Genomic DNA, 57,671 nt, shown 5'->3' on the forward strand with positions numbered 1-57,671 from the left:
CGCCACCGCCGCTTCCTCTGCACGCGCAGGATCGAGGTCGGCGACCAACACCTTGGCGCCCTCTGCCGCCATGAGTTGTGCTGCTGCACGCCCGATTCCACTGGCGGCGCCTGTGATCACTACACTCTTGCTTTCGAGCCTGTTCATATCTGTTCCTTTCGCGGAGAATCGCCGTACCCGGATCTCACGTGCCCGGAGTTGACAGCTCGGCGATTGCCCGATCACTACCAGTCAACGCAGGATCGACAGCCTCGTCCAACTTTCTTGAATGAACTCACAAGTACGTGACCACGACCCGCGCACCTGCTACACCGCAGAAATCGAGTGGCGACGGAAGACCTCACTGTGCTGAAGTGGCACTATGCAGAATTCTGTTCGACCGCTGTCCATCGACGACCTCGACCGTGCCGCCGAGGTTCTCGGCGAGGCGTTTGCCGACTACCCCTGGACGAACTGGTGCGTCGCCGAAGACTCCCACGTGGAACGCGTCGCGACTCTGCAACGGATCTACCTCGAACACCTGGCACTACCGTTCGGGCGTTCCTACATCGACGATTCCGGCAACGGCGTCATCGCAGTCCTGCCGCCGGACACTCCAGAGCCTGATGAAGCGACCGTCGAGAAGATCGTCGAACTGCACGGAGATCGGTTCGAGCGCGTTCTTCAGGCTGACGAACAACTGTCTGCGCTTCCCGTCCCCGACAACGCGTGGTCGTTGGCAACGATCGGTACGACGCCGCGCTCACGCGGAACCGGATTGGGTTCTGCGCTACTGAAACATGCTTTGGCGGAACTGGATCGAACCGAACAGAATTGCTGGCTCGATACGTCGACCGAACGAAATCTACCGCTGTACCAACGGTTCGGTTTCACGATCGTCGGCCAGACCTCGCTCCCCGACGGACCGGACGTATGGCGGATGCATCGACTTCAGGGCTGATTGTTCGACTTCAGCACTCGCCTAATCATTTTCGACAACGACGCGTATTGGGTGATCGTGTTGACGGCGATCCACCTCGAGACCGGCCACGTCCGGGTCCACGAGAAAACCCCGACCGACAGCAGTTGATTCTCGTCAAGGGTCTCGATGTAGTTGCGCAACATCGCAACAGCAGCTCCCAAGCGGTCACGAAGCTCCTGAGCCGGAATGTCGATGCTCGCGTCGACAACCGACTGGTTCAGTGAGGGTGTTTGCGTCCACTTGTAACCCGCCGCCGGCGTCTGCGGAGCCTCGTCTCGCAGCCCGGCACCTATCCACTCTGCGACGGCCTCTGCCCACCAGACACGCACAGCGAGTACGTCGTGCACCGTCCACGCGTCGACGGCAACGGCGTCGAACGCATCGGCCTCGGCGACGCCGTCGAGTAACGCTTCGAGTTTCGAATACGCCGAGTCCAGCTCGCTCACCAGTTCTTCGCGTGACCAGGTCTGCGCCACAATGCCTCCGAACGATCAGTGGAGAAGAAAGAAGCGGGACCATCTCGACTCGATGGCCCCGCCTTCAACTTTAACGTCCTCCCGGATTCAGTTCAGCTCACCCAAGAACCTTCCGAGGTTCTCGGCGATTTCCTTCGACCTGGTGTGGTGCAGGTAGTGGTCTCCGTCCAGCAAGATCACCTCTCCGTGATCGACGGAGGCTGCCTGCCCCTCGTGCAGCTCTGTCCAGCCCTGAACTTCTGAATTGTTCACGGCGAATAACAGAATCGGAAGATCGGCTGGGAACGTCTTGCCGATTGCTTCAGCGAAGTTACTGGAAAGATGATCCATCTCGTTGAGATAGGTATCGCTGAAGTTGTTCTTCGCAGTCAACTGTCGCATCTCGTCCTTTGCGGCGGGATCGAGGTACTCGTCCGAGGCTTCACCACCGACGACCTTGGACAGCAATTCCGCCAAGCCCAATTGCCTTCCAACTCGGAGTGCGTCGATCGGGAATTTGGTATCCATGTTCGGCTGCCCTGGAACACTGCTGTCGATACCCACGAATGCGGTGACCTCGTCACGGTACTTCGCGGTGTAGTCCAGCGCATAGAGACCAGTGATCGAGTGCCCCATGAGGATGTATTCGTCAATTCCCAGCGACTGTACTGCCGTATGAATCTCTTCGACGATGTTCGCAGTCGTGCGGTCCTTGTCCGTTCCGTCACTGTAGCCGTAACCGAAGGGCTCGATCGTGACGACGCGGTAGTCAGGTGCGAGCTCGTTGACAAGCGGTGTGAAGTCGAGAATCGGTGCGGACGTTCCGAACCCGGGTAACAGCACTATGGTCTGATCGCCGTTGCCGCGGATCGAGTAGCTCATGTTCTTTCCGTCGACGGACACGAACTGGTTGCCCGTCTCCCCGGCCGGAACGCTCGCTTTGCTGGAGCCGACATTGAATACGAGCGCTATCGATACCAGCACAACCAGAACTACGGACACCGAAGCAACCAGCTTCAGTGCAACGGTACGAATCTTCTTCATTCTCATCCTCATCTTCTCGGGCGTCGATACGGCTAGGAAAGGCTCGACATCGAGGCCGCACTGGTCTCGTCGAGCACACGCAACACGTTGTTGCCCATCAGCTTTGCCAAGTCCTCCGCGGACCAACCGCGTTCCGCCAGACGGTCTATCAACACCGCGAAACCGGATACGTCCTGCATACCGTCCGGAAAGTCGTCGAACCCATCGTAGTCACTGCCCAAACCGATGTGGTCGATGCCCGCGACGTCTCGGGCATGCTCGACGTGGTCGGCGAGATGGTCCACTGTCATCGTCGGTCGTGGGCCGACTCGCCCGCCTTTGAACCACTCGTTGTACTCGGCAGAAAGGAACATGGGTACAAAGGCGATCATGATGACCCCGCCGTTGTCCGCGAGCAGTCGCATGACGTCGTCGGGAACATTACGGGGGTGACCGCATAGCTGAGAGCACGACGAATGGCTGAAAATCACCGGCGCCGAAGACGTCTCGATGGCATCTCTCATCGTTTCCACCGAGACGTGCGACAGGTCGACGAGTACGCCGAGCCGATTCATTTCGCGCACGATCTCGCGACCGAAGTCGGTGAGGCCGCCATGCGCTCGCGTATCCGTCGCGGAGTCCGCCCACCCGGTGTTGTCGTTGTGCGTCAGCGTCATGTACCGAAGACCAAGGCGCGCCATCATTCTCAGGACACCGAGCGAGCTGCCGATGCTGTGACCGCCCTCCGCGCCCAACAAGGATGCGACCTTGCCCTCGCTCCAGATGCGACGCACGTCGTCACCTGTACGCGCGAATTCGAAAGTATCCGGGTATCGCTCGATCATCCGGTACACGTAGTCGATCTGTTCGAGTGTGTACTGAACCGCCTCTGGCTCCGTCCGGTCACACGGGGTGTAGACCGACCAGAACTGCGCACCGACGCCGCCGCGACCGAGTTTGTCGATGTCGGTTTGGAAGATGGAATCCTTCTCGAGATTTTCCACCGAGTATGCGGCAGTTTCGCGAGCCGTCCAGGCCAGATCGTTGTGACCGTCGATGACCGGCGCAAGGCCGTAAGCATCGAGTGCCGCGGGGTGATTCACGTCCGGAAAAGGAGCGAGAGGTTTCATCATGAGTTTTCCTCGAAAAGTAGTGCGGGCAGGTCGAGGGCCCTCATCGCCTTCGACCTGCCCGAGATTTCATTCAGCGGAGAGAATCATCTCGCCGCGACTAGTCGGAAATCTTCTTGAAAAGCCTTGTCATGTAAAGATATTGCTCGCCATCGATCGTGAGATGCGCCATCTCACCCGAAGCGCTCTCGTTACTGATCAAGAACCGGGAGGCAGACAGAGGCACGACCTTGGTGGGCGGAGCCGGCGGCTCGCCGTCGATCTCGACCTTGGCGAAGTTCTGCACCTGGAATCCGCCGTCCTCACCGCGCGTGAGTTCGATTCGCACGGTTGTCGATTCATAGGTTCCGAGAATGTGCGACAGGTCGATGTCTTCCGCATTCGGCTCGGACTTCGGCTCCGGCAGAACGAGATCGAGCTCCTGGGCGATCTCCTTCTCGATGTCGTGGGCCAGGGCGCCGCCGCCACGCGAGTTGGTCACCACGGCCATGGCGAGACCGAGCTCGGGGAAGGTGTGAAAACGAGTGATCTGGCCGATCGTCGCACCACCGTGCTGCGCGGACGTCACGCCACCCCAGTCGGACAGGATCCAGCCGAGACCCCAGGCCTGATCGACGCTCGAGACCGCGGTCAGGTCGAATTGCGGAGTGCGCATCAGGCGCGCGGATTCTTCGGACAGAATGCGTTCACCCGTCAATGCGAGTCCGTCACGCATGTGTGCAGCACCGAAGGTCAGGAGCGAGCTGACCGATCCGGTGATGATCCCGGCCGGACCGATACCGCGCGGAAGCAGCCACTGCTTGGTCGGAATCACCTTGTCCGGCGACGTCCGATCCGGGTTGGCCACGTGGCCGACGGCCGTGCGGAACAGCGGCGCGTCCTTGGCCTTGGTGATGATGTGCGTCAATCCGAGTGGCTTCCAGAGATATTCGACCAACGCCTCGTCCCACGTCATCTCACGAAGGACCTCGACGATGCGGCCGGCAACGGCAAAACCCGCGTTGCTGTAACTCAGATGCCCGCCGGGCTCGGTGACGCTGATCGCGGTCGCGAGTTCGTCGACGTACTTCTCGACGCAGTCGTCACCGTCACCGGTGTCGTTGAACAGGTCTCCGTCGATACCGCTTGTGTGCGTGAGCAACTGGCGGATCGTGATTTCCTTCGTGTTGGAAGGATCCGCGATCGTGAACTCCGGAAGCACCTCCACCACCAGGGTGTCCAGCGTCAGCTTGCCCTCGTCGACGAGCTGCATGATCAGCGTCGTCGTCCAGATCTTGCTCGCGGATCCGTACTGGAACAGGGTGTCTGCATCGACGTCGACGCGCGTGTTCAGGCTCGTCACTCCGGTGGTGATGACACGGATGTCCGCTGCGCCGTCTTCGCCCAGCGCGATCACACCGACCTGCGCGCCCGGTACCGAATGCTTGGCTGCCAGTTCGTCGAGGCGTTCCTGCCACTTCGGGGCGACAAGTAGGTCCTTTGGCAAGTCGGTCACAGGTCGAACTCCTTCGATCATGGAAGCGAGCGGCGTAGACGGCGTTGCTGGGATCCGCTCAGGTCTCACTCGTCGGGAAGTGAAGTTGCGGAAGCAATAACCGTCCACCCATGATCTCAGTGTGCTGGCAGTCACGTCCTGGTCGATTGCACCGAAGTCGGCCCCGAAAATGGTGCAATCGGACGAGCGAGTGTTCAGGATTCGCCATTCGAAACGATCAGCGCTCGAAGGTTCCTTCCAAGCGATTGCGTGAACCCGGATGGATCAAGCGCGCCGCGCTGACCAATCCGTTAGCCGACCAGGTGCGGCGGCGAATCAGCAGGCACGGTTCCCCGCGATCGATGCGTAACAGCTCGCATTCGTCCGGGCTACCCAACACCGCTTCCACGACATGCTCGCCGCGAACCAGAGGCGCAACGTCACTCAAATAGTTGTTGGGGGTGATCGCGGTGAAGTCCTGGCGCAGATAGTCTGGCGCCTCGTTCGGATTCACGAATCGGTCTTCCACCTGAATCGGAGTTTCGTCCTCGAAGTGCACCATCAGCGAATGGAACACCCGTTTGCCCACCGATTCACGAAGGAACGTCTGCCCGTGGTCGGTTTCTTCCTCACGAACGAAGACGACCTCGGTTCGATGACGGTGGCCGCGGCGCTGAATCTCGTCGGCGATGTTCTTGACTTCGAACAGCGGGGACGCGGTCTTCGTGGCGGCGACAAAAGTACCGACCCCCATCATCCGCACGATCAGACCGTCGCTGGTGAGTTCGCGAAGCGCTCGATTGATCGTCATTCGTGACAACCCCAGCGCACTGACCAGTTGATTCTCCGAAGGCAGCTGATCGCCTTCGGTCCACCGACCCGAGTTGATCTGCGAGACCACGAGGTTCTTGACCCGTTCGTAGGCAGGGGCGGACTCGCCGCCTGCCTCGTTGAACAGCACGGCGAGTTCTGCGTCCACTTCGGCAATCGCCATCGCCACCACCCGTTCGTCGAAAAACCACCGAGTCGGTTCTCCCGTTCGGCCTCCGAAGTCTATCCGCCTCGTGCACCTTTCCGATCCATCCGCGAGCGTCCGCGCCGGACCTAACCCACCATGCGCCGCAATTGGCTGGTCGCAACCGAAAGCGCAGCAAGATCGTGTTGCCCGGACGCCTCGATCTCTGCGAGCGCGAGAGTGGACCTCTCGATTCTCGACGCATTCCTTTCTTCCCACCTCGAGAGTTTTTCCGCTGTCGTGTCACCCGCTTCCGCGTCGGCCAAGACGTCGAGGGTCAGGGCCCGCACCGTCGAGTACAACTCGTCCCGCAACGACAACCTCGCCAACGCGTTCCATTTTCCGTCCTTGCTCAATGCCGACACTCGATTGAGCATCGGGACGAGCCCAACATGCTCACCGAGCCGGAAATAGAGTTCGCCGGTCTCCGAGATCGTCCGATCGGCGAGGTCCGCGATCTCCACCACGTCGAGCAGTCCGAACTGATCGAGCAATATCTCCACTCGCCTGACCAGGTTCTCCGGCGCGCCTTTGTCCGTGATGAGGACCGTTCGCGCAGCCAGGTTCCGCTGATCTGCGCCTACCAGCCAGTCATCGAGCTCTGCCGACGCCTCCGCGATGCGATCACCGAATCTGCTGATCTCGGCCCCGACGGCCAGCGGTTGCGGACGACGTGTCAGCATCCACCGTGACGCCCGGTCGAGCAGTCGCCTGGTGAGCAGGATCAACTCGTCGGACACTGCGGTCGAGATCGAGGCTTCGCTGATGTCGTGCCACAGCTTCCACAGTCCGAACACCTCGGAGACCACAGTGAAGGCACGTACTGCGTCTTCCGGATCAGCGCCGACTTCTTCACCGAGCCGATACGCATAGGTGATACCGCCTCGATCGATGACGTTGTTCGTCAGCACCGTCGCGACGATCTCGCGACGAAGTGGGTGCCGGTCGAGGGCGTCACCCCCTGCAACTCGAACGCCCTCCGGAAAATAGTTCGCCAGCACCTGGCGGTAGATCTGGTTGTCGATCGAGCTTCCTTCCAACAGCGTGGATTTCAGATCGAGCTTGACGTGGGCCATCAGTGTGGCGAGTTCCGGCGACGTCAGCCCCGTTCCCGACTTCTCGGCCGCGGCGAACTGCTTCTTGGTCGGAAACCCTTCGATGACACGGTCGACGATCCCGCGCGATTCGAGGTTGGAAATCACTCTGCCGTGCACACCGATCATCGCCCCCGCATCCGCCCGCGTGGTACCCATTAGTTCGTTCTGCGAACGGTTGTCTGCGAGAACGAGTTCTGCGACCTGGTCGGTCAGCGATTCGAGTAGTGCGTCACGACGTGAGTCCGTGACGACGCCTGAGCTGATCAGGGAGTCGAGAAGGATTTTGATGTTCACCTCGTGGTCGGAACAATCGACTCCAGCCGAATTGTCGAGGGCGTCTGTGTTGATCCGTCCACCGCCGCGTGCGTATTCGATCCGTCCGGCCTGGGTGAGGCCGAGATTGCCTCCTTCACCGATCACTCGGGCACGCACTTCGTTGCCGTTCACCCGAACGGCGTCGTTGCTCTTGTCGCCGACTTCGAGGTCGGACTCACCGGAGGCCTTGACGTACGTTCCGATGCCGCCGTTCCACAACAGATCTGCCGGGGACCGCAGAATCGCCCGAACCAGTTGCGGTGGAGTCAGTTCGGTGACGTCGCCCTCGAGGCCCAGGGTTTCTCGCATCTCGCCACTGATCGGAACGCGCTTCGCCGAGCGTTCCCACACTCCGCCGCCCGCGCTGATCAAGGTCGGATCGTAGTCGGCCCACGAGGATCGTGGGAGCGCAAAGAGACGTGATCGCTCGTCGTACGAGCGATCAGGCGACGGGTTCGGATCGACGAACACGTGCCGATGATCGAACGCCGCGATCAGGCGAATGTGCTTGCTGCACAACATACCGTTGCCGAAGACGTCGCCACTCATGTCTCCGATCCCCACCGCGGTGAAGTCATCGTGCTGGGTATCGAGGCCGAGCTCACGGAAGTGCCGCTTGACACTTTCCCAGGCGCCCTTCGCCGTGATACCCATAGCTTTGTGGTCGTAGCCGACCGACCCGCCGGACGCGAAGGCGTCGCCGAGCCAGAATCCGTACTCCGCGGCAACCTCGTTCGCGATGTCGGAGAACTTCGCAGTTCCCTTGTCCGCGGCGACAACAAGATACGTGTCGTCCCCGTCGTGGCGAACGACCCGCCGCGCCGCGACAACGGCCCCGCTCTGCTTGTCGACGTTGTCGGTCAGATCGAGTAGTCCGCGAATGAAGGATCGGTAGCAATCGATCCCGGCCGCCAACGCAGCTTCTCGGTCTGCGTCTGCGCCCAGCCCTGGAACCGGTGGGCGTTTGACGACAAATCCGCCCTTCGCTCCGACAGGCACGATGACTGCGTTCTTGACTGCCTGCGCCTTCACCAATCCCAGTACCTCGGTGCGAAAGTCCTCTTTCCGATCCGACCAGCGCAAGCCGCCGCGAGCCACCGTACCGAAGCGAAGGTGCACACCTGCTACATCGGGTGAGTACACGAATATCTCGAACTTCGGTCGAGGGAAGGGCAATACGGACAGCTTCTCCGAATCGAACTTCAACGAGAGCGCGCCGAGCGATTCAGTGGGATACACGAAATAGTTGGTACGCAACGTGTTACGGACCAGCTCGGACAACGCGCGCAGGATCCGATCGGCGTCGAGTCCTTGCACTTGTGCCACGGCCGTTTCCACGTCCGCTGCTGCACGTGCACCTCGATCTCCGTCGACGACGTCCGGATCGAAACGGCTCTCGAACAATTCGCACAATCTGCCGGCGATCTCGGGATGATCGGCAAGTACCTCGGCGACGCGACCGGTGCTGTAAGGAAATCCCGCTTGCTGCAAGAACTCCGCGTACGCCCGCAGCACCACTACCTGTTTCCAGCCGAGTCCCGCGATCGCGACCAATTCGTTGAACGAGTCCGGCTCGGCGTCACCGTTTCGAACCGCGGCAAACGTCGCCCCGAATCGCGCGGCAAAGTTGTCGAAGCCTTCGACCGGAGCACTCGGGTAGTAGAGCGTGAACTCGTAGATCCTGGACTGTTCGGTTCCCACCGGTGCGATCTCGTACGGACGTTCGTCGACCACTTCGACGCCCAGGCTCTGCAATACGGGCAGCACCTCGCCCAGCGAGAGCGGATCACCCGAGACGTACAGCCCGAGACGGTGAGTACCCGGTCCGTCGACAGAACGGGCCAACCGTGGACTTACTTCTCCGGGCGCGAGGCCCTCGAACACCGCCATGTCCTCGGCGGCTCGGACAGCGTCGAAATCCTGCTTGTATGCCACCGGAACGCGCTCGGCGAACCGAGCACGCCTGCGCCGCTCGTCGTAGTGCGAAGCATCCAGAACGAATCGTTCGTCCCACGTCAGGCACGCGTCGACGACGAGGTCCCGAATCTCCCGTGCTTGTCGCGCCGACGCGAAGTTCGCGCCGCCGCCGACTGTGGCCGTGAAATGTACGACGGCCAAGGGGGATTCCGAGACTCGACTGGAGAACTCGATATTGTGGGCACCGAGTGCGTCGGCGAGTACCGACTCGGCCGTTGTTCTGATCGTCGTACTGAATTTCTCGCGCGGAACGAAGAGCAAAGCCGACAACTCTTGATCTCGCCCTGTGACCGGGGAACTTCCCACCGGTTGCAAGAACAGATGGATCGATGTGCGGCCGTCCACGGAAGTGAGTTCGTCCAGCGCGTCCGCGATTCGGGCCGGCTCGGCCGCCAGGAGCACTGTGACCGGAATCGACTGAATCACTGCCAGCATCGATTGTCCGACAAACGAATCGACGGTGGATCCTGAGGCCTCGAAGATGTCTGCGACGCGTCCTCGCACGAGCGGGGTTCGCCTGACGTCGGCGACGATACCGGTCGCGGTGAAGAACCCGACGAATCGGTACACACGGTCGCCGACGGACACGTCGATCTCGGTGGCGTATTCGGATCCACCGAACCCTTGCCGGAGGTACACCACTGCAATCGCGAGGGGCGCCGCTTTCGAATCCGAAGAGCCGGTTGGATCGGGGAGCACGCCGATGGCGTACGGCTCGTCACTGTCGACAGTTCGCGCACCACCGATGACACTGAAGTTTCCGGCGCTGCACCACCGGAGAAAGTCAGCTTCTTCGGCGTAGCCGTTCGAGTCCAGTTGCTCGCGCGCCTCGTCGACGAGGTCCCGCAGGGGCACGGAATCGCGGAAGGCACGCGCGATACGGTCGAGGATTCCGGCGACGTCGTCCGCGATCACCTGCGCCTGCGCGTCCGAACAGTGTGCGGGTAGTCCTATGTGGATCCATGATTCGGTGCGCTCCCCGGCCCGGGCGTCTTCGGTGCTGTGCGCCGGTTGTACGGCTGTGCGAAGCACGGGGTGCACCACGAATTCAGGTTCCACGCGGGCACGGGCAAGTGTCGCCAAGACCGCTTCGACGAGCTGCGGCATGTCGTCGCCGACGTATTGAATCGCGGGGCCATCCCCTAACTCCCCGGCCGGCGCGAGTCGCGAGATCGACGAGTTGTGTCCTCGTCGACGCGAAAGGTCCATGTGCGCGGCGACAATCGCCAGCTTGCGGTCTTCGGCGAGCGCAGCGTATCGATCCGCCGACAAGCCCTCGAAATACGTACTGGACACCCTCCTCACATTCTCGGAGTCCGGTGTCGTGTCGACTGAAACGAGGCTCATGTCAGCACCTTCCGTCGAAAGCCACGCTGCTTCCGACTTGTAGTGGGTTCGATCCGCAATCATCTTGTCTATACAGGCTTAGACAAGTTGATCATTGCAGAACGTGAGCCGCGACACAACAACTTCACCCCTGGACAAATTCGCCACCCTCGGCCATAGTCAGTCCATGCCAACTAGTGGCAATTAGATTTCATTAGATGAAATTCGTAACTATTCCGCCTCGAAGGAGCCCCCGTGACTACCCAGACCGCGCCCGACACCGACAGCGTCGATCTCGCAGAGTTCCGCAGCACTGTCCGAGCCTTCGCCAACGCCGAGATCCACCCAGGAGCAGCCGCACGCGACGAGTCCAAGGAGTTCCCGGCGCAGCTGGTCAAGCGCCTCGGGCAGCAGGACCTCATGGGCATTTCCGTGCCCGAGGAATTCGGCGGGCTGGGTCTGTCGACACGAACCCAACTGGTCGCCATCGAAGAAGTTGCACGCACCGACGCCGCGCTGGCATCGATCTACACCGCCCACTACCTGGGCCTCGAGCCGATTCTCGTCGGCGGCTCCGAAGAGCAGAAGCATCGCTGGTTGCCCCAGCTCGCGTCGGGCGAACTACTGGCCGGCTTTGCACTCACAGAACCCGATGCCGGCTCCGACATCGCCTCGATGCGTACCGTCGCCCGACGCGAGGACGACGGCTGGCATCTCTCCGGATCGAAGACGTACATCTCCAACGCCAAGGAAGCCGACCTGGTCATGCTCTTCGCCAAGACGGACCCGAGCGCAGGATTCCGAGGCATCACCGCCTTCGTCGTCCCCAAGGGAACTCCGGGAATCAGCTACTCGGAGCCGCAGGACAAGATGGGAATTCGTTCGGCCCCGACGTACACCGTCTACCTCGACGACGTCGTTCTGCCGCTCGACTCCGTGATCGGCACCGAAGGTCGCGGCGGCAACATTGCCTTGACCGCCCTGAACCGAGCACGCATCGACGTAGCGGCAATGGCAAACGGCATCGCTCTGCGCGCTTGGGAACTGGGACGCGAGTACGCAACGGAGCGAAAGCAGTTCGGCACGCCGATCTTCGACTTCCAGGCAATCCAGCTACTCCTCGGTGGCTGCGACGCGCAACTTGTCGCATCACGCGTCACCGCAGACTGGGCCGCCGACGTCAAGGACGCCGGTCAGGACATCCGCCGCGCCGCATCGATTTCGAAGTACGTCGCCACCGAAGCCTGCTTCTCGATCGTCGATCAAACCGTACAGATCCACGGTGGCGCAGGTTTCATGCGCGAATCGGAAATCGAACGCCTGTACCGCGATTGCCGCATTCTCCGCATCTTCGAGGGCACCTCGCAGATCCAGTTGCTCACCATTGCCGGCAATGCTCCGTCGCCGCGTTCCACCGAGTTCTGAAAGGCGCGGACATGACTGCACTTCCCCCACTCGACGGCATCCGGGTCATCGACCTCTCGCGCGTCCTTGCCGGACCCTACTGCACCGCACTGCTTTCCGACGCCGGTGCGGACGTCGTCAAGATCGAATCCGAACACGGTGAAGACTCTCGGCACCTCGGCCCGTTCCGCGACGGCGAGAGCATCTACTTCAACGTGCTCAATCGTGGCAAGCGTTCGGTGGCACTCAACCTCAAGAACGACGAGGACCGTGAGGCGCTGCTGACGCTCATCGAGACCGCCGACGTCGTCGTCGAAAACTTTCGCCCCGGCGTCACCAAGCGCCTGGGAATCGACTACGAGGCTGCGCGGGCTCGCAATCCGCGCATCGTGTACGCGTCCATCTCCGGTTTCGGACAGGACGGGCCCATGTCCGGAGCCGCCGCCTACGACCTTGTAGTCCAGGCTCTTTCGGGAATCATGAGCATCACCGGTTCGGAGGAATCCGGGCCGACACGGTTGGGTGAGTCGTTCGGAGACCTGGTCGCCGGGCTGTTCGCCGCCTGGGGAATCAGTACCGCCCTGCTGAGTGCACGGGCGAGCGGACTCGGGCAGCACCTTGACGTCGCGATGTTCGACAGCATGCTCGCCATGCTGCCGACAGCACACAGCCAACTGCAATCCACCGGGCTCACTCCCCCACGCGTCGGCAACCGTCATCCGGTGTCAACACCGTTCGACACCTACAAGGCCGACGACGGACTCTTCGTCCTCGCAGTTGCGAGCCAGTCGGGTTTCGAGAAGCTGGCGCAGACGATGAATCGCGTCGACCTGATCGCAGATCCCCGATTTGCCGACGACACCGCCCGGACCGAGAACGAACCGGCACTGCGCAAGGAGATCGAAAACTGGGCTGCCGGAAAGACCGTCGCCGACGTGGTCGGTATTCTCGGCGACGCGGGCCTCGCCGGCTCGGAAATCTGGGACGTCCAGCAGGCACTCACCTCCGCGCAGGCCGAGTATCGCGGAGTCGTCGAATCGTTCGAGCACCCGGTAGCAGGAAAAATCTCCTACGTACGACAACCCGTCGTGTTCGGTGATAGCCGACGCCCCGATGTCCGCCGCAGTCCCCTGCTGGACGAGCACCACGGTGAGGTACTGCCGGGCTCGCGATAGATTCAGCGCAGACATCCCTCGGCACTTGGAGTAGGACATGGCCCCCGGCGACGTGACCCGCAGCGCGAATCGCACGTTCGAACTTCTCGGTGCGATCGTCGAGCACGGCGGGTTGACGCTCGGCGACGCCGCCAAGGCAACCGATCTGGCAACCAGTACCGCGCTTCGCCTGATCAGAAGCCTCGAACAAACCGAGTTCGTCGTCCGCGGCGAGGACAACGTCTATCGCGTCGGCCCGCGGCTACTACAGATCGGGGCTCGCGCACTCGGTGACAATCAACTGTTGCCGAGAGCGCGGCCCGCGATGAAGGCCATCGCCGAAACCACGAGAGAGTCGACCTACCTGTCGACGAAGGGACCGAAAGACACTGCGCTGTATCTCGATCAGATCGAGGGCACGCACGCGATCCGCCACATGGGGTGGGTGGGCCAGAGCGTTCCCCTGGACGGCACCGCCGTCGGCGCAGCGTTGAGCGGCAAGGTAGGCGAGAGCGGGTACGCCATTGCGCACGACACCATCGAGGATCACTCGACCGGAGTTGCCGCGCCGATCTACAACGCGGTCGGTCAGATAGCCGGAGCGCTCAGCGTCGTGGGCCCGACCTTCCGTCTGACGGACGAGGTCTGCGCCAGCCACGGCCGCGTCTTGGTGGAGCACTGCGCCCGGTTGTCCGCGGAACTCGGCAACCAGACTCACTGACCACCCCGAGCACTTGGCGATTCAGTCTCGTATCCGAGACAATGTGGGTCCCCGCTCCCACCTCAGCCCTACCCGTAAGGACACACCCCATATGACGACGAGCCGCGTGAAATCTGCTGAGCGCGTGCTCGACGTGCTCGATCTCCTGGCCCGCCGGGGTGTGCCGCTGGCGACGGCAGAAATCTCCAGCGCCCTCGAGCTGCCGAAGAGTACGACGCATCACCTCCTCAATGTCATGCGGGATCGACGGTTCGTCTCGTACTGGGCTGATCAACGCGCCTGGACCCTGGGTGTCTCGGCGTTCGAAGTCGGTGCGTCGTACATGCGGTCCGGCCCACTTCACCGTGAGGGCCAACGATTCATGCTGGCACTCACTCAGTCGACCGACGAGACCTCCCATCTGGCGGTACTTCAGGGTTCTGACGTCATCTACCTCGACAAACGTGAACCTCTGAAGCCCGGCGTTCGGTTGGTGACCGAGATCGGGACCCGCCTTCCGGCGCATCTCACCGCAGTCGGGCGGGCGATTCTGAGCCGTCTGGATGCGGAACAGATCAGCGCGCTCTACGAGGGGTACACCTGGCCGACGCGGACCGGAACGGGTCCGTCGACGCTCGCCGAACTGCGAGAACTGCTCGCCGCAGCACGTGAGAGCGGATATGCGGTCGAAGAGAATGCGACGACATCCGGGATCAACTGCATCGCCAGCCCCGTGATCACACGGGACGGTCGTCCGGTCGCAGCTCTCGGCGTCACCTTCCTCTCCGGCTCCAAATCGGCCGAGGAGAGTGCCCTGATCGCCGACCGAGTGCGCGCCGTCAGCGCCGAGTTCTCCGCCGATCTCGGAGATCGAATGGTGGAGACCCCGACCGCAGACATGTAGCAAAATTCTCCGTTCCGTACTCTGCGGGCCTTGTTTTCGTCTCATATTCAAGACTAGAGTCTCGTATACAAGACTTGTTGGATCACCACCGCATCATCATTGGAGTCCCATGAACGCCACCCCTGCCACCCAGACAGCCACCCGAACCATCGAGGTCGGAATCGGCGCTGTCACCATCGCCGACGTCGTCGACGTCGCGCGCAACGGATACGGCGTTGCATTGACCGCGGAATCACTGGCCGCGATCGCCGAAAGTCGTGCACGCATCGAAGCGCTGGCCGCAGACCCCACACCGGTCTACGGAGTTTCCACCGGATTCGGCGCACTTGCCACCCGGCACATTCCGGCGCATCTGCGGACACAGTTGCAGCGCAGCCTGATCCGCTCACATGCGGCAGGTTCGGGACCGGAAGTCGAACGCGAAGTGATCCGGGCCTTGATGCTTCTGCGTCTTTCGACGCTCGCCACCGGGCGAACCGGAGTGCGCCCTGTAGTCGCACAGGCGTACGCCGACCTACTCACCGCAGGCATCACCCCGGTGGTGCACGAATACGGCAGCCTCGGATGCTCGGGAGATCTGGCACCACTGGCGCATGTGGCGATGGCAATCATCGGTGAAGGTTCCGTCCGCACCGCCGACGGTGAACTCACCGATGCGGCAACGGCATTGGCTGCCCATGGTCTCGAACCGGTGGTTCTGGCCGAGAAGGAAGGCCTCGCACTGATCAACGGTACCGACGGGATGCTCGGTCAACTGGCCCTTGCGATCACCGATCTCGATCATCTGCTCAAGTTGGCCGACATCGCTGCCGCCATGAGCGTCGAGGGCTTGCTCGGCACCGATCAGGTGTTCGCCGCGGACCTCCAAGCGCTTCGCCCCCACCCCGGCCAGGGCGCGGCCGCATCGAACATGGTGCGTCTGCTTGCCGATTCCCCGATCGTCGCCAGCCATGCGGGCCCTGACTGCACCAGGGTTCAAGACGCGTACTCACTGCGGTGCGCACCGCAGGTCGCCGGCGGCGCACGCGACACCGTCGATCACGCCCGCCTCGTCGCCGGGCGCGAATTGGCCAGTGCTGTCGACAATCCCGTTGTCACCCTCGACGGACGGGTTCGATCCAACGGTAACTTCCACGGAGCTCCCGTGGCCTACGTCTTGGACTTCCTCGCCATCGTGACCGCGGATGTCGCGGGTATCAGCGAACGCCGAACCGACCGCTTCCTCGACGTAGCACGCAATCACGGTCTGACCCCCTTCCTCGCCGACGACCCCGGTGTCGACAGCGGACTGATGATCGCGCAGTACACACAAGCTGCCATCGTGTCCGAACTCAAGCGACTCGCGAGCCCGGCCAGTGTCGATTCGATTCCCTCCTCGGCCATGCAGGAAGATCACGTCTCCATGGGATGGTCGGGTGCACGCAAGCTCCGCCGGTCCATCGACGGTCTCACCCGAGTTCTCGCGATCGAGATACTGACTGCAGCAAGAGGAATCGATTTGCGCTCCCCACTCGAGCCCTCCCCCGCCACCGGAGCCGTCCTTCGGACCCTGCGCGAGAAGGTGCAGGGGCCGGGTACCGATCGCTTCCTGTCCCCCGAGATCGAGGCCGCGGTGGACTTGGCGGCATCGGGTGCACTTGTTGCGGCTGCGGAGAACGCGATCGGCGCCCTGGCATGAGCGCGCCCGGTGCGCTGAGGCCTCGCCCCCGACCCGAAATCGAAGCGCTTCCTCGATACTCCAAAGCCGCCGGCCTCGAGCAGGTTCGGTGGCGGGCGTCGAGCAACGAGTCGACGGTTGCACCCTCGGCGGCCATTCTCGAGGCCGTCAATCTCGCGGCCTCACACTCGCACTTGTATCCGTCGCTGTTCGGCGACACACTGATAGCCCGGTTGAGCGACCGTCTGGGCGTGGGCGACGACCAGGTACTGGTCGGCGCCGGGTCGTTGGCACTGCTCCAGCAGGTATTGACTGCATACACGGGCCCTGGCACCGAAGTCGTCTACCCGTGGCGCAGCTACGAGGCGTACCCGATACTGATCGGAATCGCCGGGGCGAGCGGTGTACCCGTCGCACTCGATTCCGAACATCGGCATGATCTGAGTGCAATGGCGGCAGCCGTGACGCCGCAGACCCGCGCAGTACTCGTCTGCAACCCCAACAATCCGACCGGAAGCGAGTTCTCGACCGCGGAGTTCGTCTCGTTCGCCCGCTCGATCCCGAGCGACGTCCTCATCCTTCTGGACGAGGCTTACCGGGAGTTCGCGACCAGCGACGTCGACGGCGTCGACCTGCTTCGAACCTTTCCCAACATCGTCGTCTTCCGAACCTTCTCCAAGGCTTACGGATTGGCCGGACTTCGGGCCGGCTATGCCGTCACCAACTCGGCGATCGCAGCCGATCTTCGCAGCGCTGCACCGCCCTTCGGCCTCAGCGCCGTTGCCGAGGCCGCGGCCTGCGCGGCCCTGACCGATCCGGCGCACACCGATTCGATAGTCGAAACGGTGACTGCGGGTCGCGCTCACCTACGTGAGCAATTGACTCTGCGCGGCGTCGAGACGGTCCCGAGCGGCGCCAACTTCGTGTGGATCCCTCTCGGCAAGAGAGCTTCTGCGCTCGAAGCGGCCTGCGTCGCGCGAGGTGTCTCGGTCCGGATGTTCCCCGGCGAGGGAGTGCGGGTCACCGTCGGCGAGCGGGCAGCAGAAGACGCCGTGATCGCCGCTGTGGACGCACTCGCACACAACCTTTGACCGACTGGAGATAAGAATGTCCGTCCACGAACTCGCTCGGTCGATCGGTTCGAGTCGCCTGATCACCGACCCGTCGGTAATGGACTCGTACCGCCGTGACGAGGCCCATCTCGCCGAACCCGGCCATCCGGCGGCCGTCATGCTCGCCGAAACTGCGGCCGACATTTCCGAGGCGCTGAAATGGGCTACTGCTCACCGTGTCCCGGTGGTAACCCGCGGTGCGGGAACCGGTTTGGCGGGCGGCGGGGCAGCCGTCGAGGGCTGCCTGGTCATCTCGACCACTCGCATGCGCTCGATTCTCGAGGTCAATCCGGACGATCAGCTCGCTGTCGTGGAAGCCGGGGTGATCAACGCCGACATCAGTCGAGCAGCAGACGAGTACGGGCTGATGTACGCCCCTGATCCGAGCAGTTTCGAGATCTCCACGATCGGCGGAAACATCGCCACCAACGCCGGTGGACTGCGTTGCGTGAAGTACGGCGTCACCCGCGATTCAGTCCTGGGTCTCGAGGTTGTGCTCGCCGACGGTCGGATCGTGCGGACAGGCCGAAGGACCGTCAAAGGTGTTGCGGGATACGACTTGACCAGTCTTCTCGTCGGTTCGGAGGGAACACTCGGAGTCGTCACGAGTGCCACGCTGAAGTTGCAGCCCAAGCCCAAGAGAGCACCGGTCACCGTCGTCGGCAGTTTCGATTCTCTCCGCTCCGCAGCGGACGCAGTTGCCGCGGTCGTTCGCGACGGGATCGGACCGAGCCTGCTGGAGCTGATCGATCGAGCAACGCTGCGCGCAGTCGACGACTGGAAACGAATCGGGTTGGAAGACAACACCGCCGCGATGCTGATCGCACAGGCCGACGGGGTCGATGCCGACGCAGCAGCCGCGGCGATGCAGAAACACTTCGAGAGGGCGGGCGCAGATTTTGTCGCCGTCTCGCAGGACGCGGCAGAAGCCGCACAGCTACTCGAGATTCGCCGACTCGCCTATCCGGCTTCCGAACGACTCGGGCAATGTCTCGTGGAAGACGTCGGGGTCCCGCGGTCGAAACTGCCCGACATGCTCGAGAGTATCGACCGAGCCGCCGCCGAGCACATGGTCAAGATCATGACCGTCGCGCATGCTGGTGACGGCAACGTCCATCCGACCTTCGTCTTCGACCGCACTGCCGACGGCTCGGTGCCCGAAGCCGTGTGGACCGCCGCGGACGAGGTCTTCCGGCGTGCTCTCGAACTCGGAGGAACTCTGACCGGAGAGCACGGCGTCGGCGTTCTGAAGCGTCGCTGGCTCTCTCTCGAGCTCGGCGAGGACAGCATGCAACTGCACCGATCGATCAAGGCTGCCTTCGACCCGCTCGGAATCCTCAACCCGGGTAAGGGTTTCTGATTTCTCGCGTGGTGTTACACAGCATTTACGCGAAAACGGGTCCCGGGTATTGACGCCTGTATATACAGGCATATACATTTATCCGCAGTGACAGTGACCCAGCGCACAAAGCACAAGGCGCAAAGCACCAAGCACGAAGAAGGTGGGCAATACCCCGACGTCGATTCCGTCGCTCGACGGGCTCGCAGCAGAAAGACAGGCCTATGACTCACGATGGACCGGCCGAGGTCATCCTCACTCCGGAACGACGCACTATCGACGTCGTCCCGGATGCAGAACGACACGGCACCCCGCGCAGCCAGTTCACTCTCTGGTTCGGCGCCAACATGCAGATCACTGCAATCGTCGACGGCGCTCTCGCCGTCGTATTCGGCGCGGACGCCATCTGGGCGATCGTCGGACTTCTGATCGGCAACATCTTCGGTGGCGCTGTCATGGCGCTTCACTCCGCACAGGGCCCGCGTATGGGTCTCCCCCAGATGATCTCGAGTCGCGCCCAGTTCGGCGTCAAGGGAGCAGTCGTACCGCTTGTTCTCGTCATCCTGATGTACCTCGGCTTCGCTGCCACCGGCACCGTGTTGGCCGGACAGGCCGTCAACAAGATCCTGCACATCGACAGCCCCACCGTCGGCATCGTCGTCTTCGGTCTCCTCACCGCATTCGTCGCGGTCACCGGCTACAAGCTGATCCACATCGTCGGCAGGATCGCCACCGTCGTGGGCATCGTCGGATTCTCCTACCTGGCCGTTCGACTGTTCCTCGAGTACGACGTCGCCTCGTACGTCGGCATCAAGGGCTTCGACATAGTCACCTTCCTGCTCGCGATCTCGCTGGGTGCCGGTTGGCAGCTCACCTTCGGCCCGTACGTCGCCGACTACTCGCGTTACCTGCCGCGCAGCACTTCCGAGAGCACCACGTTCTGGTCGACGTTCCTCGGTAGTGTCATCGGATCGCAGTGGTCCATGACCTTCGGCGCTCTCGTCGCGGCCTGCGCCGGCGACACGTTCCTGGGTAACCAGGTCGGCTTCATGGGAGATCTGGCCGGACCCGCTGCCATCGCCTTCCTGATCTACTTCGTCATCCTGGTCGGCAAGTTGACGGTGAACGTGCTCAACGCCTACGGCGGATTCATGTCGATCCTGACCACCGTCACCGCCTTCAACGGACAGTCGCGAATCTCGAGCACCGCGCGCACCCTCTACATCCTCGGTTTCACTGCGGTCTCGGTCTTGATCGCCATCGCCGCCAGCGCCGACTTCCTGGACAACTTCAAGAACTTCGTCCTGGTGTTGCTGATGGTGTTCACGCCGTGGAGTGCGATCAATCTGATCGACTACTACCTGATCTCCAAGGAACGCATCGACATTCCGGCGCTGTACGACGTCAACGGTCGATACGGAGCATGGAACTTCACCGCATTGGCTTGCTACGCCGCCGGCGTTCTCGCCCAGATCCCGTTCCTCGCCCAGAAGATGTACACCGGCCCCGTCACGGACATGCTCGGCGGCGCCGACATCTCCTGGATCGTCGGCATCGTGTTCACCGGGCTGATCTATTACCCGCTCGCCAAACGCACCAGCAATCCACCTTCGTCGATGATCTACCCCGATCACACCGCGATGACCGACTCTCGCGTCTGATCCCCCAACGTCTTTCGAACTTCAGCAAGCTAGGAGAACACAATGGAAATCAGCACCCCCGGCCACGAGCCGCGCCCCGTCCGCGCTCCCCGCGGCCCCGAGCTCACGACGCTCGGTTGGCAGCAGGAGGGTGCCCTGCGCATGCTCATGAACAACCTCGACCCCGATGTTGCCGAGCACCCGGACAGCCTCGTCGTCTACGGCGGAACCGGTCGCGCAGCGCGTAGTTGGGCTGCCTTCGACGCCATGGTCGCCACGCTGAAGACGCTGAAGAACGACGAGACCATGCTGGTGCAGTCCGGCAAGCCGGTCGGTGTCTTCCGCACCAACGAGTGGGCACCGCGAGTGCTGATCGCCAACTCCAACCTGGTCGGTGACTGGGCGAACTGGGAAGAGTTCCGCCGTCTCGAAGACCTCGGCCTGACCATGTACGGCCAGATGACCGCAGGCTCCTGGATTTACATCGGCACCCAGGGAATCCTGCAGGGTACGTACGAGACCTTCGGCGCCATCGCGAAGAAGCGCTACAACGGCTCACTCGCCGGAACGATCACCCTCACTGCGGGTCTCGGCGGCATGGGCGGCGCTCAGCCTCTCGCCGTCACTATGAACGACGGCGTCGCGATCTGCGTCGACTGCGACATCACCCGCATCGACCGTCGTATCGCCCACAAGTACCTCGACACCAAGGCAGACAGCATCGAGCACGCGCTCGAACTGGCGACCGCGGCACGCGATGCCAAGAAGCCGCTCTCCATCGGCCTCGAAGGCAATGCGGCAGAGATCTTCCCGGCGCTGCTGGAGATGAAGGCCCCCATCGACATCGTGACCGACCAGACCTCGGCGCACGATCCCCTCGCCTACCTGCCGATCGGCATCGACTTCGGCGACATGAAGACCATGTCGGAGAAGGATCCGCAGAAGTTCACCGAAGATTCCCGCAACGCGATGGCCGCACACGTCAAGGCCATGGTCGGATTCATGGACGCCGGCGCCGAGGTATTCGACTACGGCAACTCCATCCGCGACGAGGCCCGCAAGGCCGGCTACGACCGTGCATTCGACTTCCCCGGATTCGTTCCCGCCTACATCCGTCCGCTCTTCGAAGAAGGCCTCGGCCCCTTCCGCTGGGCAGCGCTCTCGGGTGATCCCAAGGACATCGAGGCCACCGACAAGGCCATCCTCGAGCTCTTCCCCGAGAACGAGCACCTGCGCCGCTGGATCACCATGGCCGGCGAAAAGGTTGCCTTCGAAGGCCTTCCGGCTCGCATCTGCTGGCTCGGATACGGTGAGCGCCACCTCGCCGGCCTCAAGTTCAACGAGATGGTGGCCTCGGGCGAGCTCTCCGCACCGATCGCCATCGGCCGCGATCACCTCGACTCCGGATCGGTCGCCTCGCCGTACCGCGAAACCGAATCGATGATCGACGGGTCCGACGCGATCGCCGACTGGCCGCTGCTCAACGCCCTGGTCAACACCGCGTCCGGCGCTTCGTGGGTTTCACTCCACCAAGGCGGCGGCGTCGGGATGGGGCGCTCCATCCACGCGGGACAGGTGTGCATCGCCGACGGCACCGAACTCGCAGCCAAGAAGCTCGAAGCAGTTCTCACCAACGATCCCGGGATGGGTGTCATCCGGCATGCGGATGCAGGATACGACCACGCCATCGACACGGCAGCCACCCGCGGCGTCCGAATCCCGATGACCGAGAACTGAAACAGCCCCACCACCTCACCCTGAGTTAGGAATTACATTGACCACGAATGGTTCTCGAACCACAGTTCTGACCAACATCGGAACCCTCGTCACCAATGACCCGACTCTGGGTGAGGGCAAGCTCGGCGTACGACACGACGCGGCAATCGTTTTCGACGAGGGCGTTGTTGCTTGGGTCGGTGATTCCGCCGACGCCCCGGCTGCCGATATCGGTCAGGATATCGGCGGTCGGGCCCTGCTCCCCGGATTCGTGGAGAGTCACTCGCACCTGGTGTTCGGTGGCGAGCGGGCCGAGGAATTCGCAGCTCGCATGGCGGGCGAGAAGTACGCGGCGGGCGGTATTCGCAACACCATCGAAGCGACGCGCTCGGCCACCGACGAACAATTGCAGGCCAATGTTCGACGCCTACTCGACGAATCCCTGCGCTCGGGCAGCACAACCGTCGAATGCAAGACCGGATACGGGCAGAACACCGAGAGCGAACTACGCAGCGCACTGATCGCCGGACAGTTCACCGACGAGGTCACACTGCTGGCCGCCCACGTTCCACCACCCGAATATGCCGGCCGCGCCGATGACTACGTCGCCATGGCGTGCGACGAGATGATCCCTGCCTGTGCGCCACACGCGAAGTGGATCGACGTCTTCTGCGAACGAGGGGCGTTCAACCGCGAACAGGCACATGCAGTCCTGAGCGCAGGCGTCGCCGCTGGACTGATCCCCCGCGTCCACGGCAATCAACTCGGCGAAGGGCCAGGAGTTCAGCTCGCCGTCGAGATGGGAGCCGCGTCCGTCGATCACGTCACCTACGTCACCGCCGAGGACATCGACGCCCTGGCTCAGAGTTCCACCGTCGCAACACTGTTGCCAGGTGCCGACTTCTCCACCCGCAACAAGTACCCCGACGCCCGCGCACTGCTGGACGCCGGCGTCACAGTAGCTCTCGGCGCCGACTGCAATCCCGGCACCTGCTACACCACCAGCCTCCCGTTCTGCATAGCAATTGCGGTGCGAGACATGCACATGACACCCGCCGAGGCAGTCTGGGCAGCCACTGCAGGAGGCGCCCGGGCGCTGCAGCGCACCGACGTCGGAACCCTTTCTCTCGGAATACGTGCCGACGCCATCGCGCTCGATGCACCGTCGTACCTCCACCTCGCCTACCGCCCGGGCGTCCCTCTGGTGCGCGAGGTCTGGAAAAACGGCGCACTCGCCACAAGCTACTGAAATACACTCACCGGGAGGCCGTCGTGGCACATCAGATCGCAGTCGACATCGAACCCAAGCCGTGGACCGGGCGCTCCGACGGCACCACTGCCGAGCATCTGCGGTGGCATCATGCCGTGCAACCGTATTCAGCCGAAACAGCTCCCGGCGACTGTGTTCTGATCGGATTCTCCAGCGACGAAGGAGTCCGCCGCAACAAGGGCCGCCGCGGTGCCGCGGATGGCCCCGACGCTTTGCGAGCCGGGTTGGCTTCCATGGCGCTGGCCGAACCACTGCAGATTCAGGACGCGGGAACCGTTGCCGTGTCGGGTGAAGAACTCGAGGCCGGTCAGGCCGCACTCGGGAACGCCGTCAGCGCTGCGCTTGATTCGGGACACTTCCCCGTGGTTCTCGGGGGAGGACACGAAATCGCCTACGGTACATACCTCGGCGTCGCGGGCTCCGAGTTGCGAACCGCCGGAGCCAAACTCGGAATCCTCAACTTGGATGCGCACTTCGACCTGCGGGGCGATCCGATACCCAGCTCCGGCACACCCTTTCGTCAGATCGCCGAGGACGAAGCCGCGGCAGGCACCTCGCATCAGTACAGCGTGATCGGAATCAGCCAACCGAGCAACACCACGGCACTGTTCGACACGGCTCACCGCCTCGGTGTTCGCTATCTGCTCGACGAAGAATGCGGAGCGATCGGCCGAGGCGTCGTGGATCAGTTCCTCGCAGACTTCCTCGACGACGTCGATCTGGTCTACCTGACCATCGACCTCGACGTCCTGCCTGCAGCTGTGGCGCCGGGCGTCAGCGCACCTGCGGCCTACGGAGTCAGCCTCGAAACCATCCAATACGTATGTGACCGAGTCACGTCCAGCGGAAAACTCGCGGTTCTCGATGTCGCCGAACTGAACCCGAGCCTCGACGTCGACAATCGCACTGCCCGAACGGCTGCTCGTCTGATCCACCGGATAGTCACGAAGCACGTGCCGGTTCAGCGCTAGCCTCGGCGCGCCTCCAGCAGATCTACGGGACTGCCTGAAAACTGATTCCACGAGTTCTGTCCGAGCACTCCAAACTATGTCCTTTGCCACCTCACAAGTGATGCCGCCTTGCAGATTGCCGATGGCGGCGACAACGCCTGTCTCGGGGTACGTGATCGTTCCGCACCCCTCGGATGTGGATGCCGTCGGCAATCGTGAAGTCGAAGTCGACGAATTGCCCGAGCAGTACTCGAAGCCGGGGACACCACCGATCACAGGAGGCCCGACCGTACCGTCGTGAATCGAAAAGCCGATCAACCCTCCGGGGTCGCCATTACCGACTTGCCCCGGATCACCGGTGGTGACGAAGATCGATTGGCCTGACTCAGTCTGAATCGTCCGTGTCGAATGATCGTTGCCGTAGGCCGATTCGATTTGAGCCACGGTGAGCCGTCACCGATGCCGCGGTCAGTCAGCGTTCCCGGCGGTGATTCGATGACGGTGACGCCCTCGCTGGTGAGAATTGCCCGTCCGGTGCCACCAGGCGTCGTGAACGGAACTACAGCGCAACTCGGAAACTGCATGGGCGTTCCAGCCTGATGCCAGACACACGCCGGCCACTACAACCGTGGTTGTAGTGGCTGCGCCGTTCCGAACTCGTCCAATGGGTGTGCGCGGTCGGCTTCTCGGCATGTCGGCATCCTTGGTCGGAACGGCTCGCCGCGAGGTCGAGGCATGCCTGACTTCGCGACGCTACCCCGAGCGGGGTCGAATCGATATCGTCTGTTCGGCCGACGACAAGGACGCCACCCCGGCCTTCGATCATGGCACCAGGGAGTTCTCCTGCAACCAGTCCTGAGCGATGTCACTCATGTCGTCGAGATCGGCAACGCGCTGGTTCATCTCGATGAGATCTTCGGTGGTCAGCGCCGCCGAAACCCCCGCGAGCACTGAGCGGACGTCATCGCGAGCCTTCAACTCGTTGATGATCGGTGTGATGTTCTCCGCGAGGAAGAGGTGCTTCGTATCCTCGAGTGCAACCAAGTTCTCCGAGCGCATCGCAGGATCGGTACTGAAGACATCGGCAACCTGTATCTGCCCGCTCAGAAGCGCATTGAGCGTGAGGGGTCCACCTGCATCGAGTGCCAGGAACTCCCGGAATGTCAGGCCGTATTTGGTCTTCAAGCCGGCGACGCCGTTTTCGCGCGTCTTCCATTCCGGCGGTCCGCCGAGAGTCAACTCGTCGGCATGCTGCACCAGATCCTCGACGGTCTCCAGCGAATACTTTTCCGCCGTCTCCTGTTTGACGGCAAGTACATCCTCGTCCTCTGCGGGCGAGGGCTCGAGAGCCACCAGACCCTTGGGCAATTTCGCATCGATTTCAGCGGATACTTCATCTGAAGCCGTCGCCGTTGTCTTGCTGTCCAGATATTGCAACAAGGCGCCGGAATACTCGGGGATCAGATCGATGGAACCGTCGCGCAGTGCCGGTACATAGAGTTCTCGGCTACCGATGTTCAACTTCTCGGTAACGTCGATACCGTTGGCACGAAGCGCTTCGGCGTAAATGGTCGCAATCAGTTGGCTCTCGGGAAAATCGGCGGAACCGATCACGATGGCGCCCTCAGCACTACCGCCGCCGTCCGTAGCCAAGGGGTCCTTGCCGATTCCGCAGCTGGACAACGCAACCGCTGTTACGCCGACCAACGCGGCGATCAATACCTTCTTCATGTCGAACGTCCTCAGATCGGTGCGGGCTCAGGCACAGCGGTGCGCTGTGAGGGGGCGGCGGTCTTCTCGGTCTTCTTCTTCCGATCGCGCCTGGTCAGGCCAGGCGAAACGACCCGCGCAGTCAGTGCTCCGATTCCGAGATCGAAAACCAGGGCAATCAGCGATACCAGTACGGCTCCGGCCGCCATCTGGCCGTAATCGCTCTGAGCTTTTCCGTCGATCAACAACCGGCCGAGTCCGCCCAAAGAAATGTAAGCGGCGACAGTCGCAGTGGAGACGATCTGAAGCACGGCACTTCTGATGCCGGACAACATGAGTGGTAGGGCACATGGAATCTCGACCTCGGTCAAGATCCGCATCGACCGAAATCCCATCCCCCGCGCGGCGTCGACTGCAGCCTGATCGACCGCTCGAACTCCGGCGTACGTGTTGGTGAGAATGGGAGGGATCGCGAGAAGCACCAGGACGATGAGGCTGGGGATCAGATACGCGAGTTTGTTCGGGAATGACGGCGCGATGATGAGAACCAGTAGGATCAGCAGACCGATGGTCGGCAGCGCTCGTAGCGAGTTGGCCAGTCCAGCAACAACAACGGAGCCACGGCCCGTATGTCCGATGTAGAGACCGAGCGGGATCGCGATAACCGCAGCCACCGCCAGCGCGGCGAATGTGTACATCAAATGCTGAACGAGAAGGGTGGGGATGCCGTCCGGCCCGGTCCAGTGGGATCCGTCGAGAAGGAAGCTGATCATGATGTAGTCACTTTCGGGGTCCACGGCGTCAACAGCCGATTCGCCAACATGATGAGGAGATCAAGGATCAACGCCAGCACCAGACACAGAGCGATACCCGCGATGATGGGCGTGTAGAAACGCAACTGAAATCCCTGGGTGAACAAGGAACCTATCTGCGGAATACCCAGGAGTGCGCCGAGTGAGACAAGACTGACGTTCGAGACGACTGCGACGCGCAAACCTGCACAGATCACCGGAACTCCCACTGGCAACTGTACTTTCAACAGCGTCTGATACGGCCGGTAACCCATCGCCGTCGCTGCCAGAACCGTCTCCGGCGGAACCGAATCGAGCGCGTCGGCCACTACCCGCACGAGCAGAGCAACGGTGTACACGGTGAGCGCCACGATGATGTTCATCGGATCCAGAATCTTGGTACCCAGAATTGGAGGCAGGAGCACGAAGAGCGCGAGCGAAGGGATCGTGTAGAGCAATCCGGCCGTCCCCACCACGTAGGGATGCAACCGACGACTGCGATAGGCGACCCAGCCGATCGGCAACGCGACCACCAAGCCGATCACCAAGGGAATCAACGACAGCAGAACATGCCATCCCACCAAGTCCATGATCCGGTCGGACTGACGTCCGAGCCATTCGAAGTTCATCGGAGTGCCCTCCCCGCGTCAGCCAGATCGGCAGCCTCGATGGCTTCCACTGCAGCATGCGCAGTGACGGTTCCCACCAGGCGTCCGGCGTCGTCCACGACAACGCCCCGCTTGCTCGGCGCTGACAGCGCCGCATCCAGCAGAGCGCGCATCGTCCCGGTGGAATCCGCAAGTGTTCCACTGAGATTCAAGTCATCCGGGCGGATACAATCCGTGAGCGCGTCCGGCCTCACCCATCCGAGCGGCTTGTTCGCGGGATCCACTACCAACAGCCACGTATCGCCGGTGAGTGCGCGGGCCGCCGCAGCGGAATCGCCCAGATGCGCAACGGGTTCTGACACCGTCGGTAGGTCGCCGTCCAATGTCGTGAACCCCAACGATCGGTACCCACGGTCACGTCCGACGAAGTCGGCAACAAATTCGTCGGCAGGTTGAGTCAGCAATTCGAGGGGCGTCGCCGCCTGCGCAAGAATGCCGCCGGTACGCAGAACCACCACTTGATCCCCGAGTTTCAGCGCTTCGTCGATGTCGTGGGTGACGATGATGATCGTTTTTCCGATTTCCTTCTGCAGACGGAGAAACTCGTCTTGCAGCTGGCCGCGAACAACCGGATCAACGGCGCTGAACGGTTCGTCCATCAGCATGAATGACGGATCCGCAGCCAATGCTCGCGCAACACCGACTCGTTGCTGCTGCCCTCCGGAGAGCTGCCACGGATAGCGGTCGGCGAAGTTGGTCGTCAGACCAACCGTTTCGAGCAATTCCATAGCGCGAGTGCGAGATTCCTTTTTACTCGCACCGAGCAATCGAGGCATGGTCGCTATGTTGTCGACGATGGTGCGATGGGGAAAGAGACCCGCGTGCTGGATCACGTACCCGATGCGTCGACGCAGAAGGGCCGGATCCATTCCCGCCGTGGACTCGCCGTCGAGCGAAATCGTGCCTGACGTCGGTTCGATCAGCCTGTTGATCATGCGGAGTGAGGTCGTCTTGCCGCAGCCGGAAGGACCCACCAACGCGGTGATCTTTCCCGTCGGGCATTCCAGATCGAGAGCATCGACGGCAATGGTTCCGTCTGGATACGCCTTGGTGACCTTGTCGAATTTGATCATCTACGAACTACTTTCGTGTCGACCTGAGTCCGGACGCACCCAGGAGAAATGGTCGAGTTCCGTTCGAGCACACACCTACTTGTGATTCGGTCCACCTGCTTACTGGTCGAGCGGTTGAGAAAGAAAGTTCACGGCGGCACTCAGATCTGCACTGAGTGGCCGGTCTTCGGTCCTCGTGTCCAGCACCAAACGCGCACGCGCGAGGTACGCGCCGAGCTCGGTCGCCGGATCCAGCTCACGCTGTTGTTGCGAGAGTGCGCGAACTGCCGAGATCAGTTCACACGCCAGCACCAATCGAGATTGGGCAAGAATGTCCGCCAATTGAGTTGCAGCTTGGGATGCGAAACTTGCGTGATCCTCGGTGCCGCGCGAAATTACCGTGTGGCCCAACGACCCCGGTGCCGCCGACGAGCGGATCTCGGCAATGGCAGCAGAAGTCGTGTATTCGAGAAGCATGGTTCCGCTGCTGCCGTCGGGACCGTCTGCAAGGAACGCACGAAGGCCGGTGACTGCGGGGTCGGAGAGGTTGGCGAGCCGACATTGCGAGAGCAGGGCAGCACTGGCGACCGCCAACTTCGCCTCGTCGACTGCAAGGGCTATTGGCATTGCGTGGAAATTTCCGTTGTGGAACACCATGTCGTCTTCGACCGACACCAGCGGATTCTCCGAAGACGAATTCATCTCGATACTCAGCGTGTTCTGCAGTCGATGCACCGCTTGCCAGGTGGCACCCAAGATTTGCGGTAGGGCGCGAAACCCGAACGAGTCCTGAACTCTCACGGGTGTGATGTCGTGTGGTGCCAGCAGATCGCGAACCCGCTCTGCGACTTCCGCTTGACCGAAGTGCATTCTTGCCGACTGTACTTGTGCAGCAAACGGTTCGACAGAACTACGCGACGCAAGCACGGAAAGAACACTGACAACCAAGCAGTGCTGAAGCCACCCCGCGACTTCGATACTGGTGTCGCCGGCGATCGCCACCGTCATCGCGTTGGTGGAGATGAACGGAAGTGCATCACCGTGGTGCGGAGTCCAACCGATTCCGGTGCGTCCGTCGCGAAGCGGGCTCTCACCGATCAGCCCCATGGCGATTTCGGAGAACGCACTCAGGTCACCCGTTCCGATCGCACCGCGTGCGTGCACTGTCGGCAGGTTCTGCGAAGCAACAGCAGCAACCAGACCGTCGATGATGTCGGGATGCATACCTGAGCCGCCGTTGAGGATCTGGTTGGTGCGGATGACGATCGCGGCGCGCACCACCCGGTCGGGGAGCCTGGGGCCCGATCCCGTTGCGTGACTTCTCAGAAGCCTCAGATCCTGCTGCACACCGTCGGAGACGGATGTTTCGCGATTCCCGCCCACCCCGGTAGTGCGCCCGTACACCGCTTGACGGGAGGAAACCCGAACCGCGGTCTCCCATGACCGCCGTGTGAGCTCGAGAGCCGCGTCGGCAGGTCGAATCACGGCCGGCTCTCGCGCGATTTCGTTCACCCGGTGAACCGACAACCCTTTCCCGTCGAGCAGGACATTGTCGTCTTCCGTCCGGTCTTCTCCAGGAAGACGTTCAGTCATCAGAACTCCATCGATCGAAGGACTCGGCCACCGCGGTCGGCGTGCATCACATCATCTACGTAATGTGCCTTGGGTCACTTTTGATGAATGTATAGTCCTGTATATACAGCCACCTGTCAATAGGGACACTGCAGCTCATCCGCGTGCACACACCTTGCGTTACCCCAGTACGAGTGAGCAACTGGGCACGAATCGTTGCTATTCGAGGACCGGTGCCGCCGATGCGCGACGCGCCTCGAGCGCATCGAGGATGAGATCGAGACCGTAGGCGAACTCACTCGTGTGGTCGTAAGCCGGACTCAGACCGTGATCGACGATCATCTCGTGAAGGAAGGGCAACTCTTCAGCCGGAAGGTGCTCGAGGATGTCACTCGCAACCTCTTCGACGTCGACGGGCCCGCTGATCGGCAGATTCGCCTCCTGGAGAACATATCCGCCGATGTAGCTGTCGATCAGCGAGGCTCCGTGGGCGGCCATCGGGAGTGTGAACCCGGCCTTCCGGAGCACTCCGAGCACAGCGTCGAGATGACGCAGGGTCGCCGAGCCAGGGTTGCGTCGCGAATCCAGCAGACCGAGAGCCCAACGGTGCTGCGACAGGACTGTGCGAGCGGAAAAGGCGCGTCCACGGATTGCGTCTCGCCAATCCACACACTCACTGTCGGGCAGGTCGATCGCCTCGAAGACCGCATCGACGACGCCGTCGAGAATCGCATCTTTGTTGGGCACGTGGTGGTAGAGCGACATCGCCTCGATGCCCAGCTCCTGGGCCACCCGTCGCATCGTGACGGCTTCGACACCACCCGCGTCGGCAACGCGGATCGCACCCTCGATTACGCGAGTCCTGTTCAGCGACTGTCGCGGTTGCCGTGACACACAGACTCCCCTCCGAGGAACGAATACGTTGACAACCTTACATGCGTAAGTCACCCTTACAGGTGTAAGCCAGCCTTACAGGTGTAAGCCAGCCTTACGTTCGTAAGGCGCTCGCGAAGGGAGATCGCAATGCCGATGCCGAGATGGTGGGGACATGTCAACAAGCGAGTGTTCAACCCGCGTGCAATTTCGAGCGGTAAATGGCCGGTACTGACTCACGTCGGACGCACATCCGGCACGACCTACCGGACGCCCCTCGACGCCTATCCGGTCGAGGGTGGCTACGTCTTCATTCTGGTGTACGGATCAGGCTCGGACTGGGTGCAGAACGTCCTGAAAGCGGGAAGCGCTCGACTGTCGGTCGACGAGACGGAGGTGAGCCTCGGCACCCCACGCCTCGTCGCGAAAGACGAAGCATTTCAAGCACTTTCCTCAGACGTGTCCCAACCCCCGAGGCTGCTCCGCATCACCGAGTACCTTCGGATGGATCTGATTACGGCCTGAGGGTGCCCGTCACGCGAGGACCTCACGCACGGCGGACCTGACTTCCTCCATGCTGCAACCGGATTCGATCAGTTCGGTACCCGTATGCACCAGCGAGTTGATCAACTTGGCGGTGAGCTTCGGGTCCGACACGCCACGGAGGCGGAGGGCCTCGACCAGCGGAAGCACAAGACTGTCGTGCATTTCCATGATCCGCGAATCTCGAAACGTTTGTGGGGTCAGCGTCGCCAGCGCTCCGACTATCGCATGCTCCCCGTCGGCAACCAGTTGGAGGTTTGCCTCGACGTACGCCCATACCGGATCGTCTGCGCCTGCCATCGCCTCGACGATCTTGTCGTTCCAGCGCGGGAACATGTCTTCGACGACGGCACTGAGGAGATCTTCCCGGGACCGGAAGTAGTGGTAGGCACTCGACCTGGCGAGCCCGGCCTTCGCTGCCACCTCACCGAGCCCCGGGGGCCGGTCCGGGGCCTCGGACAGAAGAGCGTGTGCAGCGTCGAGGAGGGCACGGCGCTGAGCAGCACGATGCTCGACCACAGTGGGCGCATCGATCCTCGGCACCGAATCTCCTCCAGTCCCCTCGCGGGCTTACTCGCTCTGACGCAACCGACCGTCAACCATTTCGAGGATGCGGTCGCAGTGCCCGAGCACGTCGTGATCGTGGGTCACCATGATCGTAGCGACGCCTGCCTCGTGAGTTTCGCGCGAGAGCAGTTCGACCACCTCATGGCTGCGTTTGCGGTCGAGAGCAGCCGTCGGCTCGTCGACGAGCAGTAGCGAGGGATTGCTCATCAATGCCCGAGCGATACCGACGCGCTGGCGTTCACCGCCGGAGAGTTGACCGGGTCGACGATCTGCACGGTGACTCATACCGACCGAGTCGAGCAACTCCTCGGGATCGCGACCCGGCCGCCCCGTGAGCTTGGGAATCAGCCGAAGCTGATCGCGCGCCGTCAGCGCTGGAATCAGGTTGCCGGACTGAAAGACGAAGCCGACCTTGTCTCGTCGAAGTTTGGCGAGAGCACGGGCCGGCATCGCCGACACGTCCACGCCGTCGATGACAATCGTTCCACTCGACGGCCGACCGAGTCCGCCTGCCACAGCGAGCAAGCTCGACTTTCCAGCGCCTGACGGTCCGACGATCGCGACAAGTTCGCCGCACGAGACCTCCAGGTTCACGTTGTCGAGGGCGAGCACGGTGGAGTCACCGTCACCGAATCGAAGACTGACAGCGGTCAATACCAATCCGGTTGTGGTCTTTTCGACTGTGGTCATCGGTTTTCTCCCAATGCGGTGAGCGGGTTGACACGGGTAACACGGACGATGGCAACGGCTGCGCCGACCAGCCCGAGTACCGCCAAGAGCACTGCGCCGTTGACGACTGGGCCGGACTCGAGGGCGAACGGCATCCCCCCGCCTTCGAGCCCCGAACCGAGCCCCAAGCCCAGCAACACACCGAGGCCGATGGAACCAAGCAGCACTACCAGTGCCTGCGCCATGCCGTCACGAAGCAGGAAGCCGGTAGAGGCTCCCATCGCGCGCAACACTGCGAGTTCACGACCGCGCTGAACCGTCCAGATACTGAAGAATGCACCGACCACCAGGGCCGAAATCGCGTACAGAAACGCCTTGATCATCGACATTGTCATCATTTCCGCGGAGAACCCTGGTGAGGAGTCGAAAGATTCCTCGAGCGTCTTTGCGGACGTTCCCGCCGCCGCATCGCCCGACACGAGATCCGGTAACGCGCCACCAATGCCCCGAATCGCAACAACACTTGCTTCGGAATAGGCACTGGCATTGGCGGTTTCGCCGATCTTGGCACCGGCGTGAACCTCCTGCCAAGTACGCAGGGGCAGGTAGGCGACGTCGACGTGACCGAAAGTGCGCTTGTCTTCGCTGAATCCGACAACTGTCAGCTCCGTACCGAGTCGATCGAGTATCACGGTGTCACCGATCGCAACACCGTCGTCACGGAAGGTAGAGCTGACGATGATGTCCGTGTCGGCATGCAGCCCCCTCCCGTCGGCGGAGACGGGCTCGAGGAAGGAGCCAGGTTCGATGCCGAAGAGCGTGAGATCGACAGGCGTGCCACTGCGAGTTTTTGCATTGACGATCATGTTGCCGAAGAGCTCGGCGTCTTGGACATCGGGTTGCATACGCCATGCCTGCGCCTGCTCCTCGGTGACGACCGAGCGCGAAAACGCTGAGTCGGCTTTGGTGTCCGGTGCGAAGGCAAACGCCTGAATCGGCGTCCGCTGCAAAGCGGAGACACCGTCATTTACCAGTCCGGACGAGAGGCCGGACAGAATCACCATCAGGATCGAGATGAGGGCAACCACGGCACCCATCAAGAGGAATCGATTTCGCGCAAACCACAGTTCACGCAGGGCGAGGAACATTCGGGAAGCTCCAAAGTCGTCGATACGAGTCACGCCGACTTTTATCGACGCCTTGTCGAAATCATATCGACAAGGCGTCGAAAAGCTATGTGAGGTGCGTTACTACTTCCCGTAGTAGACACTCGAGGCACTGAGCGTCGTATCAGCCCCCGACGCCCACCGGTCGATCCCCGACAATCGAGATTCGATCCATCACACGACGAGCCGGGAAGTAGTCACTGGCCGCGTAGTGCTGGCAGGTCCGATTGTCCCAGAAGGCAACAGTATTCGGCTCCCACTTCAAACGGACCTGAAATTCCGGACGATTGACGTGGCGATACAGCATCGTGAGAAGTTCGTTCGATTCTTCTTCTGACACACCCAAGATCCGTTGCGTGAAGGTCATGTTGACGAACAACACCCGCCTGCCACTTTCCGGAATGATCCGAACCACCGGATGCTGCACAGCGGGGAACTTCGGACGCAACATCTCGACCGCATCCACCGGCATCGACCTGCCGAACGAGTTGATCCAATCATGTTCTGCAACAAGCGGGTCGATACGCTTCTTGATGTCTTCAGGAAGCAGATCGTAGGCAGCTGCAGTATCGGCCCACAAAGTGTCACCACCCACCTCCGGCACCTCCACCGCACGAAGAACTGCTGCGAACGAAGGAAACTCGTGCCACGTAACGTCGTTGTGCCAGTTGTTCTCGACTCCGCCGACCATCGCATCCTTCGCCAGTGTCGTGACATCGACGTCCGTCTGCCCGGGCTGCGTGTACTTGAAGAACGGATGCTGTTCGAGATCGCCCCAACGCTCGGCAAAAGCTCGATGTTCCGCTCGGTCGAGGTCCTGATCGCGGAAGAAGAGGACTTTCCATTCGAGGAGAGCTCGGCGGAGTTCCGCAATCACGGCATCAGACAGACCCCCGCCGAGTCGAATACCGGAGATTTCCGCTCCGATCGTCGGCGCGACCGCCTTGACCGCAAAGTGTTCGTACGGTGCCGGATCTACCGACTCGGGATTCCGGCGAGCAACGAGTGGACCGTACGCAGCAAGCGGGTCGGTGGGGATCGGAAAGATTGTTGCCGCAGGAAAAAGCGTAGCCATCAGGGCACTTCCTCGAAATCGACGATGTCGTAAAGGACAAAAGTCAGATTAAGTCCGCCTCCTTAAAGTGTCAACGGTCACGTTCTCCGGCGCGAATCTTGACCCTGACGCCGCGTCAAGGTTGGAGAATGGTTTTCACAGACGGAATCCGATTCGATCACGGGAGGGCAGGGCGATGATGACCATCGGCGAGCTGGCCAAATTGGCCGGCACCACCGTCAGATCCGTGCGCTACTACCACTCGAACGGCCTTCTCGAAGAACCACAACGCCAACCCAACGGCTACCGCATGTACCGGGCGGTGGACCTGGCACGACTGAGTCGCATCCGCCGCCTGCGCGATCTGGGGATTCCTGTGGCCAAGATCGCCGAACTACTCGACGGCGACGCTCACGACACTCGGTCCGCACTCGATGCCCTCGACAAGGAATTGGCGACGAAGGCCGAACAGATCGCTGTTCAGCGTGCGCACATCGAGTCGCTACGCCGCAATGCCGATCCTGAACTACCCGACGCGTTTTCGGAAGTGCTCGCACAGTACGTCGTTGCCGGTGCGCCGACAGCGTGGATCGACAACGAGCGTGAACTTCTGATCCTCGCACTCACGGTCTCCGGGGGCGATCCCGAGGTCTGCGATTCACTCCTGTCCGCCCATCGCCGGGTATTGGCCGAGCCGAACCGCGAGCAGGCCATCGAATTGATAACTCGCATGTATGCCCTCGCCGACGCACCGGCTGACGCGGACACGATTGCGGCCCTTGCCATTCAGTTCTGCGACTTCACCGAGAGCGTGCTACCCGAACAGGCTGCACCGGAGGACGCTTCCCCCACCCGGCTGGTAGCGGTACTGCGCGAACACCAAGCGGATCGACGAACCGTCACCCAGGAAAGATTCGCGAAGGCTGTGGCCGCGGAGTTCGCCGCCCGTCAATCCCGCCTCTGAAAAACCCTGATCAACCCCCACATTCGAAGTGGGGTGACCAACACTGCCCGAAAATGGGCTCAACGCAAGGACACGACAATGACTGGATTCACCATGCCCAGATCACGCATGCCTCGATCACGAAGGTGGCTGGCTACCACAATCGCCGCTGCCGCGCTCGCCGTACCTGCATTGGCGGCGTGCTCGGATCCTGCTACTCCGCAGGAAGATCCACAATCGAATCTCAGCGCGTTCTACGAACAGGATCTCGAGTGGGGGCCATGCGCCACAGACACCGGAACGTCGACCGCAAGTGAATGCGCCATGGTCACAGTACCTTTGGACTATTCCGTCCCTGACGGCAAAACGATCGAAGTGGCGATCTCGCGGGTCGCATCCACCGACCCCGCACAGCGACGAGGGATCCTGCTCACCAACCCTGGTGGCCCGGGTGGCCGAGGACTGGGATTGCCCGAGATTCTGAATGCGGGCATGACACCGGAAGTCGCAGCGGCATACGACGTCATCGGCATGGACACCCGAGGACTCGGCAAGAGCACACCGATCGACTGCGGCGTCGAACAGATGACATGGATGCGGTCGCCGGGCACCACGGACGAGGGATGGAACGAGAGTGTTGCGCTCGCACGCGAGGCCGCTGACACATGCTGGGACAAGTACCCGGACTATCTGCCGCACATCAATACTCAAAACATCGCCCGAGACCTCGACGTGATTCGTGGCGCCCTCGACCAGGAGAAGGCGTCGTACTTCGGGTGGTCGTACGGTACATACCTCGGTGCAACCTATGCTCAAATGTTCCCGGACAGGATCGACCGTGTGGTTCTCGACAGTGCACCGGATCCGAAGAAATACGGATACGAGATGTTCCAGGACATGGGCCCGGCCAACGAGAAAGCGATCGACGGATTCTCGCAGTGGGCAGCAGAACACAACTCCACCTATGCACTCGGATCGACGCCCGCCGAAGTTCGCGCCCTCATCGAGAAGCTGATCTCGGACGCGGCCACCACTCCGATACAGATCGGTGACCATGCCGTCGACGATCACGTCCTTCCATTCCTGATGTACGTCAACGGAACCGGCGACACCGAGAAGGAAAGTGAGGCATTCGCACAGGTATTGGTTCAGTTGCGCGATCTCGCCGCAGGCAAGACCGTCGAGAACATCCATCCCCAGCTGACGGGATTGATGCAGGCATGGTTCCAGACCGAACTGGGAACCGGTCCTGACTATGCCGGGACAATCGCCATCGTCTGCGGAGACGTATCGATGCCGAGCGATCCCCAGTGGTACCGCAACAAGTTGGAGGAGCACCGTGATGATCAGCCGATCTTTGCCGGCACACACAACACGATCATGCCGTGCGCGTTCTGGCGCAGTGAGGCCCCTACGCGGATCGACATCGACAACAACGTTCCGACCTTGCAGATCCAGGCAACCGGTGACACCCGCACGACGTACGACGAAGGCCTCGGCATGCATGAAGCGATGAAAGGCTCACGGCTCGTGACAGTTCCAGGCCGCACTCATGCGGTGTTCCCCGGCTACGCGAATACTTGCGCGAACGCCGCCGTCAACTCGTACCTGCTCGACGGCTCACTGCCGGCAGAAGACGTGGTGTGCGAGTCGTGACGATTTCCGGCGATCCCATCACCGGAAGACCTGCGTGATCTGATGCGCGATTGCCCCTCGACAATCTCGCATCCGGCAGACAGAATAGTTCGGTGAGTCCCATTCATCGGGCCGATGGCGAGGTTTCCGCAATTGGTCGTTCCACCGAGATACTGAAGACTTTTCGTGACAGCTCAGGCGTTCTCAGCGCAGCAGCGCTTGTTCGACGGACAGGCATGGCCAAAACAACGGTGTATCGAATGGTCGACGATCTCGTCCGAGTCGGGTTGCTCGAACGGCAAGGAACCAACTACCGCTTGGGTCTCCTCCTGTTCGAGATCGGCGAATCTGTTCCACGGCAGCGAAACCTCCGCGAAGCAGCGCGGCGCCACCTTTCGGCCTTGCGTGAAGCAACGGGACACAACGTGGGACTCGCTGTATTGGACGGTTTCGACGTGGTTTACCTTGATGTCTTCCGTGGCGACGACGGACCACGCCTTCCGCAGCAAATCGGTGGTCGGTGGCCTGCACACGCAAGTTGTTCCGGCAAAGCAGTATTGGCGTTCACCAACTCTGGGGATTTCACGAGGCCCACTGTCCTCGAAGCACACACCGAGAACACCATCACCGATCCCGAACTCTTCCACCGAGAACTGGATCGTGTTCGCAAGCGTGGTGTCGCCTTCGACCGCCAGGAAGCATTTCCCCGGATCGTCGGCGCCGCAGCACCAATATTCGGCCCGGACGAAGGCGTCCTCGGCGCAATCTCCATTTCCGGTATGGCAGGCCGAATAAATCTGACCCGTATCGACGCGGCGGTGCGGACGACGGCAATCGCCATCTCACGTGATCTCTCGAGTGCCCAGTCCGTCGTCCGCCCTGTCCTACAACGACGCTGATGCCGTCAACCGCGCCCGACGTACGGCATCCGGTTTGCCATGATCGTCAGAGTCGGGACATTCACGTCGAGTGGTAGATCTATCAGTTGCACAACGGTGTTCGCGACATGACGAGGATCGAATGTCGGCTCGGGCCTGGTGGTGCCGTCAGCTTGTCTTGCCGAGTGGCCGATTCCGGCTGTCATGTCAGTTGCCGCATTGCCGATGTCGATTTGACTGCAACAGATGTCGAACTCTCGGCCGTCGAGAGAGATCGACTTCGTCAAACCTGACACACCGTGTTTGGTCGCCGTGTAGGCGGCACTGTCGGGCCGGGGCGTGTGAGCGGAGAGCGACCCGTTGTTGATGATCCGGCCTCCTCTCGGATCCTGTGTTTTCATGATACGAATCGCTTCACGCGCACAAAGGAATACGCCGGTGAGATTGGCTGCGACTGTCGCGTTCCACGCTTCAGGATCGATCTCGTCCACACTCCCCGACGGCCCGAATGTCCCTGCGTTGTTGACAAGCACATCGAGTCTGCCGAAACACTCAGTCACGGATGTGAACAACCGGTGAACCGATTCGGGCGAGGACACATCAGCGGGAATTACCACTGCGCGCTCGTGACCCCCACCTGTCGCTTCCAAGCTCACGCTGTTTCGACCAGCCAATACAACGTGGTGTCCTGCATCGAGTAGACCTCTGGCCATTGCGCGGCCGAGTCCCGACCCTGCACCGGTCACGACCACGACTCGGCCGACACGCTCAGTGATTGTCACCGTGTACCTCCGTTCCACGCCTGCCCACCAGGAAATCGAAATCGACTCCGCGGTCGGCCTGCATCACATGATCCACGAACAGTCGTTGATACCCACTCGTACTCTTTTGTACGCGTGGCGGCAACGCCTCGAGACGCCTGGCCAGCTCGTCGTCGTCGACGAGTACACGCAAGACCCCACGAGCAACATCCAACTCGATCAAATCACCATCCCTGACCGCGCCGAGAGGCCCACCGGCATCCGCTTCGGGCGCAACGTGCAAAACGACTGTGCCGAAGGCTGTTCCGCTCATTCGCGCATCAGAGATCCTGACCATGTCTCGTACACCCCGCTCGAGCAGCCTTCGAGGGAGTGGCAGATTACCTACTTCTGGCATACCCGGAAACCCCTTCGGTCCAGCGCCGGTGAGGACGATGACGTCGTCGGCCTCGATGTCGAGATCCGGCGAGTCGACGCGCGCCGTGAAGTCGTCCATTCCGTGAAACACGACCGCACGGCCCACGTGGCTGAGCAACTCCGGCGACGCCGCAGATGGCTTGATCACTGCACCGTTCGGCGCGAGATTGCCGGTCAATACCGCTATGCCGGCTTGCTCCAGCAACGGTGCCGCCGTGCTACGAATTACGTCGTCGTCCCAAATTGTTTCGCCGGAGTTGTTCTCACCGAGAGTCTTTCCGGTAACCGTGGCGGCATCCAGATGGAGGATGTCTCCGAGCTCGGCGATCACCGCAGGCAGTCCGCCTGCGTAGAAGAAATCCTCCATCAAATAGGTACCCGAAGGCATGAGGTTGACCAGCAGGGGAACGTCACGACTCTGCTCCCCGAAATCGCTGAGCTCGAGGGGAATTTCCAGCCTCCCGGCGATGGCAAGCAAGTGCACCACAGCGTTGGTGGACCCACCGATAGCCGTGTTCACCTTGATCGCATTCTCGAATGAATTTCGGTCGACGACCGAAGACATCGTCAGGTTCTCGGCCACCATCTCCACGATTCTCACGCCGCTGTCGCGTGCAAGTACACGTCGCCGTGAATCCACTGCCGGGATCGCAGCGTTACCGGGGAGCGTGAGGCCCAAAGTCTCGACAAGCGACGCCATCGTCGACGCGGTGCCCATAGTGTTGCAGTGACCGGGCGATCGAGACATAGCCGATTCCGCTGCTCTGAACTCACATTCACTCATGCATCCGGCTCGCACTGCTTCACTCATCTCGAACACCGAGGTTCCAGATCCGACAGTCTTACCTTGATGGCGGCCGTTCAACATGGGCCCACCGGATACGACAATGGTGGGAAGGTCACAACTGGCTGCGCCCATCACCAGCGCCGGGGTGGTTTTGTCGCAGCCGCAGAGCAGTACGACGCCGTCGATCGGATTGGCTCGAATCGACTCCTCCACATCCATGCTGACGAGGTTCCGATAGAGCATCGTGGTGGGGCGGATGATCGTCTCACCCAATGACATCACCGGAAACTCAACTGGAAATCCGCCTGCTTCGATGACTCCCAGTCGCACCTGCTCGGCCAGATCTCTGAAGTGAGCGTTGCACGGCGCGAGCTCGGAATACGTGTTACAGATACCGATAACCGGTCGGCCGTCGAACATCCGATCAGGGATACCCTGGTTCTTCATCCACGAGCGGTGGATGAATGCATTGAGATCATTGCCTCCGAACCAATCCTGCGAGCGAAGTGTTCTACTCGTCGGTGTTCTACTCATCCGAACCCTCCAAACCAAGGATTGCCCTTGCCTCCCCAGGTGTTGCAGGCTGCATTCCGAGTCGCTGGACGATGTCGATGATGTTCTCCACCAAACGAACGTTCTCGGCCGGCTCTCCATTCGCGAGAAACGGATAGTCTTCGATTCCCACACGCACGTGCCCTCCGAGCAGGAGTGCATGAGTCAGACCACGCAGTTGATCTGGCCCGCTGATGCTCACGGAGAAGACCGATTCCTCCGGTAGGTGTTCCACCATCTGCTGCAAGATCTGCGGGGAGTACGGCATCGCATTCTGAAAAGTTCGATCAAGTCCCAGTACAAGGTTGACGAGGTGCGGGCCAGGCTGCCCTTCGGTCAACGTACGTATCTCCTGGAGCAGATGTGACGGGCTGAAGGCCTCCCACTCAGGTTTGATTCCTAGTTTGCGCATTGACGCTGCCAGTTCGGCGGCACGACTGGGCGGCGTGTCCATCAGTACCTCACCGACCGGTGAGGTCACATAGGCCGTGATGGCATCGAGCGTGCATGTGTCTGCGCCGCCATGCAGGCCCTGGAGCCTCGCGTCCCAGTCCACGATGCGCGCACCGTCACTGCGAACACTCACCATGTCACCGTTGACTCCGCCGCCGGTCGAGTTGTTGATCACGATGTCGCAGCTTTGGCGGACAAGCGTATTCATCTGCCGATAGATTGCGGCATCACAGGTCGCTTGATCGTCCGGTCGTCGAGCATGAAGTGCTGCCACGCTGGCTCCAGCGCTGTGGCAGCGTGCCACATCCGCCGCAATCTGCTCAGGCTGAGTCGGAATGAACGGATTGTCGGCAACAGTGAGGAAGCCACCCGTCGGGGCAACTGTGACGATGACCTTGTCTCGCAGATCGCTCATGCCGGAACGCTCCTGTAGCTGGATGCGGCGAAGAACATGGCAATCGCCGATGCCCCCGGGTCCTCGACGCCCCTGGCGTGTTCTCCCACGTAGGTCGCGCGTCCGCGGCGGGCGAGCATCGCGCGAGTCGATTCGGCGCCGAGCCTCGCAGCCGTGGCCGCAGAGTTCAAGGCAGCGGACAAGGTTGCCCCGCTGACTGCCGCCTCGGTCAATGCGCTGGTTGCGGGGACCATGGCGTCGACCATGGTCTTGTGACCCACCTGGGCATTGCCGAGACGCTGCACCGCAGCTGTCGCCGTACCCAGGGCAGAAGCCAAGTCTGTTGCGGTCACTTCAACTCCAGAGACTGCTCCGATCCGGCCGAACCACAGACCGAGAAGTGGTCCGCTTGTCCCACCGATGTCGAGAAACGCATCCGACGTACGGGCGAACACTTCACCAGGACTGGTCGGCGGGTCGGAACGAAGTCGTTGCACCGCACTTCGCAGGCCCGTCCGCAGATTCATTCCGAAATCGCCGTCTCCGACAAGCCGGTCCAAATCTGTGAGGGAATCGAATTGATCTTCGGCGGCATCGGCAAATCGATCGATCCACGCCCGAGTGTCCCCGACGCTCAACATTGTCATCATGAAACTCTTTTCAGTAGTGCATATTCGAGTTACCAAGCGAGTGCGGGAGTGCGTACCGTTGCATCCCAGAGATCCAGAAACTCCTCGGTCGAACGGAGAAGGGTGATAGAGAGCCCGTGCATATCCAATGCAGTGACGAAAGAACCTGCAATCACACGATCCAAACCGATACCGGCATCCTCGAGGAAAGACTTTAATTCTGCAGTGGCAATGGATAATTCGAGTCCATGGGTTGCCCCTAGCCCATTCACTATCGCTATCACACCGTCCCCGCGCTCAACCCCGACAGCATCGAGGATCGGCTCCGACAACTGCGCCACGAGTTCGGCGGCAGGAACCGTCGGACGCGTCTCACGTCCACGCTCGCCATGGATTCCGATGCCGAACTCCATCTCCCCCGGCGCCAGTTCGAAGGACGGACGATCCTGTCCGGGAGCCGTGCACGAGCGGAAAGCTGCACCCAACGTCGCCGACGCCGCCACCACCCGGCGCCCCAGGTCAGCGATCTCGGAAAGCGCCCAGTGCCGTTCCGCGGCCGCCCCACAAATCTTCTCCACGGCAATTACCGCAGCGGTACCACGACGTCCAGGTCCACCCTCGTCTGCAGTCGTCGTCGCGAGGTCGTCGTCGACCATCACGATCTCCACTTGCCGCTCAGTTCCGAGTAACTCGGCCGCGATCGAGAAATTCAGTTTGTCTCCGGTGTAGTTCTTCACGATGAGAAGTGCACCCCGTCCGGTCTCGACAGCATTGACCGCAGCGCGGATCTGAAAGGCTGTGGGACTGGCGAAGACCGACCCAGGAACTGCGGCGTCCAACATGCCGGATCCGACGAACTCCGCGTGTAACGGCTCATGCCCGGCCCCGCCACCTGAGACCAACACAACTTTGTCTCGGGCGACACCCGCGCGAGTCACAAACAACGGATCTCGGTGGTAGGAGAGCATTTCCGGGTGCAGGATCTGAAGTCCTTCGAGCGCTTCGCGGACTACATCCTCGGGCCGGTTGACCACATGGCCGATCATGACGAACTCTCGGACGCCGACATTGGGCCGACAGGGAAGCGAACCGCAAACGCACTCACACACGTGCGAACGTTGTCACCGACCCGTATCCCAGCCTCCGCTGCAGGCTCGTTGACATACGAAACAGTTCCGTTGTGCCACATATCCATTCCATTGCTGATCTCGGCAGAGTCGTGACTGACCGCTACGCCGGCAAGTCCCGAATCTCCCATGCGGACGATTCCGATGATCCCCGCGTTGTCCTTGCCGATTCCGGCATCGTTCAGCACCGCCAACGCACAGCCCGTCGCAATCGCCATCCGCCCTGACTCTTGACCGCCGTTGGATGCCGCAACGACGATGCGGTCGCGGTCCGACCGTTCGATCTGCGACATACTGTCCATGACGACAATCTGTCTACCGTTCTCCACACCGACAATGTTCCGAAACATCAGTCGACGCTCCTCTCTATCAGTGCCAGCACTTCTTCGGAAACGCGGCTGCCCACACGCACACCCGCTGCGACTGCAGTCGGATTGGCATACGTCACGATGCCGCACTCCCACACGTCGTTGCCATCTCCAATACGCGAACTCTCGTGTCCGACTGCAATGCCGACGATCTTCTGGGCGTCGATCGCAGCCAAACCTGCGATTCCGGCCTTGTTCTTCCCTATGCCGGCGTCATTGCACACCACAACACGAACCCCGAACCCGACGGCGTACTCTCCAGCACTCGTCCCTCCGTGTGATCCGGTCACGATCACATCACCGGCCTGAGCCGAGGAAGCAAACGCAATCGAATCCATGATCCACACTCTCGTTCCGTTAGAGGAATGAACCAAAGTAGGTTCGGCACCTTCGGTTTCAACTACTCGCATGGACATCCACCCCTAGAATTCGACGTGCCTGATCAGGAGTTGCGGGTTCACGCCCGTACCGCCGAGCGATCGAAACAACTTCGGCGACCAGATCAGGTGTGGAGGGGTATCCCAGTTCTTCGTAGTGGTAGTCACCGGCACCGATTGCTACATGGCCCCCGCGCTTGATCGACTCCTCCGCTGCTGCAAGAACATTGCCTCGGTAGGCCGAGACGATCCACTCCACTGAAAGATCAGCCGGCAGGAGGTCCAGTTGCGCACGTAGCCCTGCTGCTGTCGCCGGATGTGCAGCCGGAAACTCGTCACCACCGAGAATGAAAGCGATCACCAATGGTGACGACGGATTCCGCACCCTTGCGTGGGCGAAGATCGCGCGCGTCCAACTCACGTTGAATGACGTCTGATACGGCACCAGACCCAATTCACTAGCGCGCGAGAGTAATTCGATCTGTGTTCGAGTGTCGTTGACGAAGACCCTGGAATCGGTTGCGAACAAGCCTGTCGTCGCATCGATCAAGTCCATCGCCGCACAGCCCATGTCGACGACCAAGAAGTCCGAACGTCGTTTCGGATCACTTTGGTTCGGGGCAAGATTCGACAGCCGCTCGTCTATCGTGTAGCCGGGAACATTGGCCATCGACGGCGCAAGCAGCAGATTCGATACCGCCCGAACCCGCTCGACGATCTCTCCGTAGGTCGCCGCCGAGTGATCCACGCCGCCGTCCACGGCTCGACCGTGAAAATGCATCAACGACGCCCCCGCACCCTCACAAGCGAGGGCAGTGTCGGCTATTTCGCTGGGCGTCCACGGAATGTGGGGATTGGGTGCGCGCATGGTGTTCTCGTTGACGTGCACTCCGATGATTACCGGTTTCTCCGTTGTACTGGACGTTGCCTCAAGAGTCATGTCGCTCCTTCGGAAGATTCCAACCGGCTGTCATCGACTGACCTCCGTCGACTGTCCACGTCTGACCCGTCACGAAACCGGCGCCGGGACCAGCGACAAAGGTCACGACTTCGGCAATCTCAGCCGGCTCCGCGTAACGGCTCAACGGGATCGATTGCAAGATGGCGCTCTGCATTTCAGGGCTCTGGGCCCGACTTGCAAGCGGTGTCCGCGTCGAACCCGGTGCAACACAATTGACTCGGATCCCCTCGCCGGCGAGCTCGATCGCGAGTTGTGTGGTCAACGCGACCACGCCACCTTTCGATGCGGAATACGCAGCACGGTCTACGCTGCCGCGTAGGCCGGAAACCGAGGCAATTGTCACCACGGATCCGCCGCCATCTGCGGCGAGCAGATCCACGAACTCCCTGACCACCGCAAACGTGGAAACGAGGTTCAGCTCGAGGGTTCGCCTGAATCGATCGGGTGTGGTGTGCCGGATCGGCGCGTTGTCCGCGGTTCCCGCCGAGGTCACAACCGTGTCGACACGACCGAACAGCTCTTCGGCGACGTCGCGAAGCCGTCGGATGTCTCCCTCACCGGTGACATCCACTCGAACGCCGACCGTCCGTGTATCTGGTTCTGGCGCAGTGTCTCCGGATGTATGCGACAGGTCGGCAGAGATGACATGCCAACCCAAGTCGGCGAATCGTTTGCACGTTGCCAGGCCGATCCCGGATGCGCCACCAGTGACGATCGCTACCTTCCTACTCACGACTACAGCACCTTCCTCATGTCGCGAATGGGATTCGACCCGTCCCACTCCTTCGATGCAGCCTCGACTGCGCGAAACAGATCGCCCTTCCTTCCGCTGACCTCCGAGACTTCGATGACTGTTCCCGGATACGGGCCGTCCTCGTAGTAAACGAATCGCTCATCCGGTGCGCCACTACCGGATCTACCACTCTGCAATTCGACGAGCCCTCGGTTCTTGGATTCCTCCACATATCGATCGAAATCCGTTGTCCAGTAGGCAACATGTTGAAGTCCTTCGAGCCCTCGATCGGCGAACTCGCGAAATGCCGACGGCTCATCGTTGTGTTGTTGAATCAGCTCGATCTGCGCGCTTCCGCTGTGCGCGAGCGCCACACTGAATCGAGGCGCACTCGACTTGCCACGGAAGACGAAGTCGTTCAACGGTTGGTCCTCCACGAAGAAGAAGGGGCCAACGCCGACAACGTCGATCCAATGCTTCAGCGCGCTGTCGATGTCGTTGACCACAAAACCCAATTGGCGCAAAGGCCCGAAGTATCTACTCACGAAGTCCTCGTTTGTTCGTTGCCGACGAAACCACGGTCGACGACTGTGATCCTGATAAGTGATGATGTCCTGCGCATGCTCGCCTGAAGAATGAAGAATTCCCGTTGATCGGGAATCTTCCGGGGCCGAGACTCGGCTCAAGCCTGTTCAGGTGCAACTAAGGTTCCGGCGTCGCGCTCCGCCCGGTAATCCAGTGTCAGTTGGTCGTTGGCCTTGTCGGCCTTTCTGGTGATCACCTTGAGCAGCAGCACGATCAATGCTGCCGTCGCCAGCACCGCGGAGTACACCCCGATTGCCGGTGTGAAACTGTTGGTCGCGTCCTTGATCCAGCCGGTGACCTGTGGACCGAAATAGCCTCCGAGGTTACCCATTCCGTTGATGACACCGAAACCTGCCGCCAAGGCAGCGCCGGTAAGGAAGCTCGAAGGCATGGTGATGAAGATGCTCATCGAACTGTAGAGACCGATCCCGGCGATGCAGAATCCGAAGATAGCGACAACCGGTGTGGTGAAGAACAGCGCAGCAATAGCAAATCCGAGTGCTGCGACCGATGCGGCGATGGCGAAGTGCACGGGGCGCTCTCCGGCGCGGTCCGAATGGCGCGTCCACCAGATCATCGGTCCGATCGCAATCAGTGCAGGTAGTGCGGCAACCCATCCGATCTGATTGGTGCTCATCCCGAATTGCGCGTAAATCTGCGGCATCCAAATCTGGAAACCGTTGAGGCTGAAGGTGAAACAAATGAACACGGAGATCAACACCAGTACTCGTGGGTGCACGAGTCCCTGGAGGAAGCTGTGCTTACCGACGACCGCTTCGCGCTCTTGCGCCTCGGACTCGAGCGTATCGGTGAGCCAACCGCGTTCTTCCTCGGAGAGGAACTCCGCCTCCGAAGGCTTGTCCCGCAGAACCTTGTAGATCACAAACGCCATGACCACAGCGGGGACGCCGGTGAGAATGAAAACCCATCGCCATCCGGAAAGCCCGAGAAAGCCGTCGATAGCCATCAGGTGTGTGGTGATCGGAGTACCCAGGCCGGAGATACAGATGAAGGTCACGATCCACGCCATTGCTTTGCCTCGATCCCGATTCGGGAACCACTTCGAGACGAAGAACAGCATGCCGGGCGAAAAGCCGGCTTCGGCAATACCCAACAGGAATCGTGCTGCCACCAATCCGCTGGCACCCTGAACGAACGCGGTTCCGATGGTGACCACGCCCCACGTGATCATGATTCGTGTGATCCAGCGCCGCGCACCGACCTTTGTGAGGATGTAGTTGCTCGGGGGTTCGCAGATCGTGTAACTCCAGAAATAGATTCCGGCCGCAAACCCGAACATCGAGGCCGATATTCCGAGTTCTTTGTTCATCGTCAATGCTGCAACGCCGATGTTCAATCGGTCGAGATACAGGACGATGTATGCCAATCCGATGACCGGCATGAAGCGGAGCATGACCTTCCGGACGGTCCTGGCCGGAAGGGGAAGTTGCTCGGTGACTGTTCTTTCGTGACGCATGATTCACCTCGTACTCATTCGAACACATCATTGTGATGGCTGACACAGAGACGATGCGGGTCGCGATTCGAACTTCACAGACACGATTCCCGATGATCGGTACTCGATTCGTGAGCAATCGACCAGCCGGGGTGACAAGAAAGCGGAGTGCCTGTCGGTTTCGACAGGCACTCCGTGCGGTGAAACATAGGCGTCCCGAGGGTATTCAGCCAGTCAGCTCGCTCTTGATCTCGTTCTTGAGAACTTTGCCGACCTTGGAGCGAGGTAGATCGTCCCAGACGATGACTTGCTTCGGAGTCTTCACACTTCCGATGCGAGCCTTCACGAAAGCCATCACCTCGGCGCCGTCGATGTCGGCGCCGAGGTGCGGTTGCACCACTGCCACAACGCGTTCGCCCCACTTGTCGTCCGGCAACCCGATCACTCCGCAGTCCTGAATCCCCGGATACGCCATGAGTGCCTGCTCCACCTCGACCGAATAGACGTTGAAACCGCCGGTGATGATCATGTCCTTCGCACGGTCGACGATGAACAGGAAATTGTCCTCGTCCAGGTACCCGATATCGCCGGTGTGATGCCAGCCGTGGGCTGACGCTTCCGCGGTTGCGTCGGGGTTCTTGTAATAACCCGCCATCACCAACGAACTGCGAATCACCACCTCACCACGCTCGCCACGTCCGAGCAGCGCGCCTTTGTCGTCCATGATCCCCACGGTCACCAGCGGCGACGGTCGACCCGCCGACGAAAGTCGTGACGTTGCGACAGTGCCGTCCGAGCCGAAGTGCTCCTTCGGTGACATCGTCGAGATCATCATGGGGGCTTCACTCTGCCCGAACAGCTGAGCCATGACCGGGCCGATCTTGTCGATCGCCTCCGCGAGTCTGGTCGGGGAGATCGGCGCCGCTCCGTACCAGAAGCATTGCAGCGAGCTGAGATCCGTGGCCGACAGGGCCTCGTGCTCGAGCAGCATGTAGATGAGCGTCGGCGGCAGGAATGTGTGAGTCACCTTGTGCTTCTGAATGTTCGCGAGGAAGTACCCGAGGTCGGGCTTCGGCATGATCACTACTTCGCCGCCGAGGGCCATGATCGGGAAGCACAGAACACCGGCGGCGTGAGTCAACGGTGCCAGCGCCAGATACACCGGGCGCCCCTCGAACGGATAACTCATCAAAGTGATTGCGGTCATCGTCTCGATGTTGTGCCCGGTCAACATCACTCCCTTTGGCCGTCCAGTTGTACCACCGGTGCCGACCAGCATGGTGACGTCGTCGGGCGCCGCGGCGTCGAGTTCTTCTTCCCCGAGCCAGCTTTCGAGGGACTGTGCCGAGTCCCATTCGCCGTCGATGCAGACGAGCGTCACCAACTGGGGAAGCGCATCCTTGATCTGGTCGACTAGCGGCGCATAGGACTTCTGGAAGAACAGAGCGCGACAATCGAACAAATCCAACAGGTCTCGGTTTTCCGCAGCTTCGTTGCGAGGGTTGATCGGGCACCAGACGCCGCCGGCCCGGCTTATTCCGAATACGCACGAGAACGAGATCGGATCATTGCCGGACAGAATCGCGACCTTTTCGCCCGGCGCGATGCCCGAAGCCGCGAGCGAAGCTGCGAAGCGTCGGCTGAACTGTTGCACCTCGCCGTAGGAGAGAGTGCGCTCCCCCATCGTCAAACACGGTGCGGTGGAACCAAGAGAGGCTCCCTTGTCGAGATAGTCGGTCAAACGCATGGGGAGCCTCCAGGGCGGGGCTCCCGGCGCGCTACACGCCGGGAGCCGTGAACATGATGACGAGGGCGACGAGTTAGGCGTTGATGGTTACTTCCGGCTCCAGAGCCAGCCCGAAACTACGTAGCGCGCCGAGCAGTTCGCGATGGCCGAACGCCTGGCAAGCCGAGGCAAGCCCGGTCCGCTTCGGCGCCTGCTGGAGCAGAGAATGCGCTGCATAGGCGTGCAGGAGGCCCGTCTGCTTGTAGTTGCAGTTTCCGTGGATCACGACGTGCGAGCGACCCAGCGGGCCCGACGCGTAGACGGAGTCGAGTGAGGTGTTGATGCGCGGATTTTCACGAGGGGGCATACCGGCCTGAACCGATCCGGCGATCTCGGCCAAGGCGGCTTCCTGCTCGTCGGCGGGCAGGGTCTTGATCTGCTCCTCCACGATCTTCTGCGTCGCGACAACGCCTTCCATCACGGTGCGGTCGAACACTCCGCCCGCAGCCTTGACGTTGGAAACTCGCGGATCGTTCTTGAACCACACCGGGTGGCATGTTCCGCCCCACGGCAATGCAAGCGCAGTTTCGTGCTGGCCCGGAACGACGACGTCGAAAGTCTGGCCGGGCGCCCACTGCACGTACTTGTTCTGCTCGAGGTAGTACCAGTTCGCCTTGAGGATGGTGAAGATCGTCTGAGTGGACGCGTAGGTGGGAAATCCCTTCCACAGCACGAGGATGTCGAGCGTATCGAGGCCCGGCGTTTCCAGTGCGATATTGGCCGCGATCTCACCGGTGGTGTACATCTGCGCGATACCGGGCGAGAGAAGCAGGCCCTTCTCCTGGTACTTGTCGCTGAACTTCTCCTGGACGTCGAGTACCCAGTCCTGCTCACCGGTTGTGTCCATGTAGTGGCAACCGGCATTCAACGCGGCCTCGACGACGGTGCCGCCGAGCTTGATGAACGGGCCGACCATATTACTGACAACCTGTGCACCGGTGAACAGTTCGGTGAGCGCCTCGACGGTGTGCTCGACCTCGACGACCTCGTGATCGACGGTGTCTAATCCGGGGATCTTATCGAGGACCTCTTGGATGCGAGCGGCGTCGCGGCCGGCTGCGATGAACGGGATGTTGAACTCGCGCAGGTATTCACACACCAGACGGCCGGTGTACCCGGAGACGCCGTAAACGATGACGGGCTTCTTTTCGGACATGTTCGTGGAACCTTTCGAAGACGTGAGAAGGGTGTACGTACGAATGAAGGGCGAGTTACATGCCCATGCCACCGTCGACCGGTAGGCCGATTCCGGTGATGAATCGCGCGGCGTCGGAGGACAAGAACACAACGGCGTCAGCCATGTCGTTCACTTCACCGAGGCGGCCGAGCGGGGTGAGGCCGATGACGTCTCCGACTGCTGCTTCGGCGCTGGGCCAGAGACCGAGCTTCTCCATGTCCGCCGCGAGTCCGAGACCCATCTCCGTGGCGACAAGACCCGGGTAGATGCAGTTGACGCGGACTCCGTAGCCGAGCTTGCCCGACTCGGCGGCGGCAACTCTGGTGAAGCGATCGACCGCGGACTTGGTCGCGGAGTATCCACTGATCCCGGGAAACGGAATGGTGGCGGCCACTGAAGAGATGTTGATGACGGAACCGCCGGTTCCGGCTACGCCACCCGGACGCATGCTGCGCAGTCCGTGTTTGGTTCCGAGCGCTGTTCCGAGGATGTTGACCTCACACATACGGCGGATGTCGTTCGGATCGAGGTCGACCACCAGCGAGGAAATCTCGATGCCTGCGTTGTTGACGAGGATGTCGAAGCCGCCGAGGGTCTCCGCGGTGGCGGCGACTGCCTCTTCCCAGTTGGCATCGTCGGTGACGTCCAGCTTTACGAAGCCGGTTTTGACTCCGCCCGAACCAACAGCCTCTGCGGTGGCACGACCCTCGTCTTCGAGAACGTCGCCGATCATCACTGACGCCCCCGCCTTCGCCAACGCCTCAGCCATTCCGGCTCCGAGCCCCTTGGCACCACCTGTGACCAGTGCTTTTCGTCCCTCAAGATCAAACACGCTCATTTTCGACTGCCTCCATGACTGAAACGACTCTCGCGATGCCACCGTTCACAGCGACGCTGCCAAGTGGTGTGAGTCACAGAGTATTCAACTTTGGACGAGTGTCAAGAGAAATCTTGACGACTGTCAAGATTTTGTTACACACTCGTCAAAGACCAAGGGTTACACTGATTCGGACGCGGTGATCGTGCCGCTGTGGAAACCGCAGGGAACAGGACGTGCCATCGTGACCACGACAGTCGAGAAGCCTAGTGAGGCAGGGAAAAAGGCTGCACCTAGCTCCCCGGACCAGCAGTCCGACTCCGCGAAGCGGTCCGACTCCGCCAAGCGGTCCAACGCAGACAAGGTGTCGCGTCGCCAGGTCGACAAATTCTCCGAGCGACGTGATCAACTCGCCGAGGCCGCACTGCAAACCCTGGCCGAATTGGGCTACGCACGCACGAGCCTGCGCGAAATCGCCCAGAATTCGGAGTTCTCCCACGGCGTCCTGCACTACTACTTCAGCGACAAGGTCGATCTCATCACCCACTGCGTGCGCCACTACAAGGCACGCTGCGTCACCCGGTACGACGGCATCGTCGCCACCGCGAAGACACCGGAGGAACTGAAAACCGGTTTCGGCGCACTGCTCGCCGAGACCATGATCGAAGAACCCACGATGCACCGCCTCTGGTACGACCTGCGCGCGCAGTCGATGTTCGAGGAGTCGTTCCGAGCCGACGTCGCCGCGATCGACGAGAGTCTCGAAAACATGATCTGGCGCATTGTTTCTCGCTACGCCGAGCTTCTCGACGTAGAGGCATCGGTCACCTCGGCGGCGATGTACGCAATCTTCGACGGCCTGTTCCAGCAGAGCCTGCTGCGCCATCTGTCCGGCGATCAGACTGCCGCAAACTATCTTTCGGAGAGCGTCCAGCAGATGCTGCCTCTGGTAGTGCCCACTTCCTGATCAGCGAGCAGCGATGCCTTCCGCGACGTACCTGGCTCCGCGATCGAATTCTCCGACCACGTCGTAATCGGCGTCTTGCCGCCAGAAGCGGACCAACGCTCCGTACGTACCACCGATCATCTGTGCGAGAAAGAGCGGCGGGTAGTCCGATCTCACTTCGCCGGCTTCGATACCGGCAGTGACGATCCGCAGAAGTTCCACGTGGAACCGATGATCGTGGGCCGCCCCCGCTCCGGAGGAGGCGAAGTCGCGCTCGAGTTCTGCAGTCACCATGCGCAGATAGCGCGGGTGCATGATCGCTTGCTGCGCAAAGTCCTGAAAAATCCGGGAGATCCGATCAGAAGTCGGCATCGGCGATTCCATGAGCTGATCCACCAGTGCCGCAAGCTGATCGAGATGATCACTGTGCAACGCCTCGAGAACCGAGTCCTTGCCCTGGAAGTAATTGAAGAAGGTGGCTCGCGACACCTCGGCTCGCTCGGCGATGTCGTCGACGGTCGTGCTGGCGAAACCCTGCGCCGAGAACAGAATTCGAGCAGCCGAGAGCAACCTGTCGTTGGTGTCGCGCTTGTTCTGTTCTCGTTTGGAAATCACGTCGACCTGCCCTTCTCCGCCTCAGAACACAGTCTTCGCCACAGTCCGGAATGTGTCCAATGTCCGTCCCGTCAGGTGACGCACCTCCGCCTCCGATAAGTGGACTACAGTCCAATTATGTCGACTGTTTCCACCGAACGCCATGACCGCGTTCTCATCGTCAGGATCGAACGCGAAGAACGCCGTAACGCGATCAACCGTGAGACTGCCGAGGGAATCGAAGCCGCGCTGAATCTTCTCGACGACGACCCTGATCTGTGGGTCGGCATCATCACCGGAACCCCCAACATCTTTTGCGCCGGAACCGATATCCGAGAGCGGGCCGACCTTCGCATGCCTCGCGGCGGTGAGTACGGCGTCATTCGGCGCCGGCGGAACAAGCCCCTGATCGCTGCAGTCGAGGGCTACGCGCTTGGTGGCGGTTTCGAAATCGCACTGGCCTGCGATCTGATCGTCGCCTCCGCCACAGCGCAATTCGGCCTTCCCGAAACCAAACGCGGTCTGGTTGCGACGTCCGGCGCACTCTTTCGGGCTCCTCGCGCGCTTCCGATCAACGTCGCCCGTGAACTCTTGATCACCGGCCGCACACTCGATCCCGAACGGGCAAAGGACCTCGGCGTCGTCAATGCAGTCACTGCCCCTGGTAAGGCACTCGACGAGGCACTGGTGATGGCAGCGGAGATCTGCGAGTCCTCCCCCACCTCCGTGAGTCTGAGTCTGAAGGCCATCGAGGCTCTCTACGCCGACGCCGACGCCGACGGATGGAAGGTCACCGACGACGCCAAGGACGCAGTGTTGTGCTCTCCGGACATCGCCGAAGGACTCGACGCTTTCGCCACTCGTCGGACACCCCGATGGAGCGGACTGCCGCCCGCATGACAGACCACAATCCGAGACAGATTTCCTATACGTCTGGTCGGAAAGGGTATGAACCGGTTACAGTCTCTCCTGTGACGGGAATCGGCGCATACGAGACGGGCACGCTGCTGACGCGGCGGCGCCATGTCGACTTTGCGCATGTCTGTACATCCGGGTGTCCGATCTACTGATCGGACCTACGACGTGAGCGCCGCTCACGTCGATACTCGTATGTACACCCAGATCAGGGGACATTTCTGTCATGACCACCGCCTCCATCTCACACCTGAGTTCCGTCGTAGCAGCCAACGCCGACGCCATCGACAAAGACGCGAGCAAAGCACACGTCGTATTCAAGGCTTCCGCCCAGGCGCACGACGCCGTTGCCAGCACCATTTCTCTCGGTAAGTACAGCGTCGAGGTCGACGAGCCACCGGCCCTCGGCGGCGAGAACACCGCAGCCAATCCTGTCGAGTACTACCTCGCTTCCCTGCTCTCCTGCCAGGTGGTCACCTACCGCGTCTGGGCGGACAAACTCGGTATCGCTCTCGACGACATCTCGGCCAGGGCCGAAGGTGACCTCGACGTTCGTGGATTCTTCGGCTTCGACGACGCCGTCCGTCCGGGATTCTCCGAGGTCCGCGTGGTCGTCACCCTGACCGGCCCCGAACCCCGCGAGCGCTACCTGGAACTGCAGGAAACGGTCGACGCCCACTGCCCCGTACTCGATCTCACCCGCAATCCCGTCCCAGTGCATACAGTCGTCGAAACCGCCTGACCCGCACCAACCCACCTTCACCACGGAGTATGAATTCATGAGCGAGAACACCCCCGTCGATACCGATCCGACCGCCGATTGGTCGTTCGAAACCAAGCAGGTCCACGCCGGACAGGGCCCGGACAGCGCCACCAACGCTCGGGCGCTTCCGATCTACCAGACCACCAGCTACGTCTTCGACAACACCGACCATGCGGCGGCGCTCTTCGGCCTCGCCGAGCCGGGCAACATCTACACCCGCATCATGAACCCGACGCAGGACGCCGTCGAGCAGCGCATCGCCGCCCTCGAAGGCGGAGTCGCGGCTCTGCTGGTTGCGTCCGGTCAGGCCGCCGAATCCTTCGCGATCCTCAACCTCGCCGAGGCCGGGGACCACATCGTCTCAAGCCCTCGCCTGTACGGCGGCACGTACAACCTCTTCCACTACACGCTGCCCAAGCTCGGTATCACCGTCGACTTCGTCGAGGACCCGGACAACCTCGATCACTGGCGTGAGGCAATCCGTCCGAACACCAAGGCGTTCTACGGCGAAACCATCTCCAACCCCAAGAACGACGTGTTCGACATCCCCGGCATCAGCGCAGTCGCCCATGAGCACGGCATCCCGCTGATCGTGGACAACACGGTCGCAACTCCGTACCTCATTCAGCCGCTGAAGCACGGCGCCGACATCGTCGTCCACTCCGCCACCAAATACCTTGGCGGACACGGCACCGCGATCGCCGGCGTCATCGTCGACGGTGGCACCTTCGACTGGACCCAGGGACGCCACACCAACTTCACGACCCCCGACCCCAGCTACCACGGCGTCACCTTTGCCGATCTCGGTGCACCCGCCTACGCCCTCAAGGCACGCGTTCAGCTTCTGCGCGACCTCGGCTCGGCCATCGCACCGTTCAACGCCTTCCTCATCTCGCAGGGTATCGAGACACTGAGCCTGCGCATCGAGCGCCACGTGTCCAACGCCCAGAAGGTCGCGGAATTCCTCGAGGGCCGCGCCGAGGTCACGTCGGTCGCGTACGCCGGACTGGAATCCTCGCCCTGGCACGAGCGCGGAAAGCAGCTGGCGCCCAAGGGAACCGGCGCCATCGTCGCGTTCGAGCTCGCCGGTGGAGTCGACGCAGGCAAGAAGTTCGTCAACGCTCTGACGTTGCACAGCCACGTCGCCAACATCGGTGACGTTCGCTCACTCGTCATCCACCCCGCGTCGACGACGCACTCGCAGCTCACCCCCGAGGAGCAGCTCGCTTCGGGCGTCACGCCGGGGCTCGTCCGCCTCGCGGTCGGCATCGAAGGGATCGACGACATTCTCGCCGACCTCGAAACCGGTTTGGCCGCAGCAGCTTCCTGATCTATCGCACGAAAAAGCTCGGCCCCGATATGCATTGGGACCGAGCTTTTTCGTTGCGTAAGAGCTAGCTCTTGGGAGTGAACGCGGCCAGCGGTTCACTCTCGGACCAGTCATGGCCCCAGTAGCTGTCGGCCGTGATTTCCTCAGCGGTGTAGAAGGCTTCGTCGACAAGCATGCCTTCGCAACCGAACTCCAGATCCCATCCACCCGGTGCGCGCACGTAGAACGACACCATCTTGTCGTTCGTGTGGCGACCCAACGTCGAGGAGATCGAGAAGCCGAGCTTGGCAACACGATCGAGAGCCTGACCGACGGCGTCGAGAGTCTCGGCTTCCATCATCAGGTGCACGAGACCGGGCTCGTCAACCGGCGGCGCCGGGCACAACGCCAGGCTGTGGTGGCGCTGGTTGACACCCATGAAGCGAACGCGGCGAGCCGGCGGCGGCGCATCGATACCGCCGAGACGGATGGAACCGCGCGGGAGGAATCCGAGCACCTCGGTGTAGAAGGTGTATGCCTCGTCGAAACGCGTAACCGGAAGCACCACATGGCCGAGGCCCTGATCGCCGGTGACGAAACGGCCGCCGTGCGGGGTGACCAACGGGCTGTGGTCGAGTACCGGTCCGAAGAAGACCTCGACTCGGTTACCGTTGGGATCGTCGAATGCGATGACCTGCTCGGCATCGCGGTAGCTGGCGTCGACCTCGGAAAGAACCTCGACCTCGACTCCGGCCTTCTCCACTGCTTCACGAACACGCTGGAGCGCGAACTGATCTCGCACTTCCCAGCCCACTGCGAGAGCCTTGTCCGTCTCACCGGGCAGGACGATCAGTCGCGCACGACGCTCGTCCAGGCGCAAGTAGAGGCCGTCGGCTTCCGGGCCACTACCGACCGCGAGGCCGAGTCCGTCGACCACGAGCTCGCGCCAGCGAGCCACGTCCTGCGTTTGGATCCTGAGATACCCCAGGCCCCGAATTTCAGTCATGCCTAACCGTCCTTGCTT

The 57,671-nt window shown here is 61.5% G+C and carries 55 protein-coding genes (1 of these 55 cut by a window edge); 21 read left to right on the forward strand and 34 right to left on the reverse strand.

Annotated features, from left to right (window positions below; genetic code table 11):
* Positions 1-147, reverse strand: the start of a protein-coding gene (locus tag KTR60_RS24320) for an SDR family NAD(P)-dependent oxidoreductase (RefSeq protein ID WP_054826829.1). 648 nt of this gene lie to the left of the window's left edge; only the first 147 of its 795 coding nucleotides appear in the window; it begins with the start codon at positions 145-147; its stop codon lies beyond the left edge, outside the window.
* Between the two features lie 214 nt (positions 148-361).
* Between KTR60_RS24320 and KTR60_RS24325 the strand changes: the two genes are divergently transcribed.
* The gene (locus KTR60_RS24325; protein ID WP_058037659.1) at positions 362-940 is read left to right on the forward strand and encodes a GNAT family N-acetyltransferase; all 579 of its coding nucleotides are present in this window, start codon (positions 362-364) and stop codon (positions 938-940) included.
* Here KTR60_RS24325 and KTR60_RS24330 read toward each other — a convergent pair.
* The 6 genes from KTR60_RS24330 to KTR60_RS24355 form a co-directional block, all read right to left on the reverse strand.
* Positions 931-1,437, reverse strand: coding sequence for a ClbS/DfsB family four-helix bundle protein (locus KTR60_RS24330; RefSeq protein ID WP_228401332.1), 507 nt, complete (start codon positions 1,435-1,437; stop codon positions 931-933). The two genes, KTR60_RS24325 and KTR60_RS24330, sit on opposite strands and share 10 nt — an antisense overlap.
* A gap of 87 nt (positions 1,438-1,524) precedes the next feature.
* Positions 1,525-2,460, reverse strand: a complete 936-nt coding sequence (locus KTR60_RS24335; protein ID WP_007732711.1) for an alpha/beta fold hydrolase — start codon at positions 2,458-2,460, stop codon at positions 1,525-1,527.
* Between the two features lie 32 nt (positions 2,461-2,492).
* Positions 2,493-3,572: a dipeptidase gene (locus tag KTR60_RS24340; RefSeq protein WP_228401333.1), complete on the reverse strand. Its 1,080-nt coding sequence runs from the start codon at positions 3,570-3,572 to the stop codon at positions 2,493-2,495.
* Positions 3,573-3,669: 97 nt separating this feature from the next.
* Complete coding sequence (locus KTR60_RS24345; protein ID WP_003940270.1) at positions 3,670-5,064, reverse strand: serine hydrolase domain-containing protein; 1,395 nt, start codon at positions 5,062-5,064, stop codon at positions 3,670-3,672.
* A gap of 217 nt (positions 5,065-5,281) precedes the next feature.
* Positions 5,282-6,037, reverse strand: coding sequence for a histidine utilization repressor (gene hutC, locus KTR60_RS24350; RefSeq protein WP_024487384.1), 756 nt, complete (start codon positions 6,035-6,037; stop codon positions 5,282-5,284).
* 110 nt (positions 6,038-6,147) lie between these two features.
* Positions 6,148-10,794, reverse strand: coding sequence for an NAD-glutamate dehydrogenase (locus KTR60_RS24355; protein WP_228401334.1), 4,647 nt, complete (start codon positions 10,792-10,794; stop codon positions 6,148-6,150).
* A gap of 234 nt (positions 10,795-11,028) precedes the next feature.
* Between KTR60_RS24355 and KTR60_RS24360 the strand changes: the two genes are divergently transcribed.
* From KTR60_RS24360 to KTR60_RS24415, 12 genes are all read left to right on the forward strand, one after another.
* Entirely contained in the window at positions 11,029-12,198 is a 1,170-nt protein-coding gene (locus tag KTR60_RS24360) for an acyl-CoA dehydrogenase family protein (protein ID WP_228401335.1), read from the forward strand.
* 11 nt (positions 12,199-12,209) lie between these two features.
* Complete coding sequence (locus KTR60_RS24365; RefSeq protein ID WP_003940060.1) at positions 12,210-13,352, forward strand: CaiB/BaiF CoA transferase family protein; 1,143 nt, start codon at positions 12,210-12,212, stop codon at positions 13,350-13,352.
* A 37-nt stretch (positions 13,353-13,389) separates the two neighbouring features.
* Entirely contained in the window at positions 13,390-14,052 is a 663-nt protein-coding gene (locus KTR60_RS24370; protein WP_228401336.1) for an IclR family transcriptional regulator, read from the forward strand.
* 91 nt (positions 14,053-14,143) lie between these two features.
* Entirely contained in the window at positions 14,144-14,935 is a 792-nt protein-coding gene (locus tag KTR60_RS24375) for an IclR family transcriptional regulator (RefSeq protein WP_007732728.1), read from the forward strand.
* 109 nt (positions 14,936-15,044) lie between these two features.
* Entirely contained in the window at positions 15,045-16,613 is a 1,569-nt protein-coding gene (gene hutH / locus KTR60_RS24380; protein WP_007732730.1) for a histidine ammonia-lyase, read from the forward strand.
* The gene (locus tag KTR60_RS24385; protein WP_042448451.1) at positions 16,610-17,683 is read left to right on the forward strand and encodes a histidinol-phosphate transaminase; all 1,074 of its coding nucleotides are present in this window, start codon (positions 16,610-16,612) and stop codon (positions 17,681-17,683) included. The genes hutH and KTR60_RS24385 overlap by 4 nt, the downstream gene beginning before the upstream one ends.
* 16 nt (positions 17,684-17,699) lie before the next feature.
* Positions 17,700-19,064 (forward strand): FAD-binding oxidoreductase, encoded by a 1,365-nt coding sequence (locus KTR60_RS24390; protein ID WP_042448454.1) that lies wholly within the window; start codon positions 17,700-17,702, stop codon positions 19,062-19,064.
* A gap of 203 nt (positions 19,065-19,267) precedes the next feature.
* Positions 19,268-20,704: a purine-cytosine permease family protein gene (locus KTR60_RS24395; protein ID WP_228401337.1), complete on the forward strand. Its 1,437-nt coding sequence runs from the start codon at positions 19,268-19,270 to the stop codon at positions 20,702-20,704.
* Between the two features lie 42 nt (positions 20,705-20,746).
* Positions 20,747-22,420 (forward strand): urocanate hydratase, encoded by a 1,674-nt coding sequence (gene hutU, locus KTR60_RS24400; protein WP_007732742.1) that lies wholly within the window; start codon positions 20,747-20,749, stop codon positions 22,418-22,420.
* 37 nt (positions 22,421-22,457) lie between these two features.
* On the forward strand, positions 22,458-23,648 hold the full coding sequence (gene hutI / locus KTR60_RS24405) for an imidazolonepropionase (RefSeq protein WP_228401338.1): 1,191 nt from the start codon (positions 22,458-22,460) through the stop codon (positions 23,646-23,648).
* 23 nt (positions 23,649-23,671) lie between these two features.
* Entirely contained in the window at positions 23,672-24,640 is a 969-nt protein-coding gene (gene hutG / locus KTR60_RS24410; RefSeq protein ID WP_042926100.1) for a formimidoylglutamase, read from the forward strand.
* Between the two features lie 121 nt (positions 24,641-24,761).
* The gene (locus KTR60_RS24415) at positions 24,762-24,920 is read left to right on the forward strand and encodes a hypothetical protein (RefSeq protein WP_155277930.1); all 159 of its coding nucleotides are present in this window, start codon (positions 24,762-24,764) and stop codon (positions 24,918-24,920) included.
* 13 nt (positions 24,921-24,933) lie between these two features.
* On the opposite strand, the gene KTR60_RS24420 is transcribed toward KTR60_RS24415, so the two are convergent.
* The 7 genes from KTR60_RS24420 to KTR60_RS24450 form a co-directional block, all read right to left on the reverse strand.
* On the reverse strand, positions 24,934-25,203 hold the full coding sequence (locus KTR60_RS24420) for a hypothetical protein (RefSeq protein WP_228401339.1): 270 nt from the start codon (positions 25,201-25,203) through the stop codon (positions 24,934-24,936).
* A 238-nt stretch (positions 25,204-25,441) separates the two neighbouring features.
* Entirely contained in the window at positions 25,442-26,350 is a 909-nt protein-coding gene (locus tag KTR60_RS24425; RefSeq protein ID WP_228401340.1) for an ABC transporter substrate-binding protein, read from the reverse strand.
* A gap of 11 nt (positions 26,351-26,361) precedes the next feature.
* Positions 26,362-27,102, reverse strand: coding sequence for an ABC transporter permease (locus KTR60_RS24430; protein ID WP_030536962.1), 741 nt, complete (start codon positions 27,100-27,102; stop codon positions 26,362-26,364).
* Positions 27,099-27,749, reverse strand: a complete 651-nt coding sequence (locus KTR60_RS24435; protein ID WP_003940005.1) for an ABC transporter permease — start codon at positions 27,747-27,749, stop codon at positions 27,099-27,101. The genes KTR60_RS24430 and KTR60_RS24435 overlap by 4 nt, the downstream gene beginning before the upstream one ends.
* The gene (locus KTR60_RS24440; RefSeq protein ID WP_003940114.1) at positions 27,746-28,861 is read right to left on the reverse strand and encodes an ABC transporter ATP-binding protein; all 1,116 of its coding nucleotides are present in this window, start codon (positions 28,859-28,861) and stop codon (positions 27,746-27,748) included. Before KTR60_RS24440 ends, KTR60_RS24435 begins: the two co-directional genes overlap by 4 nt.
* Before the next feature lie 99 nt (positions 28,862-28,960).
* A complete protein-coding gene (locus KTR60_RS24445; RefSeq protein WP_007732752.1) occupies positions 28,961-30,433 on the reverse strand; it encodes an aromatic amino acid ammonia-lyase in 1,473 nt (490 codons plus the stop codon).
* A gap of 198 nt (positions 30,434-30,631) precedes the next feature.
* Positions 30,632-31,306 carry a TetR/AcrR family transcriptional regulator gene (locus tag KTR60_RS24450; protein ID WP_007732754.1) on the reverse strand — a complete coding sequence of 225 codons (675 nt, stop codon included), beginning with the start codon at positions 31,304-31,306 and terminating at the stop codon, positions 30,632-30,634.
* Between the two features lie 129 nt (positions 31,307-31,435).
* Here KTR60_RS24450 and KTR60_RS24455 point away from each other — a divergent pair, with 129 nt between their 5' ends.
* Complete coding sequence (locus KTR60_RS24455) at positions 31,436-31,810, forward strand: nitroreductase family deazaflavin-dependent oxidoreductase (RefSeq protein WP_042926095.1); 375 nt, start codon at positions 31,436-31,438, stop codon at positions 31,808-31,810.
* 9 nt (positions 31,811-31,819) lie between these two features.
* Here the strand turns inward: KTR60_RS24455 and KTR60_RS24460 are convergent, their stop codons facing one another.
* The 4 genes from KTR60_RS24460 to KTR60_RS24475 form a co-directional block, all read right to left on the reverse strand.
* Entirely contained in the window at positions 31,820-32,371 is a 552-nt protein-coding gene (locus KTR60_RS24460) for a TetR/AcrR family transcriptional regulator (protein WP_054781557.1), read from the reverse strand.
* 27 nt (positions 32,372-32,398) lie between these two features.
* Positions 32,399-33,085, reverse strand: coding sequence for an ABC transporter ATP-binding protein (locus KTR60_RS24465; RefSeq protein WP_003939803.1), 687 nt, complete (start codon positions 33,083-33,085; stop codon positions 32,399-32,401).
* On the reverse strand, positions 33,082-34,212 hold the full coding sequence (locus KTR60_RS24470) for an ABC transporter permease (protein WP_228401341.1): 1,131 nt from the start codon (positions 34,210-34,212) through the stop codon (positions 33,082-33,084). Before KTR60_RS24470 ends, KTR60_RS24465 begins: the two co-directional genes overlap by 4 nt.
* A 142-nt stretch (positions 34,213-34,354) precedes the next feature.
* Positions 34,355-35,305 carry a TauD/TfdA dioxygenase family protein gene (locus tag KTR60_RS24475; protein WP_228401342.1) on the reverse strand — a complete coding sequence of 317 codons (951 nt, stop codon included), beginning with the start codon at positions 35,303-35,305 and terminating at the stop codon, positions 34,355-34,357.
* A 175-nt stretch (positions 35,306-35,480) separates the two neighbouring features.
* Between KTR60_RS24475 and KTR60_RS24480 the strand changes: the two genes are divergently transcribed.
* The 3 genes from KTR60_RS24480 (at position 35,481) to KTR60_RS24490 (ending at position 38,761) form a co-directional block, all read left to right on the forward strand.
* The gene (locus KTR60_RS24480) at positions 35,481-36,248 is read left to right on the forward strand and encodes a MerR family transcriptional regulator (protein ID WP_003940101.1); all 768 of its coding nucleotides are present in this window, start codon (positions 35,481-35,483) and stop codon (positions 36,246-36,248) included.
* Between the two features lie 78 nt (positions 36,249-36,326).
* On the forward strand, positions 36,327-37,883 hold the full coding sequence (locus KTR60_RS24485; RefSeq protein WP_064688120.1) for an alpha/beta hydrolase: 1,557 nt from the start codon (positions 36,327-36,329) through the stop codon (positions 37,881-37,883).
* Positions 37,884-37,975: 92 nt separating this feature from the next.
* Positions 37,976-38,761 (forward strand): IclR family transcriptional regulator, encoded by a 786-nt coding sequence (locus KTR60_RS24490; protein WP_042448469.1) that lies wholly within the window; start codon positions 37,976-37,978, stop codon positions 38,759-38,761.
* Positions 38,762-38,766: 5 nt separating this feature from the next.
* On the opposite strand, the gene KTR60_RS24495 is transcribed toward KTR60_RS24490, so the two are convergent.
* The 14 genes from KTR60_RS24495 to KTR60_RS24560 form a co-directional block, all read right to left on the reverse strand.
* Positions 38,767-39,453, reverse strand: coding sequence for an SDR family oxidoreductase (locus tag KTR60_RS24495; protein ID WP_416309283.1), 687 nt, complete (start codon positions 39,451-39,453; stop codon positions 38,767-38,769).
* A 55-nt stretch (positions 39,454-39,508) separates the two neighbouring features.
* Entirely contained in the window at positions 39,509-41,239 is a 1,731-nt protein-coding gene (locus KTR60_RS24500; RefSeq protein WP_042448473.1) for an IlvD/Edd family dehydratase, read from the reverse strand.
* Entirely contained in the window at positions 41,232-42,125 is an 894-nt protein-coding gene (locus tag KTR60_RS24505; RefSeq protein ID WP_042448476.1) for a 3-keto-5-aminohexanoate cleavage protein, read from the reverse strand. Before KTR60_RS24505 ends, KTR60_RS24500 begins: the two co-directional genes overlap by 8 nt.
* On the reverse strand, positions 42,122-42,751 hold the full coding sequence (gene dhaL, locus KTR60_RS24510; RefSeq protein ID WP_007732765.1) for a dihydroxyacetone kinase subunit DhaL: 630 nt from the start codon (positions 42,749-42,751) through the stop codon (positions 42,122-42,124). Before dhaL ends, KTR60_RS24505 begins: the two co-directional genes overlap by 4 nt.
* Positions 42,752-42,783: 32 nt before the next feature.
* Positions 42,784-43,779, reverse strand: a complete 996-nt coding sequence (locus KTR60_RS24515; RefSeq protein WP_042448479.1) for a dihydroxyacetone kinase subunit DhaK — start codon at positions 43,777-43,779, stop codon at positions 42,784-42,786.
* Complete coding sequence (locus KTR60_RS24520; protein WP_042448482.1) at positions 43,776-44,210, reverse strand: hypothetical protein; 435 nt, start codon at positions 44,208-44,210, stop codon at positions 43,776-43,778. The genes KTR60_RS24515 and KTR60_RS24520 overlap by 4 nt, the downstream gene beginning before the upstream one ends.
* Positions 44,210-44,566, reverse strand: coding sequence for a hypothetical protein (locus KTR60_RS24525; RefSeq protein ID WP_007732768.1), 357 nt, complete (start codon positions 44,564-44,566; stop codon positions 44,210-44,212). The genes KTR60_RS24520 and KTR60_RS24525 overlap by 1 nt, the downstream gene beginning before the upstream one ends.
* A gap of 58 nt (positions 44,567-44,624) precedes the next feature.
* Entirely contained in the window at positions 44,625-45,545 is a 921-nt protein-coding gene (locus tag KTR60_RS24530; protein ID WP_042448488.1) for a 3-keto-5-aminohexanoate cleavage protein, read from the reverse strand.
* Positions 45,535-46,299 carry an SDR family NAD(P)-dependent oxidoreductase gene (locus KTR60_RS24535; protein WP_228401343.1) on the reverse strand — a complete coding sequence of 255 codons (765 nt, stop codon included), beginning with the start codon at positions 46,297-46,299 and terminating at the stop codon, positions 45,535-45,537. The genes KTR60_RS24530 and KTR60_RS24535 overlap by 11 nt, the downstream gene beginning before the upstream one ends.
* Before the next feature lie 2 nt (positions 46,300-46,301).
* The gene (locus KTR60_RS24540; protein WP_042448493.1) at positions 46,302-46,844 is read right to left on the reverse strand and encodes a VOC family protein; all 543 of its coding nucleotides are present in this window, start codon (positions 46,842-46,844) and stop codon (positions 46,302-46,304) included.
* Positions 46,845-46,981: 137 nt separating this feature from the next.
* The gene (locus KTR60_RS24545) at positions 46,982-48,361 is read right to left on the reverse strand and encodes an MFS transporter (protein WP_007732774.1); all 1,380 of its coding nucleotides are present in this window, start codon (positions 48,359-48,361) and stop codon (positions 46,982-46,984) included.
* Positions 48,362-48,566: 205 nt separating this feature from the next.
* Complete coding sequence (locus KTR60_RS24550) at positions 48,567-50,087, reverse strand: AMP-binding protein (protein WP_065351429.1); 1,521 nt, start codon at positions 50,085-50,087, stop codon at positions 48,567-48,569.
* 73 nt (positions 50,088-50,160) lie between these two features.
* Positions 50,161-51,282: a DUF5938 domain-containing protein gene (locus KTR60_RS24555; RefSeq protein ID WP_003940189.1), complete on the reverse strand. Its 1,122-nt coding sequence runs from the start codon at positions 51,280-51,282 to the stop codon at positions 50,161-50,163.
* A 55-nt stretch (positions 51,283-51,337) separates the two neighbouring features.
* Positions 51,338-52,141: an SDR family NAD(P)-dependent oxidoreductase gene (locus tag KTR60_RS24560; RefSeq protein ID WP_007732778.1), complete on the reverse strand. Its 804-nt coding sequence runs from the start codon at positions 52,139-52,141 to the stop codon at positions 51,338-51,340.
* Positions 52,142-52,484: 343 nt separating this feature from the next.
* Here KTR60_RS24560 and KTR60_RS24565 point away from each other — a divergent pair, with 343 nt between their 5' ends.
* A complete protein-coding gene (locus KTR60_RS24565; protein ID WP_073512563.1) occupies positions 52,485-53,087 on the forward strand; it encodes a TetR/AcrR family transcriptional regulator in 603 nt (200 codons plus the stop codon).
* On the opposite strand, the gene KTR60_RS24570 is transcribed toward KTR60_RS24565, so the two are convergent.
* Positions 53,088-53,681, reverse strand: a complete 594-nt coding sequence (locus KTR60_RS24570) for a TetR/AcrR family transcriptional regulator (protein ID WP_003940428.1) — start codon at positions 53,679-53,681, stop codon at positions 53,088-53,090.
* A gap of 117 nt (positions 53,682-53,798) precedes the next feature.
* Here KTR60_RS24570 and KTR60_RS24575 point away from each other — a divergent pair, with 117 nt between their 5' ends.
* The 3 genes from KTR60_RS24575 to KTR60_RS24585 all read left to right on the forward strand — a co-directional run bounded on the left by KTR60_RS24575 (position 53,799) and on the right by KTR60_RS24585 (position 56,668).
* Positions 53,799-54,560, forward strand: a complete 762-nt coding sequence (locus KTR60_RS24575; protein WP_228401344.1) for an enoyl-CoA hydratase-related protein — start codon at positions 53,799-53,801, stop codon at positions 54,558-54,560.
* A gap of 241 nt (positions 54,561-54,801) precedes the next feature.
* Positions 54,802-55,317 carry an OsmC family protein gene (locus tag KTR60_RS24580; protein WP_050656844.1) on the forward strand — a complete coding sequence of 172 codons (516 nt, stop codon included), beginning with the start codon at positions 54,802-54,804 and terminating at the stop codon, positions 55,315-55,317.
* Between the two features lie 37 nt (positions 55,318-55,354).
* Entirely contained in the window at positions 55,355-56,668 is a 1,314-nt protein-coding gene (locus KTR60_RS24585; protein ID WP_003939848.1) for a bifunctional o-acetylhomoserine/o-acetylserine sulfhydrylase, read from the forward strand.
* Between the two features lie 64 nt (positions 56,669-56,732).
* On the opposite strand, the gene bphC is transcribed toward KTR60_RS24585, so the two are convergent.
* A complete protein-coding gene (gene bphC, locus KTR60_RS24590; RefSeq protein WP_003940493.1) occupies positions 56,733-57,653 on the reverse strand; it encodes a biphenyl-2,3-diol 1,2-dioxygenase in 921 nt (306 codons plus the stop codon).
* Positions 57,654-57,671 lie beyond the last annotated feature (18 nt).

Origin of the sequence: Rhodococcus sp. C1, from assembly GCF_020809065.1 — a bacterium.
Lineage (GTDB): Bacteria > Actinomycetota > Actinomycetes > Mycobacteriales > Mycobacteriaceae > Rhodococcus_F > Rhodococcus_F qingshengii.

Excerpts from the sequence above, each read along its gene's own strand:
- KTR60_RS24325 (WP_058037659.1), top strand. The coding sequence starts at position 362 with ATGCAGAATTCTGTTCGACCGCTGTCCATCGACGACCTCGACCGTGCC.
- KTR60_RS24335 (WP_007732711.1), bottom strand. The coding sequence starts at position 2,460 with ATGAAGAAGATTCGTACCGTTGCACTGAAGCTGGTTGCTTCGGTGTCC.
- KTR60_RS24340 (WP_228401333.1), bottom strand. The coding sequence starts at position 3,572 with ATGATGAAACCTCTCGCTCCTTTTCCGGACGTGAATCACCCCGCGGCA.
- hutC (WP_024487384.1), bottom strand. The coding sequence starts at position 6,037 with ATGGCGATTGCCGAAGTGGACGCAGAACTCGCCGTGCTGTTCAACGAG.
- KTR60_RS24355 (WP_228401334.1), bottom strand. The coding sequence starts at position 10,794 with ATGAGCCTCGTTTCAGTCGACACGACACCGGACTCCGAGAATGTGAGG.
- KTR60_RS24365 (WP_003940060.1), top strand. The coding sequence starts at position 12,210 with ATGACTGCACTTCCCCCACTCGACGGCATCCGGGTCATCGACCTCTCG.
- KTR60_RS24370 (WP_228401336.1), top strand. The coding sequence starts at position 13,390 with ATGGCCCCCGGCGACGTGACCCGCAGCGCGAATCGCACGTTCGAACTT.
- KTR60_RS24375 (WP_007732728.1), top strand. The coding sequence starts at position 14,144 with ATGACGACGAGCCGCGTGAAATCTGCTGAGCGCGTGCTCGACGTGCTC.
- hutH (WP_007732730.1), top strand. The coding sequence starts at position 15,045 with ATGAACGCCACCCCTGCCACCCAGACAGCCACCCGAACCATCGAGGTC.
- KTR60_RS24385 (WP_042448451.1), top strand. The coding sequence starts at position 16,610 with ATGAGCGCGCCCGGTGCGCTGAGGCCTCGCCCCCGACCCGAAATCGAA.
- KTR60_RS24390 (WP_042448454.1), top strand. The coding sequence starts at position 17,700 with ATGTCCGTCCACGAACTCGCTCGGTCGATCGGTTCGAGTCGCCTGATC.
- KTR60_RS24395 (WP_228401337.1), top strand. The coding sequence starts at position 19,268 with ATGACTCACGATGGACCGGCCGAGGTCATCCTCACTCCGGAACGACGC.
- hutU (WP_007732742.1), top strand. The coding sequence starts at position 20,747 with ATGGAAATCAGCACCCCCGGCCACGAGCCGCGCCCCGTCCGCGCTCCC.
- KTR60_RS24415 (WP_155277930.1), top strand. The coding sequence starts at position 24,762 with ATGGCGGCGACAACGCCTGTCTCGGGGTACGTGATCGTTCCGCACCCC.
- KTR60_RS24420 (WP_228401339.1), bottom strand. The coding sequence starts at position 25,203 with ATGCAGTTTCCGAGTTGCGCTGTAGTTCCGTTCACGACGCCTGGTGGC.
- KTR60_RS24425 (WP_228401340.1), bottom strand. The coding sequence starts at position 26,350 with ATGAAGAAGGTATTGATCGCCGCGTTGGTCGGCGTAACAGCGGTTGCG.
- KTR60_RS24430 (WP_030536962.1), bottom strand. The coding sequence starts at position 27,102 with ATGATCAGCTTCCTTCTCGACGGATCCCACTGGACCGGGCCGGACGGC.
- KTR60_RS24435 (WP_003940005.1), bottom strand. The coding sequence starts at position 27,749 with ATGAACTTCGAATGGCTCGGACGTCAGTCCGACCGGATCATGGACTTG.
- KTR60_RS24440 (WP_003940114.1), bottom strand. The coding sequence starts at position 28,861 with ATGATCAAATTCGACAAGGTCACCAAGGCGTATCCAGACGGAACCATT.
- KTR60_RS24445 (WP_007732752.1), bottom strand. The coding sequence starts at position 30,433 with ATGACTGAACGTCTTCCTGGAGAAGACCGGACGGAAGACGACAATGTC.
- KTR60_RS24455 (WP_042926095.1), top strand. The coding sequence starts at position 31,436 with ATGCCGATGCCGAGATGGTGGGGACATGTCAACAAGCGAGTGTTCAAC.
- KTR60_RS24465 (WP_003939803.1), bottom strand. The coding sequence starts at position 33,085 with ATGACCACAGTCGAAAAGACCACAACCGGATTGGTATTGACCGCTGTC.
- KTR60_RS24470 (WP_228401341.1), bottom strand. The coding sequence starts at position 34,212 with ATGTTCCTCGCCCTGCGTGAACTGTGGTTTGCGCGAAATCGATTCCTC.
- KTR60_RS24475 (WP_228401342.1), bottom strand. The coding sequence starts at position 35,305 with ATGGCTACGCTTTTTCCTGCGGCAACAATCTTTCCGATCCCCACCGAC.
- KTR60_RS24480 (WP_003940101.1), top strand. The coding sequence starts at position 35,481 with ATGATGACCATCGGCGAGCTGGCCAAATTGGCCGGCACCACCGTCAGA.
- KTR60_RS24485 (WP_064688120.1), top strand. The coding sequence starts at position 36,327 with ATGACTGGATTCACCATGCCCAGATCACGCATGCCTCGATCACGAAGG.
- KTR60_RS24495 (WP_416309283.1), bottom strand. The coding sequence starts at position 39,453 with ATGGCCAGAGGTCTACTCGATGCAGGACACCACGTTGTATTGGCTGGT.
- KTR60_RS24500 (WP_042448473.1), bottom strand. The coding sequence starts at position 41,239 with ATGAGTAGAACACCGACGAGTAGAACACTTCGCTCGCAGGATTGGTTC.
- KTR60_RS24505 (WP_042448476.1), bottom strand. The coding sequence starts at position 42,125 with ATGAGCGATCTGCGAGACAAGGTCATCGTCACAGTTGCCCCGACGGGT.
- dhaL (WP_007732765.1), bottom strand. The coding sequence starts at position 42,751 with ATGACAATGTTGAGCGTCGGGGACACTCGGGCGTGGATCGATCGATTT.
- KTR60_RS24515 (WP_042448479.1), bottom strand. The coding sequence starts at position 43,779 with ATGATCGGCCATGTGGTCAACCGGCCCGAGGATGTAGTCCGCGAAGCG.
- KTR60_RS24520 (WP_042448482.1), bottom strand. The coding sequence starts at position 44,210 with ATGTTTCGGAACATTGTCGGTGTGGAGAACGGTAGACAGATTGTCGTC.
- KTR60_RS24525 (WP_007732768.1), bottom strand. The coding sequence starts at position 44,566 with ATGGATTCGATTGCGTTTGCTTCCTCGGCTCAGGCCGGTGATGTGATC.
- KTR60_RS24530 (WP_042448488.1), bottom strand. The coding sequence starts at position 45,545 with ATGACTCTTGAGGCAACGTCCAGTACAACGGAGAAACCGGTAATCATC.
- KTR60_RS24545 (WP_007732774.1), bottom strand. The coding sequence starts at position 48,361 with ATGCGTCACGAAAGAACAGTCACCGAGCAACTTCCCCTTCCGGCCAGG.
- KTR60_RS24550 (WP_065351429.1), bottom strand. The coding sequence starts at position 50,087 with ATGCGTTTGACCGACTATCTCGACAAGGGAGCCTCTCTTGGTTCCACC.
- KTR60_RS24555 (WP_003940189.1), bottom strand. The coding sequence starts at position 51,282 with ATGTCCGAAAAGAAGCCCGTCATCGTTTACGGCGTCTCCGGGTACACC.
- KTR60_RS24560 (WP_007732778.1), bottom strand. The coding sequence starts at position 52,141 with ATGAGCGTGTTTGATCTTGAGGGACGAAAAGCACTGGTCACAGGTGGT.
- KTR60_RS24575 (WP_228401344.1), top strand. The coding sequence starts at position 53,799 with ATGTCGACTGTTTCCACCGAACGCCATGACCGCGTTCTCATCGTCAGG.
- KTR60_RS24580 (WP_050656844.1), top strand. The coding sequence starts at position 54,802 with ATGACCACCGCCTCCATCTCACACCTGAGTTCCGTCGTAGCAGCCAAC.
- KTR60_RS24585 (WP_003939848.1), top strand. The coding sequence starts at position 55,355 with ATGAGCGAGAACACCCCCGTCGATACCGATCCGACCGCCGATTGGTCG.
- bphC (WP_003940493.1), bottom strand. The coding sequence starts at position 57,653 with ATGACTGAAATTCGGGGCCTGGGGTATCTCAGGATCCAAACGCAGGAC.